Annotated in this window: 51 protein-coding genes, 2 tRNA genes, 1 other RNA gene and 2 pseudogenes (1 of these 56 cut by a window edge); 19 read left to right on the top strand and 37 right to left on the bottom strand. The window is 64.4% G+C overall.

Annotated features, from left to right (window positions below; all coding sequences use genetic code 11):
* From BM198_RS12630 to BM198_RS12655, 6 genes and pseudogenes are all read left to right on the top strand, one after another.
* Positions 1-236, top strand: a pseudogene (locus BM198_RS12630) (acetyl-CoA C-acetyltransferase); the annotation flags it as partial.
* Positions 237-349: 113 nt separating this feature from the next.
* Positions 350-1,369, top strand: a complete 1,020-nt coding sequence (locus BM198_RS12635; protein WP_074970371.1) for a class I SAM-dependent rRNA methyltransferase — start codon at positions 350-352, stop codon at positions 1,367-1,369.
* 100 nt (positions 1,370-1,469) lie between these two features.
* Positions 1,470-4,394, top strand: coding sequence for a DUF748 domain-containing protein (locus BM198_RS12640; RefSeq protein ID WP_074970373.1), 2,925 nt, complete (start codon positions 1,470-1,472; stop codon positions 4,392-4,394).
* Between the two features lie 111 nt (positions 4,395-4,505).
* Positions 4,506-4,829, top strand: a complete 324-nt coding sequence (locus BM198_RS12645) for a DUF2845 domain-containing protein (RefSeq protein ID WP_044413772.1) — start codon at positions 4,506-4,508, stop codon at positions 4,827-4,829.
* Between the two features lie 61 nt (positions 4,830-4,890).
* Positions 4,891-5,187, top strand: a complete 297-nt coding sequence (locus tag BM198_RS12650) for a DUF2845 domain-containing protein (RefSeq protein WP_044413769.1) — start codon at positions 4,891-4,893, stop codon at positions 5,185-5,187.
* A 40-nt stretch (positions 5,188-5,227) separates the two neighbouring features.
* Positions 5,228-6,682 (top strand): rhomboid family intramembrane serine protease, encoded by a 1,455-nt coding sequence (locus BM198_RS12655; protein ID WP_074970375.1) that lies wholly within the window; start codon positions 5,228-5,230, stop codon positions 6,680-6,682.
* Positions 6,683-6,735: 53 nt separating this feature from the next.
* On the opposite strand, the gene BM198_RS12660 is transcribed toward BM198_RS12655, so the two are convergent.
* From BM198_RS12660 to rlmE, 18 genes are all read right to left on the bottom strand, one after another.
* Positions 6,736-6,933 carry a CsbD family protein gene (locus BM198_RS12660; RefSeq protein WP_069561625.1) on the bottom strand — a complete coding sequence of 66 codons (198 nt, stop codon included), beginning with the start codon at positions 6,931-6,933 and terminating at the stop codon, positions 6,736-6,738.
* A 48-nt stretch (positions 6,934-6,981) separates the two neighbouring features.
* A complete protein-coding gene (locus BM198_RS12665) occupies positions 6,982-7,338 on the bottom strand; it encodes a BON domain-containing protein (protein WP_044413760.1) in 357 nt (118 codons plus the stop codon).
* Between the two features lie 195 nt (positions 7,339-7,533).
* A complete protein-coding gene (locus BM198_RS12670) occupies positions 7,534-8,943 on the bottom strand; it encodes a DUF4013 domain-containing protein (protein ID WP_074970377.1) in 1,410 nt (469 codons plus the stop codon).
* A gap of 95 nt (positions 8,944-9,038) precedes the next feature.
* Positions 9,039-11,147: a polyribonucleotide nucleotidyltransferase gene (pnp, locus tag BM198_RS12675; RefSeq protein ID WP_074970379.1), complete on the bottom strand. Its 2,109-nt coding sequence runs from the start codon at positions 11,145-11,147 to the stop codon at positions 9,039-9,041.
* 164 nt (positions 11,148-11,311) lie between these two features.
* Positions 11,312-11,581 (bottom strand): 30S ribosomal protein S15, encoded by a 270-nt coding sequence (gene rpsO / locus BM198_RS12680; protein ID WP_044413751.1) that lies wholly within the window; start codon positions 11,579-11,581, stop codon positions 11,312-11,314.
* Positions 11,582-11,674: 93 nt separating this feature from the next.
* A complete protein-coding gene (gene truB / locus BM198_RS12685; RefSeq protein ID WP_044413749.1) occupies positions 11,675-12,592 on the bottom strand; it encodes a tRNA pseudouridine(55) synthase TruB in 918 nt (305 codons plus the stop codon).
* Positions 12,593-12,594: 2 nt separating this feature from the next.
* A complete protein-coding gene (rbfA, locus tag BM198_RS12690) occupies positions 12,595-12,981 on the bottom strand; it encodes a 30S ribosome-binding factor RbfA (RefSeq protein WP_044413746.1) in 387 nt (128 codons plus the stop codon).
* Positions 12,982-13,081: 100 nt separating this feature from the next.
* Positions 13,082-15,613, bottom strand: coding sequence for a translation initiation factor IF-2 (gene infB / locus BM198_RS12695; protein ID WP_074970381.1), 2,532 nt, complete (start codon positions 15,611-15,613; stop codon positions 13,082-13,084).
* 26 nt (positions 15,614-15,639) lie between these two features.
* Positions 15,640-17,121 (bottom strand): transcription termination factor NusA, encoded by a 1,482-nt coding sequence (gene nusA, locus BM198_RS12700; protein WP_044413740.1) that lies wholly within the window; start codon positions 17,119-17,121, stop codon positions 15,640-15,642.
* A gap of 47 nt (positions 17,122-17,168) precedes the next feature.
* Complete coding sequence (gene rimP / locus BM198_RS12705; RefSeq protein WP_044413736.1) at positions 17,169-17,627, bottom strand: ribosome maturation factor RimP; 459 nt, start codon at positions 17,625-17,627, stop codon at positions 17,169-17,171.
* Between the two features lie 124 nt (positions 17,628-17,751).
* Positions 17,752-17,828 (bottom strand) — tRNA-Met (locus BM198_RS12710).
* A 98-nt stretch (positions 17,829-17,926) separates the two neighbouring features.
* A tRNA-Leu gene (locus BM198_RS12715) sits at positions 17,927-18,012 on the bottom strand.
* 10 nt (positions 18,013-18,022) lie between these two features.
* Entirely contained in the window at positions 18,023-18,406 is a 384-nt protein-coding gene (gene secG / locus BM198_RS12720) for a preprotein translocase subunit SecG (protein WP_069561634.1), read from the bottom strand.
* Between the two features lie 4 nt (positions 18,407-18,410).
* A complete protein-coding gene (tpiA, locus tag BM198_RS12725; RefSeq protein ID WP_074970383.1) occupies positions 18,411-19,166 on the bottom strand; it encodes a triose-phosphate isomerase in 756 nt (251 codons plus the stop codon).
* A gap of 65 nt (positions 19,167-19,231) precedes the next feature.
* Positions 19,232-20,575, bottom strand: a complete 1,344-nt coding sequence (gene glmM / locus BM198_RS12730; protein ID WP_074970385.1) for a phosphoglucosamine mutase — start codon at positions 20,573-20,575, stop codon at positions 19,232-19,234.
* A 17-nt stretch (positions 20,576-20,592) separates the two neighbouring features.
* Positions 20,593-21,444 (bottom strand): dihydropteroate synthase, encoded by an 852-nt coding sequence (gene folP / locus BM198_RS12735; protein ID WP_074970386.1) that lies wholly within the window; start codon positions 21,442-21,444, stop codon positions 20,593-20,595.
* Between the two features lie 9 nt (positions 21,445-21,453).
* On the bottom strand, positions 21,454-23,367 hold the full coding sequence (ftsH, locus tag BM198_RS12740; protein ID WP_044413721.1) for an ATP-dependent zinc metalloprotease FtsH: 1,914 nt from the start codon (positions 23,365-23,367) through the stop codon (positions 21,454-21,456).
* A 198-nt stretch (positions 23,368-23,565) separates the two neighbouring features.
* Positions 23,566-24,189 carry a 23S rRNA (uridine(2552)-2'-O)-methyltransferase RlmE gene (gene rlmE / locus BM198_RS12745; RefSeq protein WP_069561639.1) on the bottom strand — a complete coding sequence of 208 codons (624 nt, stop codon included), beginning with the start codon at positions 24,187-24,189 and terminating at the stop codon, positions 23,566-23,568.
* Positions 24,190-24,265: 76 nt separating this feature from the next.
* Between rlmE and yhbY the strand changes: the two genes are divergently transcribed.
* Positions 24,266-24,580, top strand: coding sequence for a ribosome assembly RNA-binding protein YhbY (gene yhbY, locus BM198_RS12750; protein ID WP_044413714.1), 315 nt, complete (start codon positions 24,266-24,268; stop codon positions 24,578-24,580).
* 25 nt (positions 24,581-24,605) lie between these two features.
* Here yhbY and BM198_RS12755 read toward each other — a convergent pair whose 3' ends face one another.
* The 8 genes from BM198_RS12755 to grpE form a co-directional block, all read right to left on the bottom strand.
* On the bottom strand, positions 24,606-24,905 hold the full coding sequence (locus BM198_RS12755; RefSeq protein WP_330591945.1) for a DUF4149 domain-containing protein: 300 nt from the start codon (positions 24,903-24,905) through the stop codon (positions 24,606-24,608).
* A 121-nt stretch (positions 24,906-25,026) separates the two neighbouring features.
* Positions 25,027-25,500, bottom strand: a complete 474-nt coding sequence (gene greA / locus BM198_RS12760; RefSeq protein WP_044413709.1) for a transcription elongation factor GreA — start codon at positions 25,498-25,500, stop codon at positions 25,027-25,029.
* Complete coding sequence (carB, locus tag BM198_RS12765; protein ID WP_044413706.1) at positions 25,497-28,718, bottom strand: carbamoyl-phosphate synthase large subunit; 3,222 nt, start codon at positions 28,716-28,718, stop codon at positions 25,497-25,499. The genes greA and carB overlap by 4 nt, the downstream gene beginning before the upstream one ends.
* 35 nt (positions 28,719-28,753) lie before the next feature.
* Positions 28,754-29,890 (bottom strand): glutamine-hydrolyzing carbamoyl-phosphate synthase small subunit, encoded by a 1,137-nt coding sequence (gene carA / locus BM198_RS12770; RefSeq protein ID WP_044413703.1) that lies wholly within the window; start codon positions 29,888-29,890, stop codon positions 28,754-28,756.
* A 196-nt stretch (positions 29,891-30,086) separates the two neighbouring features.
* Positions 30,087-30,890, bottom strand: coding sequence for a 4-hydroxy-tetrahydrodipicolinate reductase (gene dapB, locus BM198_RS12775; protein ID WP_044413699.1), 804 nt, complete (start codon positions 30,888-30,890; stop codon positions 30,087-30,089).
* Between the two features lie 82 nt (positions 30,891-30,972).
* Complete coding sequence (dnaJ, locus tag BM198_RS12780; protein ID WP_044413696.1) at positions 30,973-32,100, bottom strand: molecular chaperone DnaJ; 1,128 nt, start codon at positions 32,098-32,100, stop codon at positions 30,973-30,975.
* Positions 32,101-32,221: 121 nt separating this feature from the next.
* Positions 32,222-34,132: a molecular chaperone DnaK gene (dnaK, locus tag BM198_RS12785; protein ID WP_069564936.1), complete on the bottom strand. Its 1,911-nt coding sequence runs from the start codon at positions 34,130-34,132 to the stop codon at positions 32,222-32,224.
* A gap of 103 nt (positions 34,133-34,235) precedes the next feature.
* A complete protein-coding gene (gene grpE / locus BM198_RS12790; protein ID WP_044413691.1) occupies positions 34,236-34,802 on the bottom strand; it encodes a nucleotide exchange factor GrpE in 567 nt (188 codons plus the stop codon).
* 155 nt (positions 34,803-34,957) lie between these two features.
* On the opposite strand from grpE, the gene recN reads away from it, so the two are divergent.
* A complete protein-coding gene (gene recN / locus BM198_RS12795; RefSeq protein WP_074970390.1) occupies positions 34,958-36,631 on the top strand; it encodes a DNA repair protein RecN in 1,674 nt (557 codons plus the stop codon).
* Positions 36,632-36,685: 54 nt separating this feature from the next.
* On the opposite strand, the gene fur is transcribed toward recN, so the two are convergent.
* Entirely contained in the window at positions 36,686-37,090 is a 405-nt protein-coding gene (fur, locus tag BM198_RS12800) for a ferric iron uptake transcriptional regulator (RefSeq protein ID WP_044413688.1), read from the bottom strand.
* 96 nt (positions 37,091-37,186) lie between these two features.
* On the opposite strand from fur, the gene BM198_RS12805 reads away from it, so the two are divergent.
* Positions 37,187-37,708: an outer membrane protein assembly factor BamE gene (locus BM198_RS12805; protein ID WP_074970392.1), complete on the top strand. Its 522-nt coding sequence runs from the start codon at positions 37,187-37,189 to the stop codon at positions 37,706-37,708.
* A 95-nt stretch (positions 37,709-37,803) separates the two neighbouring features.
* Here BM198_RS12805 and BM198_RS12810 read toward each other — a convergent pair whose 3' ends face one another.
* Positions 37,804-38,124, bottom strand: a complete 321-nt coding sequence (locus tag BM198_RS12810; protein WP_074970394.1) for an RnfH family protein — start codon at positions 38,122-38,124, stop codon at positions 37,804-37,806.
* Positions 38,117-38,551: a type II toxin-antitoxin system RatA family toxin gene (locus tag BM198_RS12815; RefSeq protein ID WP_069561650.1), complete on the bottom strand. Its 435-nt coding sequence runs from the start codon at positions 38,549-38,551 to the stop codon at positions 38,117-38,119. Before BM198_RS12815 ends, BM198_RS12810 begins: the two co-directional genes overlap by 8 nt.
* 148 nt (positions 38,552-38,699) lie before the next feature.
* Between BM198_RS12815 and smpB the strand changes: the two genes are divergently transcribed.
* Complete coding sequence (gene smpB, locus BM198_RS12820; protein WP_044413676.1) at positions 38,700-39,179, top strand: SsrA-binding protein SmpB; 480 nt, start codon at positions 38,700-38,702, stop codon at positions 39,177-39,179.
* Between the two features lie 60 nt (positions 39,180-39,239).
* Here the strand turns inward: smpB and BM198_RS12825 are convergent, their stop codons facing one another.
* On the bottom strand, positions 39,240-40,007 hold the full coding sequence (locus BM198_RS12825) for an FCD domain-containing protein (protein WP_074970396.1): 768 nt from the start codon (positions 40,005-40,007) through the stop codon (positions 39,240-39,242).
* Positions 40,008-40,322: 315 nt separating this feature from the next.
* Between BM198_RS12825 and BM198_RS12830 the strand changes: the two genes are divergently transcribed.
* The 4 genes from BM198_RS12830 to BM198_RS12845 all read left to right on the top strand — a co-directional run bounded on the left by BM198_RS12830 (position 40,323) and on the right by BM198_RS12845 (position 46,767).
* Complete coding sequence (locus tag BM198_RS12830; protein WP_074970398.1) at positions 40,323-42,008, top strand: lactate permease LctP family transporter; 1,686 nt, start codon at positions 40,323-40,325, stop codon at positions 42,006-42,008.
* A gap of 147 nt (positions 42,009-42,155) precedes the next feature.
* The gene (gene lldD, locus BM198_RS12835; protein WP_044413668.1) at positions 42,156-43,301 is read left to right on the top strand and encodes an FMN-dependent L-lactate dehydrogenase LldD; all 1,146 of its coding nucleotides are present in this window, start codon (positions 42,156-42,158) and stop codon (positions 43,299-43,301) included.
* A gap of 68 nt (positions 43,302-43,369) precedes the next feature.
* Entirely contained in the window at positions 43,370-46,180 is a 2,811-nt protein-coding gene (locus BM198_RS12840) for an FAD-binding and (Fe-S)-binding domain-containing protein (RefSeq protein ID WP_074970400.1), read from the top strand.
* Positions 46,181-46,485: 305 nt separating this feature from the next.
* Positions 46,486-46,767, top strand: a complete 282-nt coding sequence (locus tag BM198_RS12845) for a hypothetical protein (protein WP_044413662.1) — start codon at positions 46,486-46,488, stop codon at positions 46,765-46,767.
* Between the two features lie 80 nt (positions 46,768-46,847).
* Here BM198_RS12845 and BM198_RS12850 read toward each other — a convergent pair whose 3' ends face one another.
* Positions 46,848-49,763 carry a sensor histidine kinase gene (locus BM198_RS12850; protein ID WP_074970402.1) on the bottom strand — a complete coding sequence of 972 codons (2,916 nt, stop codon included), beginning with the start codon at positions 49,761-49,763 and terminating at the stop codon, positions 46,848-46,850.
* 139 nt (positions 49,764-49,902) lie between these two features.
* Between BM198_RS12850 and ssrA the strand changes: the two genes are divergently transcribed.
* Positions 49,903-50,254, top strand: a transfer-messenger RNA (tmRNA) gene (gene ssrA / locus BM198_RS12855).
* 216 nt (positions 50,255-50,470) lie between these two features.
* Positions 50,471-50,851 (top strand): HNH endonuclease, encoded by a 381-nt coding sequence (locus BM198_RS12860; RefSeq protein WP_074970404.1) that lies wholly within the window; start codon positions 50,471-50,473, stop codon positions 50,849-50,851.
* On the opposite strand, the pseudogene BM198_RS12865 reads toward BM198_RS12860, so the two are convergent.
* The 3 genes and pseudogenes from BM198_RS12865 to BM198_RS29620 all read right to left on the bottom strand — a co-directional run.
* Positions 50,841-51,323: pseudogene (locus tag BM198_RS12865) on the bottom strand (tyrosine-type recombinase/integrase); the annotation flags it as partial. The gene BM198_RS12860 and the pseudogene BM198_RS12865 overlap by 11 nt on opposite strands.
* 12 nt (positions 51,324-51,335) lie before the next feature.
* Positions 51,336-51,752 (bottom strand): phage integrase, encoded by a 417-nt coding sequence (locus tag BM198_RS30845; RefSeq protein WP_455709726.1) that lies wholly within the window; start codon positions 51,750-51,752, stop codon positions 51,336-51,338.
* A gap of 190 nt (positions 51,753-51,942) precedes the next feature.
* Positions 51,943-52,323: a hypothetical protein gene (locus BM198_RS29620; protein ID WP_139233618.1), complete on the bottom strand. Its 381-nt coding sequence runs from the start codon at positions 52,321-52,323 to the stop codon at positions 51,943-51,945.
* 339 nt (positions 52,324-52,662) lie between these two features.
* Between BM198_RS29620 and BM198_RS12870 the strand changes: the two genes are divergently transcribed.
* Entirely contained in the window at positions 52,663-52,938 is a 276-nt protein-coding gene (locus BM198_RS12870; RefSeq protein ID WP_044413657.1) for a hypothetical protein, read from the top strand.
* Between the two features lie 105 nt (positions 52,939-53,043).
* Here the strand turns inward: BM198_RS12870 and BM198_RS12875 are convergent, their stop codons facing one another.
* Positions 53,044-53,781, bottom strand: a complete 738-nt coding sequence (locus BM198_RS12875; protein WP_074970407.1) for a SapC family protein — start codon at positions 53,779-53,781, stop codon at positions 53,044-53,046.
* A gap of 143 nt (positions 53,782-53,924) precedes the next feature.
* Here BM198_RS12875 and BM198_RS29625 point away from each other — a divergent pair, with 143 nt between their 5' ends.
* Entirely contained in the window at positions 53,925-54,209 is a 285-nt protein-coding gene (locus BM198_RS29625; RefSeq protein ID WP_139233619.1) for a hypothetical protein, read from the top strand.
* Positions 54,210-54,374: 165 nt separating this feature from the next.
* On the opposite strand, the gene BM198_RS12880 is transcribed toward BM198_RS29625, so the two are convergent.
* Both BM198_RS12880 and BM198_RS29630 read right to left on the bottom strand, forming a co-directional pair.
* Entirely contained in the window at positions 54,375-55,460 is a 1,086-nt protein-coding gene (locus BM198_RS12880; RefSeq protein ID WP_074970409.1) for an endonuclease NucS domain-containing protein, read from the bottom strand.
* Positions 55,461-55,477: 17 nt separating this feature from the next.
* Entirely contained in the window at positions 55,478-55,624 is a 147-nt protein-coding gene (locus BM198_RS29630) for a virulence RhuM family protein (RefSeq protein ID WP_208610363.1), read from the bottom strand.
* A gap of 435 nt (positions 55,625-56,059) precedes the next feature.
* On the opposite strand from BM198_RS29630, the gene BM198_RS12885 reads away from it, so the two are divergent.
* Positions 56,060-57,274, top strand: the 5' end (the start) of a protein-coding gene (locus BM198_RS12885) for a DEAD/DEAH box helicase (protein WP_074970410.1). The gene runs 3,672 nt beyond the window's last position; 1,215 of the gene's 4,887 nt are visible here — the first part of the coding sequence; the start codon lies at positions 56,060-56,062; its stop codon lies beyond the right edge, outside the window.

Here is a 57,274-nt window from a genome sequence, read left to right on the forward strand (position 1 = left end):
AAGCCAACGAAGCCTTCGCCGCCCAGGCCCTGTCCGTGGGCCAGGAGCTGGGCTGGGATGCGAGCAAGGTCAACGTCAACGGCGGCGCCATCGCCATCGGCCACCCCATCGGCGCCTCCGGCTGCCGCGTGCTGGTGACCCTGCTGCACGAGATGATCAAGCGCGATGTGAAGAAGGGCCTGGCAACCCTGTGCATCGGCGGCGGGCAGGGCGTGGCCCTGGCCATCGAGCGCTGATCGCCACGAAGCCGCTCCCCAGGGAGCGGCTTCGCCCTCCCAAGGCCCCATCGCCAACACGACGCCCTCCCGCCTTTTGCTAAACTGCGCGCCCCTTACACGAGACGCCGCGCATGCCCTCCGTTCTCCTCCCGGCGCTGCGCGCCGCCCTCGACGCCCGCCAACCGCTGCTGGCCGAACTGAAAGCTCAGGGCACCGACTGCTACCGGCTGTTCCACGGCAGCCAGGAAGGCGCTCCCGGCCTCACCGTGGACCGCTACGGCCCCCAGCTGATGGTGCAGAGCTTCCACCAGCCCCTGCAGCGCGACGCCCTGCTGGCCCTGGTCGAGACGGTCAACGCCCACCTGGGCGAGGCGCTGCTGCCGGTCTACAACGACCGCTCCGGCAGCAACTCCCGCGTCGACCGCAGCGACCCGGTGTACCAGGCCGACGACGCGGCCCTGGCGGACCAGGTCGGCCATGAATGGGGCCTGGCCTACCGGGTGCGTGGTCGTCATCCCGGCCAGGACCCGCTGCTGTTCCTCGACCTGCGCAACGCCCGGGGTTGGGTGAAGGCCAACAGCGCCGGCAAGTCGGTGCTCAACCTGTTCGCCTACACCTGCGGGGTCGGCCTGGCCGCCGCTGCCGGCGGCGCCCGCGAGGTGTGCAACCTGGACTTCGCCGAAGGCAACCTGGCCGTAGGCCGGGAGAACGCCGCCCTCAACCCCGGCCTGGTGTCCATGCAGTTCGTGCAATCGGACTACTTCCCGGCCATCCGACAACTGGCCGGCCTGTCCATCGCCCGGCGCCATGGGCAGCGGCTGCCCAGCTACCCGCGCCTGGAAGCACGCCGCTTCGACCTGGTGTTCCTCGACCCGCCAGCCTGGGCCAAGAGCGCCTTCGGCACCGTCGACCTGCTGCGGGACTACCAGAGCCTGCTCAAGCCCGCCCTGATGGCCACGGCGGACGACGGCGTGCTGGTGTGCTGCAACAACCTGGCGAAGGTGGGGATCGAGGAATGGCGCGACCAGGTGCTGCGCTGCGCCAGCAAGCTCGGGCGCCCGGTGCGCGACTGCGAGCAGCTGCTGCCGGCCGCCGACTTCCCCTCCCAGGACGGGCGCCCGCCGCTGAAGACCCTGGTGCTGCGATTCTGAATCGAGACACCGCCGACGATTCCAGTCGGCGCCGTCTGTCGGAACCTTAAGGGCGTGCCATACTCCAACCCACCTCCGCCGGGATAGTCGACGCCGCACCATGTACAAAGGATTGAAACGCGCCACGTGCGCCTTGCTGATCGTCCTCGCCTTCTACGCCCTGCTCGGCTTCCTGATCCTCCCGGGAATCGCCCTGCGCGTCGTCAACCAGCAGTTGGCCACCTATGCCAAGGTTCCGGCATACCTGGAGCGGCTGCAGCTCAACCCCTTCAGCCTCGAACTGACCCTCTGGGGCCTCGAGATCGGCGAGCCGGACAAGCGCCAGGTGGGTTTCGAGCGTCTGTACGTCAACCTGGAGCTGGACAGCCTCTGGACCGGCGCCCTGCACCTGGCCGCCGTCGACCTCGACAAGCCCACCACCGAGGTGCTGTTCGCCAAGGACGGCACGCTGAACCTGACCCAGCTGTTCCAGCTGCCCCCCAGCGAGCCCAAGGCCGACGAACCGCCTGCCGGCGATCCGTTCCCGGTGCGCATCGACAGCATCCGCCTGGCCAAGGGTGGCGTGCGCTTCCAGGACCTGCGCCCGAGCGAGCCCATCGAATTCGTCTACGACGCCCTCGACCTGGAGCTGAAGAACCTCAGCACCCTGCGCGACGACAACGCCGACATGCTGCTGGTGGCCACCGGGCCCTACGGCGGGCGCATCGACTGGAAGGGCAGCCTGAGCCTGCTGCCGCTGACCTCGGAAGGCGAACTGAAAGTCACCGACGGCAACATGAAGGGCTTCTGGCCCTACGTGCGGGACGCGGTGCCGCTGGTGCTGGACAAGGGCACCGTCAGCCTGTCCACCCGTTACCACCTGAGCCTGGCCGAAGGCACCGCGCTGAAGCTGGAGCAGACGGCCATCAAGGTGGCGCCCTTCGCCATCAAGGCGCCGGACGGCCGACCGCTGGTGAACCTGGAAAGCCTGGAAGTCAGCGACAGCGCACTGGACCTGGCCAAGCAGCAGGTGGTGGTCGGCAAGATCCGCAGCCAGAACCTGGAGACCTGGGCCGCCCGCGAAGCCGACGGCCAGCTCGACTGGCAGAAGCTGTTCGCCAGCGAAGCCAAGGCCCCGGCGAAATCCCCTGCCACTCCGGACGCGAAACCGGCCGACGCGGCGGCCAAGCCGGCCCCTGCTGCCGCGCCTGCCAAGCCCTGGCAGGTGCTCCTGCGTGACACCCAACTGCGCGGCTACAAGGTCCACCTCGCCGACCGCGCGCAGAAGGATGCCGTGCAGATCGACGTCGGCCCGCTCAACCTCGACCTCAAGGATTTCGACAGCCTGGGGCAGTCGCCCTTCCAGCTGGCCCTGGACACCGGCATCGGCAAGCAGGGCAAGCTCAAGGCCGAAGGCCAGGTGCAACTGACCCCGACCACCGCCAAGCTGAAGGTGGAGACCCGCGACATCGACCTGCGGGTGGCCCAGGCCTACCTGGCCCCCTTCGTCCGCCTGGAACTGCGCAGCGGCATGCTCGACAGCAACCTGGACGTCGCCCTCACCAGTACCGAGCCACTGGCCCTGACCATCACCGGACGGGCCCTGGTCAACCAGCTGCACACCCTGGACACCCTCAAGCAGCGCGACTTCGTGAAGTGGCAACAGCTGCTGGTGGAAGGCCTCGACTACCGCCACGGCAGCAGCCTGAGCATCGCCAAGGTGGGCATCAGCCAGCCCTATGCGCGCTTCATCATCAACGAGGACCTCACCACCAACGTCAGCGACCTGGTGATCAAGCAGCCTGCCGATCCCAAGGCCAAGGCCGAACCGGCCGGCAAGCCGCTGGACATCCACATCGGCGCGGTGAGCATCAGCAACGGCTCGGCCAACTTCGCCGACTTCAGCCTGACCCCCAACTTCGCCACCGCCATCCAGCAGCTCAACGGTGAGATCAGCACCCTCGACACCCGTACCCGCACCCCCGCCAAGGTGAGCATCGACGGCAAGGTGGATCGCTACGCGCCGGTGACCATCAAGGGCGCGCTGACCCCCTTCGACCCGCTGGACTCCCTGGATATCGCCACCAGCTTCAAGCGCGTCGAGCTGACCACCCTGACCCCCTATTCCGGCAAGTTCGCCGGCTACCGCATCCGCAAGGGCCGCCTCAACCTGGACCTGCACTACCAGATCGAGAAGGGCCAGCTGAAGGCCGACAACCACCTCGTGCTGGAAAACCTGCAGCTCGGCGAGCGGGTCGACAGCCCCGATGCGGTGGACCTGCCGATCCGCCTGGCGGTGGCCCTGCTCAAGGACACCGAAGGCAAGATCGACATCCAGCTGCCGGTGGCCGGCAACCTCAACGACCCGCAGTTCAGCGTCGCGCCCATCGTCTGGCAGACCCTGCGCAACCTGGTGCTGCGTGCCGCCCAGGCCCCCTTCAAGTTCGTCGCCGGGCTGGTCACCGGCGGTGGCGAGCACGACCTCAGCAACGTGCCCTTCGACGCCGGCAGCGCCGAGCTCTCCGCCGACGCGCAGAAGGGTCTGGACACCCTCGCCCAGGCCCTGCAGGAGCGCCCCGCCCTGCGCCTGGAGATCGAAGGCATGAGCGCCACCGCCGTGGACGGGCCGTTGCTGGCCGCTGCCCGACTGGAGCGCGAGTACCAGAGCACCTACTACAAGATCGCCCAGCGCCGCGGCGACAAGGTGCCCGCCGACGCCTCGCTGATGGAGGTGCCGGACAGCGAGAAGCCGCCGATGCTCGAAGGCATCTACCGCGCCCGCCTCAAGCAGCAGCCACCGGCCGAATGGGCCCAGCTGGGCAGCGACGAGCGCGCCGCGAAGATGCGCGACGCGGTGGTCGGCTCCTGGGCCCAGAGCGAACTGCTGCTGCGCCAACTGGCCCAGGCTCGCGCGGCGGCCATCAAGGCCTACCTGGTGGACCGTGGCGGCCTGCAGGACGAACGGGTCTACCTGCTCGATGTCAGCCTCGGCGAAGCCGGCCAGGACCGCCGCGTGGACACCCCGCTGCAACTGGGCACCGAATGACGCGGAATTCGGTCCCGCCTGTGCAGTCCAACGGCCAGGCGTGACCCTGCGCACACGCCGCCCTGCTGACAGGCGCAATAGGGCGGCGTAGGCTGGACCCCGTTCAACTGGATGGAACCCTTCGTGAAAGCCCGATACCTGCTTGCCCTGCCCCTTCTGCTGCTGAGCGCAGCCCATGCCAACGCCTCCTCCACCCTCCGCTGCGGCAACGGCGGGCTGGTCAGCCTGGAGGACAGCACCTCCCAGGTCCTGCGCAAGTGCGGTGACCCCGCCAGCCGCAACAGCCTCGGCTACCGCAACGTGGTGGACCGCTACGGCCAGGAGAGCGAAGTCCTGGTGGAAGAATGGGTCTACGGGCCGCGCAACGGCATGTACCAGTTCCTGCGTTTCGAGGGGAACAAGCTGCGCAAGATCGAGAGCAAGCGCGGCGACTGACAGCCCAGAACCGGCAGTGCTAGGCTCTGCCGTCCTTTTCAACCGGACAGGATGCCCAACCATGATTCGACGTCTGCTCCCCCTGCTCGCCCTGCCCTTTGCCGTGGCGAGCCTCGATGCCTCGGCAGCGACCTTCCGCTGCGGCAGCGCCCTGGTCAGCGAAGGCGACCGCGCCGTGGAGGTGCTGCGCAAGTGCGGCGAGCCCGCCGCGCGCAACCTCATCGGCTACTCCGAGACCCGCAGCGGCCGTCAGGAAATGCAGGTGGAGGAATGGGTCTATGGCCCCGTGAACGGCATGTACTACTACCTCGACTTCATCGGCGGCCGCCTCAGCACCGTCGAAAGCAAGCGGAACTGACCCGCTCGGCTGAACCCTCTACGCGACAAGGACGTCACGCTTGGTCATCCTCCCCGCCGAACACCCCCTGGACTGGAAACGCCCGCCGGTCGTCACGCTGTTCCTCGTCGTGCTCAACGCGCTGATCTATTTCGTCTACCAAGGCGGCGACGCGGCACGCTCCGAGGAGGCGGTGCGGACGTATCTCGATGCCGGTCTGCTCAACCGCGAGCGCGCACTGTTCGTCGAGAGCCTGAGCAAGCGCCATGAACTGGACCCGGAGGAACGCCGCGCCCTCGACTCCGCCCGCCGGAACGACCTGGCGCTCTACGCCCTGCGGGACCTGGAGTTCGAAGATGAACTGCACCGTTCGGCCGCCTACCAGGCGGACCCGGCCTGGCAGCGCGCGCGGGCTCCCGCCGAGGCCGCACGGGACAGCCTGAGCAGCTACCGCTTCGGCTTCATCCCCAAGCGCTTCACGGTGGAGGGGTTGTTCGGGGCGATGTTCCTCCACGGCAGCTTCGATCACCTGCTGGGCAACATGATCTTCCTGTTCATCTGCGGCTTCGCCCTGGAGCGTGCGCTGGGCGCAGCGGCCTACCTGGGGCTGTACCTGGCCAGCGGCCTGGCCTCGCACCTGCTGTGGTGGGCGATGGACCCGGGCTGGGTGCCCGGCATCGGCGCCTCGGGCGCGGTGGCGGGGCTGATGGGGATGTACATCGGCGTCTACGCCCTGCGGCGGATCAACTTCTTCTACTGGCTCGGCCCGATGATGGGCTACTTCAAGGCCCCCGCCCTGTGGATCCTGCCCATCTGGATGGGCAAGGAACTCTACGGGCTGCTGCTGGCCAACGGCCACGTCAACTACTACGCCCACCTGGGGGGCCTCGCCTCCGGCTTCCTCGGCACCTGGCTGCCCCGGCGCATCGGCGCGCTGAAGGTGGACGAGCAGTACCTGGCCAAGGAAGACCCGGACGCGCCGTTCAAGCGCGAACTGGCCGCGCTGGAAGCCCTGATCGGGCGTTTCGCCCTGGACCAGGTGCCGGAACGCGGGCTGGACCTGCTGGCCCGCTACCCCGGGCGGGTGGCGTTGCTGGAGCGCCTCTACCCGGTTGCCCGCACCCGCAAGGACAAGCCCCTGGCCAGCGCCGTGCTCAAGCAGGTCTTCGCCCTGCCGGACCCGACGCCTGCACGGGGCCTGTTGCTGCAGATGGCCACGGACCTCAGCGCTCCCGAACAGCAGTGGCTGCAACACCCGGCCGTGCTGGCCAACCTGCTGCAACGACTGCTCAAGCTGGGTGAAGGCCCGGCCGGCCTGGGGGTGTGGAGAGTGATCGCCCGGCAGGCGCCGGCCCCTGCACAACTACCGGTGATGACCCTGGCGCTGGCCAAGCAACTGGGGCAACGCCAGGACCTGCGCGGCGTGGCGGAGCTGGCCGCCTTCCTCAACAAGGCCTTCCCCGACGCCGAGCAGACCCGGCAGCTTGGCCTCTACCGCGCGCACCTGGCCCGCTAACCCCGGAAACGACGATCCCCGCCGAAGCGGGGATCGAGGTGTACAGGTCAGGCTCAGAGGCGGCTGCTGAAGTCACGCAGTTCGTCCTGCGCGCGTTCCTTGCTCCAGCCGTAGCGCTCCTGAAGCTTGCCCACCAGGTATTCGCTGTGGCCTTCGGCGATATCCAGGTCGTCGTCGGTCAGGTTGCCCCAGCGCTCCTTGATGCGGCCACTGAGTTGCTTCCACTTGCCTTTGATGATGTCAGCGTTCATGGCATTGCCTCCTCGGGTGGACGCCGCCCCGCAGGGCGGCGCCAGGGATCATTCGGCGGACTTCAGGCCGTCGGCGGCGACAGCGGTCACGCCCTTGATGGACTTGGCGGTGCTGATGGCCAGGTCGCGCTCGGCATCGCTGGAAACCACGCCGGACAGAGCAACCACACCTTTGTTGGTCTCGACCTTGATGTCCAGGGCGCTGAGGTTCTTGTCGGCCAGGAAGCTGGATTTCACCTTGCTGGTGATCCAGGTGTCGGACACGGCTTCTTCAGCCTTGTCGACGGTGTTGGCAGCCAGTTGGGTAGGGGCGGCCTGGGCGGCGAACACGTTGCCGGCCAGGGGCAGGCTGAGGGCGGCGGCAGCTACGGCGGCAAGGGTGACGCTGTGGAAGGACTGTTTCATGAGGATTCTCCTGTTACTCACAATGTTCTGCAGCCTTGTCCTGTCTGCAGTCACTGTAGGTATCGCAAGGCCTGTGCCAGCCTTGATCAACAGAATTAATCCTTTTAAATCAATTACTTATAAATTAACCACAGCACCGCTCGGCTTGCAGATTGCAGGATGCAGCCAAGCGGCGCGTGCACTTTGCACGACCACTCAGCCCGCCAGGCGGGCCAGGGTGGACTCCAGCGCCGTCACTTCGCCGAGTAACGGCGTGGCCGGGTAGCGGGCCCGGATGAAGGCGAGCAGCTTGCCGGCCTGCTCCACCTGGCCAAGCTGTTCGGCCAGGGCCCGGGCTGCCAGCAAATAGGCACGGGGGACGTTGGGGTAGTCCGGGAAGCGCTGGTGCAGGTTGCGCAACAGGCTGATGGCTTCCTTGGCCTTGTGGCGATCCACCAGGGCTGCGGCGATGCGCTCGCAGACCTGCGGGTCCTCCGGCAGGTAGTCGGCCTTCAACCGGCGGGCATTGAGCAGGGCGCTGGCCCCCAGCGCCGGGTTCTCGCGGGCGGCGATGGGCAGGTAGTGGGCAAGGTGGCGCAGGCAGCGGGCGGTTTCGTTGAGGCCGAACAGCAGCTGGTGGAAGCGCTCGTTGAGGCGCAGGTCGTTCGGGTCCCGCTCCAGGGCGGCGGTGAGGGTTTCCAGCGCGGCGGCAGTCTGTCCTTCCTTGACCCGCACTTCGGCTTCGGCGAGGGCGCGGCGGCGGCGCCACTCCGGCTCGGGGTAGCCCTCGTGCCCGCCCTCTTCGGCAATCGCGAAGCCCAGGGCGCCCTGATACTGGAACACCGCGTAGCCCATCATGGCGCACATGACCACGCCGAAATAACCGAACAGGAAGGCGGCGATGGGCATCAGCACCACGCGCGGCAGGCCGTGGGCCAGCAACACGGTGACGTAGCCGGGCGACTGCCAGAGGATGAACAGGAACACGCAGAGGATCAGGTAGCGCCAGCCCATGGCCTTGATCACGTCGCCGAGCTGTTCGGGGCTCAGCGCGGCACCGAGCTCCTTGTTCAGGGCCAGGCGGATGATGCTCGCCGGCATCAGCAGCATGAGGCCGATGTTCACGGCCCAGAACAGGGCCTCGCTGTGGAAATCGGCGGCCAGCCAGAGCACGGCGAAGGCCACCAGGAACACCACCAACTGCTTGATGAACAGCAGGAAGCCTTCGCCGACGAAGGCAGTGGCCAGCCCGGGGGCCTCGCGGGAACCCTCGCTGGCCGCTTCGATGACGCTGTGGAAGTACTTGGTGGCGATGCTGAACAGCGCGACCCAGAGGATGATCGAGCGCGGCATGAACAGGCTGGCCAGGCCGAGCACGGCGGCAAAGGCCAGGGGGCCGGTCTGCAGGCCGTAGCGGAAGAACTGCGGAATGCGTTCCCAGAAGGGTTGGGCGGTGTTGGCGGCGCCCAGGAAGTGCAGTTGCGCGCGGCACAGCGGGCAGGCCGGGGATTCGTCCGGGCGTTCGGCGTTGAGGGGGATGCAGCAGTCACCGAAGTGACGGTCGCAGGCCGGGCAGTGCCAGGTGGCGGGTTGGGCCTGGTGGTACTTGCAGTAGGTCTTTTCCATGACCTGGAATCCTTGTCGGCGACTGGCGGCGCGCCATTCTCCGAGAAACGAAAGAGGGCCCGCAAGGGGCCCTCTTTCATACAGCCGACCGGTTATCAGACGCCGGAAGCTTCAGCAGCCTCGACATCCTTCATGGACAGCTTGATGCGACCGCGGTTGTCCACGTCCAGCACCAGGACCTTCACTTCCTGGCCTTCCTGCAGGACGTCGGTGACCTTGTCGATGCGCTTGTCGCTGATCTGCGAGATGTGCACCAGGCCATCCTTGCCGGGAAGGATGTTGACGAAGGCACCGAAATCAACGATGCGCTCGACCTTGCCGACGTAGACCTTGCCGATCTCCGCTTCTGCGGTGATGGCCAGAACGCGCTGCCTGGCGGCCTCGGCGGCTTCCTTGGTCTCGCCGAAGATCTTCACGCTGCCATCGTCTTCGATGTCAATGGAGGCCTTGGTCTCTTCGCAGATACCGCGGATGGTGGCGCCGCCCTTGCCGATGACGTCGCGGATCTTGTCCGAGTCGATCTTCATGGCCAGCATGGTCGGGGCGTTTTCGGACAGCTCGCTGCGGGACTCGGCGATGACCTGGTTCATCTGGCCGAGGATGTTCAGGCGTGCTTCCAGTGCCTGCTCCAGGGCGATCTCCATGATCTCTTCGGTGATGCCGTTGATCTTGATGTCCATCTGCAGGGCGGTGACGCCCTTGGCAGTACCGGCCACCTTGAAGTCCATGTCGCCCAGGTGGTCTTCGTCACCCAGGATGTCGGTCAGGACGGCGAACTTGTCACCTTCCTTCACCAGGCCCATGGCGATACCGGCCACCGGAGCGCGCATCGGCACGCCGGCGTCCATCAGGGCCAGGGAGGCGCCGCAGACGGAAGCCATGGAGCTGGAACCGTTGGATTCGGTGATCTCGGACACCACGCGGATGGTGTAGGGGAACTCGTCGCCCTTCGGCAGCATGGCGGCGACGCCACGACGGGCCAGGCGGCCGTGGCCGATTTCGCGGCGACCGGCGCTGCCCATGCGACCGCACTCACCGACCGAGAAGGGCGGGAAGTTGTAGTGCAGCATGAAGGCGTCCTTGCGCTCGCCTTCCAGGGTGTCCAGCAGTTGGGCGTCACGGGCGGTGCCGAGGGTGGCAACGACCAGGGCCTGGGTTTCGCCACGGGTGAACAGGGCGGAACCGTGGGTCTTGTCCAGTACGCCGACTTCGATCTTCAGCGGGCGGACGGTGCGGGTGTCACGGCCGTCGATACGCGGCTTGCCGTTGACGATGTTCTCGCGAACGGTGCGGTATTCCAGCAGGCCGAAGGTATCCTTCACCTCACCAGCCGGGAACTGGCCGGCTTCCTCGCCAGCGAAGCGGGCGACGACCTGGTCGCGCAGCTCGTCGAGGCGGTTGTAGCGGTCCTGCTTGATGGTGATGGTGTAGGCCTGGGAGATGGCCTCGCCGAACTCGGCCTTGATGGCACTGAGCAGGGCGGTGTTCTCGGCGGGAGCGGTCCAGTTCCAGGTCGGCTTGCCCGCTTCGGCGGCGAATTCCTTGACGGCATTGATCACGGCCTGGAATTCCTGGTGAGCGAACAGCACGGCGCCCAGCATCTGGTCTTCGGTCAGTTCGTCAGCTTCGGATTCGACCATCAGCACAGCGTCCTGGGTACCGGCCACGACCATGTCGAGGCTGGAGGCCTTGAGCTGCTCGTAGTTGGGGTTCAGCAGGTAGCCGGTGCTCTCGTGGTAAGCCACGCGGGCCGCGCCGATCGGGCCGGCGAACGGAATGCCGGAGATGGCCAGGGCAGCGGAAGTACCGATCATGGAGGCGATGTCCGGATCAGTCTTCTTGTTGGTGGAGACGACGGTGCAGATGACCTGCACTTCGTTGAGGAAACCTTCGGGGAACAGCGGGCGGATCGGGCGGTCGATCAGGCGGGAGGTCAGGGTCTCTTTCTCGGAGGGCCGGCCTTCACGCTTGAAGAAGCCACCGGGGATGCGGCCGGCGGCGTAGGTCTTTTCCTGGTAGTGCACGGACAGCGGGAAGAAACCCTTGCCCGGGTCGGCCTGCTTGGCACCGACCACGGTCACCAGGACGGTGACATCGTTATCAACGGTGACCAGAACGGCGCCGCTGGCTTGACGGGCGATACGGCCAGTCTCGAGGGTGACGGTCGATTGACCGAATTGGAACTTCTTGATTACCGGGTTCACGGTGTTTTCCTTCTCTTTTGTTGCCTTGGGGGAAATCTGCGAAAGGCGCGGGAGTCGGACCCGCCGTCTTCCTCAAAAAGCCTGAAGCTGGAAACCAGAAGCTGGAAGCAAGCGCGATGTCCTGCTTCCAGCTTCCGGCTTCCAGCTTCCAGCTCGAATGCGTCTTAGCGACGCAGACCCAGACGACCGATCAGGGCGCTGTAACGAGTGGTGTCCTTACCCTTCAGGTAGTCCAGCAGCTTGCGACGCTGGTTAACCATGCGGATCAGACCACGACGGGAGTGGTGGTCTTTGCCGTTGGCCTTGAAGTGATCCTGCAGCTTGTTGATGTTGGCGGTCAGCAGTGCGATCTGCACTTCCGGAGAACCGGTATCGCCTTCAGCTTGCTTGTACTCGTTAACGATCTGGGCTTTTTCAGCAACGCTCAGTGCCATGATGGGCTTCCTCTGAGAGTAATAGGCCGGGAACGAATCCCGTGTTTTAAAAAGAGGTGTGACCGTGCCTATTAACAGCCACCCTCGAATCGGTCATTCCGACCGAATCAGTCGACGTGGCGCTATGCGCCCGTCATCGCTCACTTCACCGATGCCGATGAAGCGACCGGTATGATCCTGCACCCGCAGCATGCCGAACTTCGGCGCTTCGGGAGCCCTTACCGGCTGCCCATGCAGCCAGTAATAGGCACTGTGTTCGCTCAGTTGCACCAAGGGCCAGTGCTCCAGGCCACTGTCGGAGGGGAGCAGGAAGCGGTCGAGCGCTTCGTTGCCACCTTCGGCGTGGGCCTTCTCCAGTTCCTCGAGGCTGATGGCCTGGGACAGGTTGAAGGGACCGGCCTGGGTGCGACGCAGTTCAGCGACGTGACCACCACACCCCAGCACCTGGCCAAGGTCCTCGACCAGGGTGCGAATGTAGGTGCCTTTGCTGCAACTGACGGAAAGCGTGGCCTTGGTTGAATCGAAGGCCAGCAGTTCCAGGCGCGCAATAGTAACAGAACGCGCCTCGCGCTCCACTACTTCGCCGGCACGTGCCAGCTTGTAGAGGGGCTGCCCGTCCTTCTTCAGGGCCGAGTACATCGGCGGCACCTGCTGGATCTCACCACGGAAGCGCCCCAGGGCCGCCTCCAGCTCGTCGCGACCAACGGTCACGTCGCGCCGTTCGAGCACCTCGCCCTCGGCATCGCCGGTGGTGGTGGTGACGCCCAGCTGGGCAACGGTCTCGTAACCCTTGTCGGCGTCCAGGAGGTACTGGGAGAACTTGGTGGCTTCACCGAAGCACAGGGGCAGCACGCCCGTGGCCAGGGGATCGAGGCTGCCGGTGTGGCCGGCCTTCTCCGCATTGAGCAGCCAGCGGACCTTCTGCAGGGCCTGGTTGGAGCTCATGCCACGGGGCTTGTCGAGGATGAGGATGCCGCTCACATCACGGCGGATACGCTTGACCTGGGCCACCGTCAGTCCTCGTCACCCTGATGCCGGCGGTCTTCGGCGACCGCACGCTCGATCAGTGCGGACAGCTCGGCGCCACGGCGGATGCTGGCATCGTAGTGGAAGTGCAGCTGGGGCACGCTCCGCAGCTTCATGGACTTGCCCAGCAGCATGCGCAGGTAGCCGGCAGCGTCGTTGAGTATCTCGGTGTTGAGACGGATGACCTCGGCGTTGTCGTCCTGGCCCATCACGGTGATGAAGATCTTGGCATGGCCGAGATCCCGCGCCACTTCGACGCCGGTGATGGTGACCATGCCCAGGCGCGGGTCCTTGACCTCACGCTGGATCAGCAGGGCCAGTTCGCGCTGCATCTGGTCACCGATGCGCTGGGTGCGGCTGTATTCTTTTGGCATAAATCGGTACTCACTCAAAAACCAAAAAGCCGGGAGCTGGAACTGGCGGTGTCAATCACCCCGCGCAGCACCCGGCTCCCAGCTTCTGGTCAGTGGCCACTCAGAGCGAGCGGGCCACCTGGACCTTCTCGAAGACCTCGATCTTGTCGCCGACCTTCACGTCGTTGTAGCTCTTCACGCCGATACCGCACTCCATGCCGTTCCGCACTTCGGACACGTCGTCCTTGAAGCGGCGCAGGGATTCCAGTTCGCCTTCGAAGATCACCACGTCGTCGCGCAGTACGCGGATCGGGCGGTTCCGATGGACAGTACCCTCGATGACCATGCAGCCGGCGATGGCGCCGAACTTCGGCGAGCGGAACACGTCGCGTACCTCGGCGGTACCCAGGATGTTCTCGCGCACATCGCTGCCAAGCATGCCGGTGAGGGCCTTCTTGACGTCCTCGATGATGTCGTAGATGACGTTGTAGTAGCGCAGGTCGATGCCTTCCTGCTCGACGATCTTGCGCGCACCGGCGTCGGCACGCACGTTGAAGCCGAACAGAACGGCATTGGAGGCCAGTGCCAGGTTGGCATCGGACTCGGTGATGCCACCGACGCCGCCACCGACCACACGCACCTGGACTTCGTCGTTGCCGAGGTCGGACAGGGCACCCTGCAGGGCTTCCAGAGAACCACGCACATCGGACTTGAGCACGATGTTGAGGGTCTTCTTCTCGTCCTGGCCCATGGTCTCGAAGATGTTTTCCAGCTTCGAGCTGTGCTGACGAGCCAGCTTGACCTCGCGGAACTTGCCTTGACGGAACAGGGCCACTTCACGGGCCTTCTTCTCGTCGGCTACCACGGTCATATCGTCACCCGCATCCGGGGTGCCGTCGAGGCCGAGGATTTCCACGGGGATCGACGGACCGGCTTCCTTGATGGACTTGCCGTTCTCGTCGAGCATGGCGCGAACGCGACCGTAGTTGACGCCCACCAGGACCATGTCGCCCTGACGCAGGGTACCGTCCTGGACCAGCAGGGTGGCCACCGGGCCACGGCCCTTGTCCAGGCGGGACTCGACCACGACACCACGACCGGGAGCGGACGGGGTAGCGGTGAGTTCGAGTACCTCGGCCTGCAGCAGGACAGCTTCCAGCAGCTCGTCGACGCCGGTACCGGCCTTGGCCGAAACGGGCACGAACTGGGTGTCGCCGCCCCACTCCTCGGGGATCACATCCAGAGCGGCCAGGCCGTTCTTGATGTTGTCCGGGTTGGCTTCCGGCTTGTCCATCTTGTTGATGGCGACCACGATCGGCACGCCAGCGGCTTTCGCGTGCTGGACCGCTTCCTGGGTCTGCGGCATCACGCCGTCGTCAGCCGCCACCACGAGGATGACGATGTCAGTGGCCTTGGCACCACGGGCACGCATGGCGGTGAACGCGGCGTGACCGGGGGTGTCGAGGAAGGTGACCATGCCGCGCGGGGTTTCCACGTGGTAGGCACCGATGTGCTGGGTGATGCCACCGGCTTCGCCCGACGCCACTTTGGCGCGACGGATGTAGTCGAGCAGCGAGGTCTTGCCGTGGTCGACGTGACCCATGACGGTCACGACCGGTGCACGGGAGAACGACTCGCCTTCGTACTTCAGCGATTCGGCCAGTTGGTCTTCCAGGGCGTTCTCGTTGACGAGCTTGACCTTGTGGCCCATCTCCTCGACGACCAGCTGCGCGGTCTCGCGATCGAGCACCTGGTTGATGGTGACAGGACTGCCCATCTTGAACATGAACTTGACCACTTCGGCGCCCTTGACGGCCATCTGGGCCGCCAGCTCTGCCACGGTGATGGTCTCACCGATGCTGACTTCTCGCACGATCGGCCCCGTCGGGCTCTGGAACCCGTGCTGGTTGCGCTTCTTGAGCTTGGACTTGCCACGGCCACCGCGACGGTAGCTGTCGCTCTCTTCCTCGGTGCTGCGCGGAGCAATACGCGGCGACGGCACCTTTTCCTTCTCCTTGGCGGAGGGACGGTGCTGGGCTTGCTTGCGGTCGCGACGGTCGTCTTCGTCACGGGCACGTTCCGGACGGCGAGGCTCTTCGCGACGACGATCGTCGGCAGCGCCTGCTGCGGCGGGTGCCGCAGCAGCGGCGCCGGCAGCCGGAGCCGCCTGGGCTGCGGGAGCAGCAGCCACTGCTGCCGGAGCCTCGGGGCTGCGAGCAGCGTCCTTGGCACGGGCGTCCACCTCACGGCGGGCCTCTTCTTCGGCGCGGCGCTTGGCCTCTTCCTCGGCCTTGGCGCGTGCGGCCTCTTCGGCGGCACGCTGCTCTTCCAGCTCGCGCTGCTTCTCGGCTTCGATCTCGTCAGGGCTGCGCTTGACGTAGGTCTTCTTCTTGCGCACTTCGACGCTGATGGTCTTGCTGCCCGCCACCTTCAGGGTGGTCGTGGTCTTGCGCTGCAGCGTGATCTTGCGGGGCTCTTCCAGGCGCTCGCCATGGCTGCTCTTCAGGTGCGCGAGCAGCGCCTGTTTTTCACTGTCGGTCACCACCTGGTCGGCGCTGCTGTGAGGCAGGCCTGCCTCACGCATCTGCTGCAGCAGGCGCTCCACCGGTGTATCGACCACCTTGGCCAGTTCTTTCACCGTGACTTGCGTCATGCACTTCTCTCCTCAGGCCGCACTGCTTACTCGAACCAATGGGCTCGGGCGGCCATGATCAGCTTGCCGGCACGCTCTTCGTCCATGCCGTCGATGTCGAGCAGGTCGTCGATCGACTGCTCGGCCAGGTCTTCGCGATTGATTACGCCACGCACTGCCAGTTCGACCGCCAGCTCCTTGTCCATGCCCTCGAGTTCCAGCAGGTCCTCGGCGGGCTGGGCATCGGCCAGCTTCTCTTCGGTCGCGATCGCCTTGGTCAGCAGGCGATCCTTGGCGCGGGCGCGCAGCTCGTTGACGATGTCCTCGTCGAACCCATCGATGCTCAGCATCTCTTCCATGGGCACGTAGGCGATCTCTTCTAGGCTGGTGAAACCTTCCTCCACCAGCACCTGAGCCAGCTCTTCATCCACGCCGAGTTCATCGACGAAGGACTGCATGATGTCGCCGGTCTCGGCCTGCTGCTTGGCCTGGATGTCCGCCTCGGTCATCACGTTCAGGGTCCAGCCGGTCAGTTGGCTGGCCAGGCGAACGTTCTGGCCGCCACGGCCGATGGCCTGGGCGAGGTTGTCCTCGGCAACGGCGATGTCCATGGCATGGGCATCTTCGTCGACGATGATCGCCGCCACTTCGGCCGGAGCCATGGCGTTGATGACGAACTGAGCGGGGTTGTCGTCCCACAGGACGATATCGACACGCTCACCGCCCAGTTCACCGGAAACAGCCTGGACGCGGGAGCCACGCATGCCGATGCAGGCGCCCTGCGGGTCGATGCGCTTGTCCTTGGAGCGAACGGCGATCTTGGCGCGCGAACCCGGGTCACGGGAGGCGGCCATCACTTCGATCAGCTCTTCGGCGATTTCCGGCACTTCAATGCGGAACAGCTCGATCAGCATCTGCGGCGCGGTGCGCGAGAGGATCAGTTGCGGACCACGGTTCTCGGTGCGGATTTCCTTCAGCAGGGCCCGAACACGGGCGCCGACGCGGAAGGTCTCACGGGGGATGATGTCCTCACGGGCCAGCAACGCCTCGGCGTTGTTGCCCAGGTCGACGATCACGTTGTCACGGGTGACCTTCTTGACCGTACCGGAAATGATGTCGCCCAGCTTCTCGCGATAGGCCTCGACCACCTGTGCACGCTCGGCTTCGCGCACCTTCTGCACGATGACCTGCTTGGCGGTCTGGGCAGCGATGCGGCCGAACTCGATGGATTCGATCTTCTCTTCGATGACGTCGCCGATCTTGGCATTCTCGTCACGGGCCTGGGCCTGGTCGAGGGTCAGCTGGATGGCCGGATCCTCGAAGTTCTCGTCGTCCACCACCGCCCAGCGGCGGAAAGTGTCATAGCTACCGGTGTGCCGGTTGATGGACACACGCAGGTCAACCTCGTCCTCGAAGCGCTTCTTGGTAGCGGTGGCCAGTGCCAGCTCCAGCGCTTCGAAAATCACACCTGCCGGCACCCCTTTCTCGTTGGATACCGACTCTACAACCAGCAGTACTTCTTTGCTCATCGTACGCCTCGCCTTTCGCAATCCATTGGACCCGCGGGATCCGCGTCTCAGTCAAAACGGGGAATGATGTTGGCCTTGTCGATCAGGTCGATCGGCAACAGGTACTCGTGATCCTCGACGAGAACCACCACATCCTGTTCCTCCACCCCGCGGAGGAGACCCTGGAAGTTGCGCCGGCCCTCGTAGGGAGAACGCAACTTGATTTTCACGAGCTCTCCGGCATGGGCCGCGAACTGCTCGAGTCTGAACAAGGGACGATCCATGCCGGGCGAGGACACCTCAAGGGTGTATTCGCTGGAGATGGGATCTTCCACATCAAGAACGCCACTGATCTGACGACTGACCTTTTCGCAGTCGTCGATGAGGATGCCGTTCTCATGATCGATGTAGACGCGCAGGAGCGAATGGCGCCCCTGGGACAGGAACTCGATACCCCAGCACTGATAGCCGAGCGCCTCGACCACCGGGGCCAGCAAGGCCTGCAACTGTTCTAGCTTGCTCGACACCTGTTTGCCCTCGCATGCCGTAGAAATAAAAAATGGGCGTAACGCCCATCATGAAAGCCATCCGGAACCGATGGCAAAGTGATCCAGCTAGCAAAAAGCCCCTTAAAAGGGGCTCTGCTTGAACTGGTTGCGGGGGCTGGATTTGAACCAACGACCTTCGGGTTATGAGCCCGACGAGCTACCAGACTGCTCCACCCCGCGTCAAAGCTGGGCCCGGAGTATACGACCAGACAGACGCCCGGTCAACCTGACACTCCTCCAGCAAGAAAGCCCGCTACTGCGGGCTTCCTTGTCTTGCATGGTACCGAGGAGGGGACTCGAACCCCTACAGCCTATGGCCACTACCACCTCAAGGTAGCGTGTCTACCAATTCCACCACCTCGGCAAAACTTGCCTTACTTCTGCTCTGGAGCCTGCGGAACGTCACCTGCAGATTCTGCGGGCTTCTGCTCTTCGAGCACCGGCACATCATCAGATGCCGGCTTTTGCTGCTGAACCTCGATGGCGGCCGGATCCGGCAGACCAACGTGACTCAGAGCTTCAGCCTTTTGCTTAGCAAAGAATGCTAAACCCAGACTGGTAATGAAAAAAACCGCGGCGAGTATACCAGTAAAGCGACTCAGAAAGGTAGCAGAACCTTGGCTTCCGAAAACAGTACCCGAAGCACCTGCACCAAACGAAGCGCCTGCATCCGCGCCTTTACCATGTTGCAGCAACACCAGAACCACAACGCCGATGGCGACGAGCAGGTGCACCACGATAACGACAGTTTCAAGCATCTCGTCAGTTTCCTGCGGCACGACAAATCGCACCGAACTCATCTGCATTCAGGGAGGCTCCACCCACAAGCCCCCCATCAATATCCGGCATCCCGAACAATTCAGCCGCACTGGCAGCCTTCACACTGCCGCCGTACAGAATTCTCACACCCGCCGCCACTTCGGCACTCTCAGCCGACAATTGCGAACGGATCGCAGCATGAACTTCTTGCGCCTGAACAGGAGAAGCCGTCAACCCGGTACCGATGGCCCAGACAGGCTCATACGCGATTACCGCAGAAGAGAAGGCACCAACACCCAACTCTTCGATGACGCTACCAATCTGCTCACCAACCACACGCAGGGTTTCGCCTGCCTCACGCTGCTCGCGGGTCTCGCCGACACAGAGAATCGGAACCAGACCGCACGCCTGAGCCGCAGCAAACTTGCGACTCACAACATCATTACGCTCACCAAGAATCAAACGACGCTCGGAGTGACCAACGAGGACCCACTTGCAGCCTGCATCTTCCAACTGAACCGCAGCAATCTCCCCGGTAAGGGCAGCCTGCATGGGCTCTATCGCGCAATCCTGGGCACCGATGGAAATAGAGCCACCATCGAGCACTTGAGCAACCTGGGCGATGTACAGGGAAGGCGGGATGACCACCACATCGACATCAGCCGGCACAACCTGCTGACGAAGACCTTTGATCAGCTCTGCGACGCTGGCGCGGGTACCGTGCATTTTCCAGTTACCAGCTACCAAAGGGCGACGCATGCCGTACCTCGTCGATCAAAGTGGGCGCAGATGTTATCCGAGATTTTTCCAACTAGCAAGCGAAATCAAGCACATACCTCGGAAACAACCTTCACGAGCTCCTCGGCGTAAGTGCGAACCTGCTTTTCGTCGTCCCCTTCCACCATCACACGCACCAGCGGCTCGGTCCCGGACTTGCGCAGCAGTACTCGCCCGCGCCCCGCCATGCGTTCGGTGACCCTGGCACAAGCATCTTTAACGGCCGGGTGCTCGACAGGATCCAGACCTTCCCCGCTGTAGCGGACATTGAGAAGAACCTGCGGGCACTTGCGCATGCCCTGGCGAGCCTCCGCCAGCGACTGGCCACGGCGCTGCAGGGCCAGCAGCACCTGCAGCGCCGCAATCAAGGCATCGCCGGTGGTGGTGAAGTAGCTGCAAAGGATGTGTCCAGAATTTTCCCCACCCAGGGTCCAGCCACGCTCATGCATCTCGGCAATCACATAGCGATCGCCGACCTTGGCACGAGTAAAGGGAATCCCCATCTCGGCAAGCGCCAGCTCCAGACCAAGATTGGTCATGAGCGTACCCACGACGCCATCATTGCTGAGCTTGCCCCGCTCCTGGAGGTCGCGGGCAATGATGTAGAGCAGCTCATCCCCGTCCACGATGGCGCCCGTGTGGTCGACCATCAGCACGCGGTCGCCGTCGCCATCGAAGGCAATACCGATGTCCGCATGCTGGGCCACGACCTCGGCCTGCAAGGCCTGCATATGGGTGGAGCCGCATTTGTCGTTGATGTTCAGGCCGTTGGGCTGCGCCGCAAGCACCGAAACGTTGCCTCCCAACTCACGGAACACACTCGGCGCCACCTTGTAGGTCGCACCATGGGCACAGTCGACGACGATCTTCATGCCGCCCAGGTCCGTGCTCATCGGCACCGTGCTCTTGCAGAACTCGATGTAGCGCCCCGCCGCGTCGTTGATCCGGGAAACCTTGCCGAGGTTGGCCGACTCCACCACCTGCATCGGCTGGTCGAGCAGCTCCTCGATCATCAATTCGACTTCATCGGAGAGCTTCACACCCTGGCCGGAGAAGAACTTGATGCCGTTGTCGCTGTGGGGGTTGTGGGATGCGCTGATCACGATGCCCGCATCCGCCAGGAAGGTGCGCGTCAGGTAGGCAATCGCCGGCGTGGGCATGGGACCCAGCAGCATCACGTCGGCACCGGCGGCAGAGAGACCAGCCTCCAGGGCGGACTCGAACATGTAGCCGGAGATCCGCGTGTCCTTGCCGATGAGGATTCGGCACTTGCCCTGCTTGCGGAACGCCATGCCCGCCGCCCAGCCGAGCTTGAGCATGAAGTCCGGAGTGATCGGGAATTGCCCAACGTGCCCACGAATGCCGTCGGTGCCAAAGTACTTTCTGCTCATCTACTGCTCCGCGATTCCTACTCCGCCGCTTCGACTGCGGCGATCATTCTGATGACATCAACCGTCTCGGCCACATCGTGCACCCGCAGGATGCACGCGCCCTTTGAGACGGCCAGGGCTGCCAGCCCAAGACTGCCGTACAGGCGCTGGTCGACATCACGCCCCAGCACCTGACCGATCATGCTTTTCCGCGACACACCGACCAACAGGGGGCGACCGAGACGCCCCAGCTCAGCCAGATGACGAAAAAGCACGAGATTGTGCTGGAGACTCTTGGCAAAGCCGAACCCGGGATCGAGCACGATTCGCTCTTCAGGAATACCGGCTTCGCTGCAGGCTCTCATGCGCTCCTGCAGGAACTCACCGACTTCTCGGACGACATCGTCGTAGGCAGGCGCATCCTGCATGCTGCCGGGCTCTCCACGCATGTGCATCAGGCACACGGGAAGTCCACTGTCCGCGGCAGCATCCAGCGCTCCATCCCGGCGCAAGGCTCGCACATCGTTGATGAGGCCCGCGCCCAACCTGGCGCCTTCCCGCATCACGGCAGGGGTGGACGTATCCAGGGAGATGACGACATCCAGCTCGCGCGCAATCGCCTCGACCACTGGCGCGACACGCTCCAGCTCCTCGGTAGGCGAGACCGGGCGAGCGCCAGGCCGAGTCGACTCCCCGCCGACATCGATGAGCGTCGCTCCGGACGCCACCATGGCGCTGGCATGACGCAGCGCGGCATCGCGCTGACTGAAGCGACCGCCATCGGAAAAGGAGTCGGGAGTTACGTTAAGGATGCCCATGACATGCGGGCGCCCCAAATCAAGAACCCGGTTGCCGCAAGGCAACCGGGTCGGGTACTGCATGGAACTCATCAAGAATCCTTAGTGTTCGCCAGCGGGACCACCGATCGGATTCTCCGGGCGAGGCGACTCCTCACGCGGAGCGGACTTGCCGGAGGTACCCGAGCCACCTTGCCAATCCTTCGGCTCGCGCGGCTGGCGCCCCGCCATGATGTCGTCGATCTGGTCGGCGTCGATGGTTTCGAATTTCATCAAGGCCTCGGCCATCATGTCGAGCTTGTCGCGGTGATCCACCAGGATCTGCTTGGCGGTGGCATAGCAGTGATCGATGATGCTACGCACTTCCTGATCGATGAGCTGCGCGGTCTGCGCCGATACATTCGAGTGCTGGCTGCCAGCACTGCGCCCCAGGAAGACCTCGCCCTCTTCTTCCGCATACATCAGTGGACCGAGCTTCTCGGACAAGCCCCACTTGGTCACCATGTTCCGCGCGATCTGGGTCGCACGCATGATGTCGTTGGATGCGCCCGTGGTCACGCCGTCGAAGCCCAGGGTCATTTCCTCGGCGATCCGGCCGCCGAACAGCGAGCAGACCTGGCTGATCAGCGCGCGCTTGGACAGGCTGTAGCGATCCTCTTCAGGGAGGAACATGGTGACACCCAGCGCCCGGCCACGCGGAATGATCGAAACCTTGTAGACCGGATCATGCTCCGGAACGATGCGACCCACGATCGCGTGACCGGCCTCGTGGTAGGCGGTATTGAGCTTCTCCTTCTCGGACATGACCATGGTCTTGCGCTCGGCACCCATCATGATCTTGTCCTTGGCCAGTTCGAACTCACGCATCTCGACGATGCGCTTGTTGACACGGGCAGCGAAGAGCGACGCCTCGTTGACCAGGTTCGCCAGGTCAGCCCCCGAGAAACCGGGCGTGCCACGGGCGATGACAGCAGGATCCACGTCGTCGCCAACCGGCACCTTGCGCATGTGCACCTTGAGGATCTGCTCGCGCCCACGGATGTCCGGCAGGCCTACAACCACCTGGCGATCGAAGCGGCCCGGGCGGAGCAGCGCCGGGTCGAGCACATCCGGTCGGTTGGTGGCGGCGATCACGATGATGCCGTCGTTCATTTCGAAACCGTCCATCTCCACCAGCAACTGGTTGAGGGTCTGCTCGCGCTCGTCATGACCACCACCCAGGCCGGCGCCGCGATGGCGACCGACGGCGTCGATCTCGTCGATGAAGATGATGCAGGGGGCGTGCTTCTTGGCCTGGTCGAACATGTCGCGTACACGTGAGGCACCTACGCCAACGAACATCTCGACGAAATCAGAACCGGAAATGGTGAAGAACGGAACCTTGGCTTCGCCCGCAATCGCCTTGGCGAGCAGGGTCTTGCCGGTACCGGGCGGGCCAACCATCAGCACGCCACGGGGAATGCGGCCGCCCAGGCGCTGGAACTTGCCCGGGTCACGCAGGAACTCGACAAGCTCGCCGACTTCTTCCTTGGCTTCGTCGCAACCCGCGACGTCGGCCAGAGTAGTCTTCACCTGGTCCTCGGACAGCAGGCGGGCCTTGCTCTTGCCAAAGCTCATCGGCCCACCACGGCCACCGCCACCGCCCTGCATCTGGCGCATGAAGAACATGAAGACCGCGATGATCACCAGGATGGGGAAGCTGGCAACGAGCAACTGGGTCCAGATGCTCTGCTGCTCGGGCTGACGCCCCTCGATGACCACGTTGTTGTTGACCAGGTCACCGATCAGGCCGTTGTCCTGGATGGCAGGCCGGATGGTCTTGAAGGTATCGCCATCATTGCGCTTGCCGGTGATGACATAGCCATCGACGGTGACGCGCTCGACCTTGCCGTCCTTCACCTGCTGGATGAAGTCGGAATAGTTCAGCGTCTGCGGTTCGCTGGGGCTGGAGAAGTTGTTCATCACCGTGACCAGTACGGCGGCGATGATCAGCCACAGGATCAGGTTCTTTGCCATGTCGTTCAATTAGCTACCCTCTGGAGCAGGCTCCGTCACGGAACGTGCCCCGCATGACGGCTGGTTATCAACCGGCCTAACTTACACCACAACCCCTGCCGGCCGGCAGGCGCCGTCTGTAACCCTTTATGATGCCTGGCGCTCGCCGTGACGGCGGTCCCACTCCATGAGACCCGCGAACCACCTGTCTGTCGCAGTCTATTCCCCGCGGAAGCCGCGCGCGAGCAGGTATTGCTCGCGTGAGCGATCACGCGACGAAAGCGGTTTGCGCATCAGCACCTTGTCGAACATTTCCTTGACCTGCTTGTGGTAGAGGTCGAATCCCTCACCCTGGAATATCTTGATCAGGAAATCACCACCCGGCGTCAGGACTCGCGCCGCAAGATCGAGCGCCAGCTCGCACAGGTACATGGCACGCGGCTGATCGGCCGCCCTGACACCACTCATATTGGGGGCCATGTCGGAAATCACAAGGTCGACCGGGTGCTCGCCGATCGCCTCGAGGATCCGGGCAAAGACCACATCGTCGGTGAAGTCTCCCTGAATGAAGGTGACGTCCGGAATGCTGTCCATTTCAAGGATGTCCGACGCGATGAGCCGCCCTCGATCACCAATCACCCGACTGGTGACCTGGGACCAGCCACCCGGCGCAGCCCCGAGGTCGACCACGGTCATGCCGGGTCGAAGAATGCGGTCCTTCTCCTGAATCTCCAGCAGCTTGTAGCTGGCACGCGAGCGATAACCATCCTTCTGCGCCATCTTGACGTAGGGGTCATCGAAATGTTCTTTCAGCCAACGATGGCTAGTCTTGGAACGGGCCACGGGATACCTCGTGTTCGGCTGTGCGCCCCGAAGTCACTCGGGTAAACTAGCAGCCTTTTTTCGCAGGGGTCTGATTATGGCGCTCTCTCAGGAGCACAAGAAGCAATACAAATCTATCGGCCACCACCTGAAACCGGTATTGATCGTGGCCGAGAACGGCCTGACCGAAGGGGTCCTGGCCGAACTGGATCGTGCGCTCAACGATCACGAACTGATCAAGGTGCAGTTCCGCATCACCGAACGCGAGGATCGGCGCGCACTGATTGACGAGCTTTGCGAAGCCGGCAAGTGCGAACTGGTTCAGGTCATCGGCAAGATGGCGCTGATCTACCGCCGCAATCCCAAGCCCAACCGCAACCTCTCCAACATCAGCCGCTTCAGCGGCCTTTGATGCCTTGAAGCCGACGGGGCGCCACTTAGCGCGCCCTGCGGCGATCACTGCCCGGCACGGGCTGCACGACCAGCAACGCACCACACAGCGTCAACACCATGTAGCTGAATGCCAACAGGCGAGCGAACTCGGCTTTCCAGAAGCTGACGACCAGGAAGATCGTTGCCGCCAGCAGGATGACCAACAGCAGCTGCCCTCGCGAATCCCGCAACACGCTGCGCGCGCCCTCCAGCCAGGCCAGCAGCCCCAACTGAAGCACGCCACAGAACGCCGCAAACCCCACCAACAACGGGGAAAGACTGCGAGACAGCTCTTCCACCAACAATGGCGCAAATCCCACTCGTTCCAAGGCTGGCAGAACCACGAAGTGCAGCAGCCAGAGGCCACCGACCCAGAATGTCTGGACCAGCTGCCACCCGGCTACCGCCGCACGGGAGGAGCGTCGATCAGATATGGCGAACCTCGACGATCTCGTACTCGACCAGACCGCTGGGCGTCTTCACCACCACCACATCACCCTCGACCTTGCCCACCAGCGCTCGCGCGATGGGGGAGCTGACCGAGAGCTTGCCACGCTTGATGTCGGCTTCGTCGTCACCCACGATCTGGTAGGTCACGGTTTCGTCGGTCTCGACGTTGGCGATGTCCACGGTCACACCGAAGATCACCTTGCCACTGTGGGGGATGGTGGTGATGTCGATGATGTGGGCGTTGGACAGCTTGGCCTCGATGTCGCGGATGCGCGCCTCGGCCAGGCCCTGCTGCTCACGGGCAGCATGGTACTCGGCGTTCTCCTTGAGATCGCCCAGCTCACGTGCCTCGGCAATGGCCTGGCTGATCTTCGGGCGCTCGATCTTGAGCGCCTTGAGTTCGTCTTCCAGGGCCTGAGCGCCCTGGATGGTCATCGGAAACTTGGTCATGCGTTGATTCCTGCATGGAGATCCTGCAAGCGGCGCACGGTCTTCTCGGGACCGAACTTGAGCGCCTCACAGACCGCCTGCCCCGCCGCGATGGTGGTGGTGCAGTAGATCTTGTGCTGCAGGGCGTTACGACGGATCGAGTAGGAGTCGGCAATGGACTGACGCCCCTCGGTGGTATTGATGATCAGGGTGACCTCGTCGTTCTTGATCATGTCGACCACATGGGGACGACCTTCGGTCACCTTGTTCACCCGGCGTACCGGCAGGCCGGCGGCCTCGATGACACGCGCAGTACCGGCAGTCGCCACGACCTCGAAGCCCAGCGCCACCAGGTCACGAGCGACTTGAACGGCCTCGGCCTTGTCGTCTTCGCGCACGCTGATGAAGGCAGTACCGGAGTTCGGGAGGATCTCGCTGGCACCGAGCTGGGCCTTGGCAAAGGCTTCGCCGAAGGTATCACCCACGCCCATCACCTCGCCAGTGGACTTCATTTCCGGGCCGAGGATCGGGTCGACGCCCGGGAACTTGGCGAAGGGGAACACCGCCTCCTTGACGCTGAAGAACGGCGGGATGATCTCCTGGGTGAAGCCGACCTCAGCCAGGCTCTTGCCTGCCATGACGCGTGCGGCCACCTTGGCCAGGGACTCGCCGATGCACTTGGAGACGAACGGCACGGTACGGGACGCGCGCGGGTTCACCTCGATCACGTAGATGTCCTCGCCCTGCACGGCCATCTGCACGTTCATCAGGCCGACGACACCCAGCTCCAGGGCCATCTTCTTGACCTGCTCGCGGATCTCGTCCTGGATGTGCTTCGGCAGCGAGTACGGCGGCAGCGAGCACGCGGAGTCACCGGAGTGCACACCGGCCTGCTCGATGTGCTGCATGATCGCGCCGATCACGACGGTTTCGCCGTCGCACACCGCATCCACGTCCACCTCGATGGCGCAGTTGAGGAAGCGATCCAGCAGCACCGGGCTGTCGTTGGAAACCTTCACGGCCTCACGCATGTAGCGCTTGAGCTCTTCTTCCTGGTAGACGATTTCCATCGCACGGCCACCCAGCACGTAGGACGGACGCACCACCATCGGGTAGCCGATGCCCTTGGACAGGGCCAGGGCTTCGTCTTCGCTACGGGCCGTGGCGTTGGCCGGCTGGCGCAGGTTGAGACGCTGGACCATCTGCTGGAAGCGCTCGCGGTCTTCGGCACGGTCGATGGCATCCGGACTGGTGCCGATGATCGGCACACCGGCCTCTTCGAGGGCGCGGCACAGCTTCAGCGGGGTCTGGCCGCCGTACTGCACGATGACGCCCTTGGGCTGCTCGACGCGGACGATCTCCAGTACGTCTTCCAGGGTCACCGGCTCGAAATACAGGCGATCCGAGGTGTCGTAGTCGGTGGAGACGGTCTCCGGGTTGCAGTTGACCATGATGGTCTCGTAGCCGTCTTCGCGCATCGCCAACGCTGCGTGTACGCAGCAGTAGTCGAACTCGATGCCTTGGCCGATGCGGTTGGGGCCGCCACCCAGGATCATGATCTTGTCGCGACCGGACGGGTTCGCCTCGCACTCTTCCTCGTAGGTCGAGTACATGTAGGCGGTGTCGGTGGCGAATTCGGCAGCACAGGTGTCGACGCGCTTGTACACCGGCAGCACTTTCAGCTTGTGGCGATGGGCCCGCAGGTTCTTCTCGGTGACACCCAGCAGCTTGGCGAGGCGCGCATCGGAGAAGCCCTTGCGCTTGAGGCGGCGCATCAGCTCGTAGTCGATCCCGGACAGACCCAGGGTCTGCACCTGCTGCTCTTCCTTCACCAGGTCTTCGATCTGGATCAGGAACCACTCATCGATGCGGGTGAGGTCGAACACTTCTTCGACCGTCTTGCCGGCGCGGAATGCATCAGCCACATACCAGATACGCTCGGCGCCCGGCACGGTCAGCTCGCGCTTGAGGATGCTCTCGGCCTCGGGGTCGGCCAGGTCCAGCTTGGGATCGAAGCCGGCAACGCCGACTTCCAGACCACGCAGGGCCTTCTGCACGGACTCCTGGAAAGTGCGACCGATGGCCATCACTTCGCCCACGGACTTCATCTGGGTGGTCAGGCGGGCGTCAGCCTTGGGGAACTTCTCGAAGGCAAAGCGCGGAACCTTGGTCACCACGTAGTCGATGGCCGGCTCGAAGGACGCCGGGGTACGACCGCCGGTGATGTCGTTCTGCAGCTCGTCCAGGGTGTAGCCGACAGCCAGCTTGGCGGCGATCTTGGCGATCGGGAAGCCGGTGGCCTTGGAGGCCAGAGCGGAGGAGCGGGATACGCGCGGGTTCATCTCGATCACGACCATGCGGCCGGTGTTCGGGCAGATGCCGAACTGCACGTTGGAACCGCCGGTCTCCACGCCGATCTCGCGCAGCACCGCCAGGGAGGCGTTGCGCAGGATCTGGTATTCCTTGTCGGTCAGGGTCTGCGCGGGCGCCACGGTGATGGAGTCACCGGTGTGCACGCCCATCGGGTCGAAGTTCTCGATGGCGCAGACGATGATGCAGTTGTCCTTCTTGTCGCGGACAACCTCCATCTCGTATTCCTTCCAGCCGATCAGGGACTCGTCGATCAGCAGCTCGTTGGTCGGGGACAGGTCCAGGCCACGGGCGCAGATCTCTTCGAACTCTTCACGGTTGTAGGCGATGCCGCCACCGGTGCCGCCCATGGTGAAGGACGGACGGATGATGCAAGGGAAGCCGACCATCTCGAGGACGCCATAGGCCTCTTCCATGCTGTGGGCGATGCCGGAGCGCGGGCAGGCCAGGCCGATGTCCTTCATGGCCTTGTCGAAGCGCGAACGGTCCTCGGCCTTGTCGATGGTGTCGGCGTTGGCACCGATCATCTCGACGCCGAACTTCTCCAGGACGCCATGGCGCTCCAGGTCCAGGGCGCAGTTCAGCGCGGTCTGGCCGCCCATGGTGGGCAGGAGGGCGTCAGGACGCTCCTTCTCGATGATCTTGGCAACGGTCTGCCACTTGATCGGCTCGATGTAGGTGGCGTCGGCCATGGCCGGGTCGGTCATGATGGTGGCCGGGTTGGAGTTCACCAGGATGACGCGGAAACCTTCTTCCTTCAGGGCCTTGCAGGCCTGGGCGCCCGAGTAGTCGAACTCGCAGGCCTGGCCGATGACGATGGGGCCGGCGCCGAGGATCAGGATGCTTTTGATATCTGTACGTTTTGGCATGGTCTTACTCGAATCCTTGGGTCAGTCGGCGAGGATCAGCGGCGCTTGGCCATGGTTTCGATGAAGCGATCGAACAGCGGAGCCACATCGTGCGGACCGGGGCTCGCCTCGGGGTGCCCCTGGAAGCTGAAGGCCACCTTGTCGGTGCGCTCGATGCCCTGCAGGGTGCCGTCGAACAGCGACTTGTGGGTGGCACGCAGGTTGGCCGGCATGCTGGACTCGTCCACGGCGAAACCGTGGTTCTGGCTGGTGATCATCACCACGCCGGAATCCAGGTCCTGCACCGGGTGGTTGGCGCCGTGGTGGCCGTGGCCCATCTTCATGGTGCGGGCACCGGAGGCCAGGGCCAGCAACTGGTGGCCCAGGCAGATACCGAACACCGGGATGTCGGTCTCGAGGATTTCCTTAATGGCGGCGATGGCGTAGTCGCAAGGCTCCGGGTCACCCGGGCCGTTGGACAGGAAGACGCCATCCGGATTCAGGGCGAGCACGTCCTTGGCCGGGGTCTTGGCCGGCACCACGGTCAGGCGGCAACCACGTGCGACGAGCATGCGCAGGATGTTCAGCTTCACGCCGTAGTCATAGGCCACCACGTGGTAGGGCAGCTCGGCAGCAGCGATCTCGGGGTGGCTGTCGCTTTCCAGGTTCCAGACACTGGAGCGCCATTCATAAGGCTTCTCGCAAGTCACTTCCTTGGCCAGGTCCATGCCCTTCAGGCCCGGGAAGCTGCGTGCCAGTTCCAGTGCCTTTTCCTCGGTGGCATCAGCGCCGACCAGGATGCAGCCGTTCTGGGAGCCCTTCTCACGCAGGATGCGGGTCAGGCGGCGGGTATCAAGCCCCGCGATCGCAACGGTACCGGTCGCCTGCAGGTATTCCGGCAGGGACTGCTTGCTGCGCCAGTTGCTGGCCAGCAGCGGCAGGTCGCGAATGATCAGGCCGGCGGCCCAGACGCGGTCGGACTCGGCATCTTCCGGCGTGATGCCGGTGTTGCCGATGTGGGGATAGGTCAGGGTGACGATCTGCTGCGCATAGGAAGGATCGGTGAGGATTTCCTGGTAGCCGGTCATGGCAGTGTTGAACACCACCTCTCCGATGGTCTGGCCGTCGGCCCCGATGGACTCGCCGCGGAAAATGCTGCCGTCGGCAAGCGCGAGTATGGCTGGCTTAGTCAAGAAGACCTCCCGTATCTAAGGCTGAAGCAAACGCAGATTGTAAAAAAGCGGGATGACGTTGATACCGTCACCCCGCTTTTTTATCTGAGCCATTTCTGCGTAACTTTTAGTGGACACACTAAAGCTGCAGCTTACAGGAATGCGTCATTTCGGTCCACAGGAAAGACATCACCAAACTGCATTCCGCGACCAACAATCAGCGCAGACCCAGCACATCCTGCATGTCGTACAGGCCGGCACCCTGGCCATCCAGCCACAGCGCGGCACGTACGGCGCCACGGGCGAACGTCATGCGACTGGACGCCTTGTGGGTGATCTCGACGCGCTCGCCATCGGCCGCGAACAGGACGGTATGGTCGCCGACCACATCACCTGCACGCACGGTGGCGAAGCCGATGGTTTCGCGCTCGCGAGCGCCCGTCTGACCTTCACGGCCATAGACCGCCACCTTCGACAGGTCGCGCCCCAGGGCCTCGGCCACCACCTCACCCATGCGCAGCGCGGTGCCGGAGGGGGCATCGACCTTGTGGCGGTGATGGGCTTCGATGATCTCGATGTCCACTTCGTCGCCGAGCACCCGCGCAGCGGTGTCCAGCAGCTTGAGACAAAGATTCACCCCGACGCTGAAGTTTGCGGCAAAGACGATGGGGATCTGCTTGGCCGCCTCGGCCAGCAGCGCCTTCTCCTCGGCGGTGAAACCGGTAGTGCCGATGACCATGGCCTTGCCCGCCTGGCGACAGACCTCCAGGTTCTTGAGGGTCACCGACGGGTGAGTGAAGTCGATCAGCACGTCGAACTCGTCCACCACCTTGGCCAGGTCGCCCGAGAGCGGCACGCCGATACGCCCCAGGGCGGCCAGCTCACCTGCATCAGCCCCCACCAGGGTGCTGTCGGGTCGATCGATGGCGGCGGTCAGGCCGGCACCCGGGTTCTGCTGGACCGCTTCGATCAGGGTCTTGCCCATGCGCCCGGCGGCGCCCATCACTGCAATACGTCGCATAACGAACAAAGCTCCAAGCTAGAAGCGCCAGGCCCCGCGCACAATCAGGCCAAGCCTGCCGTACGCCGCCTGGCGCCCTGCGTCAAAGATCACCAAAGAAGCGCTTCATGCCTTCGAACCAGGTGCTGGCCTTGGGCGAATGGGAGCCGTCACTCTGCAGGCTCTTGCGGAACTCTTCCAGCAGTTCCCGCTGGCGCTTGTCCAGATTCACCGGCGTCTCGACCACCACGCGGCACATCAGGTCGCCCGCACCACCACCCCGCACAGGGGCAACGCCCTTGCCACGCAGGCGGAACAGCTTGCCGGTCTGGGTTGCCTCGGGGATCTTCAACTTGACGCGGCCGTCCAGGGTCGGCACCTCCAGCTCACCACCCAGCGCCGCATCGGCGAAGCTGATCGGCACCTCGCAGTACAGGTGCTTGCCGTCACGCTGGAAGATCGGGTGCTCGCGCACGTTGACCACCACGTACAGGTCGCCGGGCGGCCCGCCCATCACGCCCGCCTCGCCTTCGCCGGACAGGCGGATGCGGTCGCCGGTGTCCACGCCGGACGGCACCTTCACCGACAGGGTCTTGTGCTCTTCCACACGCCCCTGGCCATGGCAGCTGCCGCACGGGTCGCTGATCATCTTGCCGGTGCCGTGGCAACGCGGGCAGGTCTGCTGGACGGAGAAGAAGCCCTGCTGCATGCGCACCTGCCCAATGCCACCGCAGGTGGTGCAGGTGACGGGGCTGGTGCCTTTCTTCGCACCGGAGCCATCGCAGGTCTTGCAGTTGACCAGGGTCGGCACACGGATGGTCACGGTCGTGCCGCGAACCGCCTCTTCGAGATCCAGCTCAAGGGTGTAGCGCAGGTCGCTGCCACGCTGGGCACCGCCACGCTGGCCACCGCGCTGGCCACCGAAGAAGTCGCTGAACACGTCGCCGAAGATGTCGGAGAAGCTAGCACCGCCGAACCCTGCCCCACCGCCGCCGCCCATCTGCGGGTCGACGCCGGCGTGGCCGTATTGGTCGTAGGCCGCGCGCTTGCTGGCATCCGAGAGGATTTCGTAGGCCTCGTTGGCCTCCTTGAATTTCTCCTCGGACTCCTTGTCCCCCGGGTTGCGGTCCGGGTGGTACTTCATGGCCAGGCGACGATAGGCCTTCTTCAGCTCGGCCTCGCTGGCGCCACGCTCCACACCGAGGATTTCGTAAAAGTCACGTTTAGCCATTGGTTCTCTGCACTCTGAAAGTTTCGCGCCCTCCAGACACGCCGACGCGGGAGCAAGCCCCCGCGTGGCGAATCACCCCGGGCCGAACGGCCCGGGGCAGGAGCGCAAGCAAGCGTGGCGCTTACTTGTTGTCCTTGACCTCTTCGAACTCGGCGTCGACGGCATCGTCGGCAGCCTTGTCGTCGCCTGCGGGAGCACCCTCGCCGGCCTTGGCCTGCTCGGCGTACATCTTCTGCGCCAGCGGAGCGGAAGCCTGGGACAGCGCATTCATCTTGGCTTCGATCTCGGCCTTGTCATCGCCCTTCACGGCAACTTCCAGCTCGCCTACAGCTTTCTCGATGGCCGCTTTCTCTTCAGCAGTGGCCTTGTCGCCCGCTTCGGTGATCATCTTGCGGGTGGCGTGAACCAGCGCATCGCCCTGGTTGCGGGCACCGGCCAGCTCTTCGAACTTGCGGTCTTCCTCGGCGTTGGCTTCGGCGTCACGCACCATCTGCTGGATTTCTTCCTCGGACAGGCCGGAGTTGGCCTTGATCACGATGGACTGCTGCTTGCCGGTGGCCTTGTCCTTGGCGGACACGTGCAGGATGCCGTTGGCGTCGATGTCGAAGGTCACTTCGATCTGCGGCACGCCACGCGGAGCCGGCGGGATCTCGGCCAGGTCGAACTTGCCCAGGGACTTGTTCTGGCCGGCCTGCTTGCGCTCACCCTGCAGCACGTGAATGGTCACGGCGGACTGGTTGTCGTCGGCAGTGGAGAACACCTGGGACTTCTTGGTCGGGATGGTGGTGTTCTTCTCGATCAGCGGAGTCATCACGCCACCCAGGGTCTCGATACCCAGGGTCAGCGGGCTCACGTCGAGCAGCAGCACGTCCTTCACGTCACCGGCCAGTACGGCGCCCTGAATGGCCGCACCGATGGCGACGGCTTCGTCCGGGTTGACGTCCTTGCGCGCTTCCTTGCCGAAGAAGTCGGCGACTTGCTTCTGCACCAGCGGCATGCGGGTCTGACCACCGACCAGGATGACTTCGTGGATGTCGCCCACGTCCAGGCCGGCATCTTTCAGCGCGATGCGGCACGGCTCGATGGTGCGAGCGACCAGGTCTTCCACCAGGGCTTCCAGCTTGGCGCGGGAAATCTTCACGTTCAGGTGCTTCGGACCGGTCTGGTCTGCCGTGATGTACGGCAGGTTGACGTCGGTCTGCTGGCTGGAGGACAGCTCGATCTTGGCCTTCTCGGCAGCCTCTTTGAGGCGCTGCATGGCCAGCGGGTCGCCCTTCAGGTCCATGCCGGACTCTTTCTTGAACTCGTCGACGAGGTAGTCGATCAGGCGGATGTCGAAGTCCTCACCACCCAGGAAGGTGTCGCCGTTGGTGGCCAGCACTTCGAACTGGTGCTCGCCGTCCACTTCGGCGATCTCGATGACCGACACGTCGAAGGTACCGCCACCCAGGTCATAGACGATCACGGTGTGGTCGCCCTTGGCCTTGTCCATGCCGTAGGCCAGCGCTGCCGCGGTAGGCTCGTTGATGATGCGCTTGACGTCCAGGCCGGCGATACGACCGGCGTCCTTGGTGGCCTGGCGCTGGCTGTCGTTGAAGTAGGCCGGAACGGTGATGACGGCTTCGGTCACCGGCTCGCCGAGGTAGTCTTCGGCGGTCTTCTTCATCTTCTTCAGCACTTCCGCAGAGATTTGCGGAGGCGCCATCTTCTGGCCCTTCACTTCGACCCAGGCGTCACCGTTGTCGGCCTTGGCGATCTTGTAGGGGACCATCTTGATGTCTTTCTGAACGACGTCTTCTTCGAAGCGACGACCGATCAGGCGCTTCACGGCGTACAGGGTGTTGTGCGGGTTGGTGACGGCCTGGCGCTTGGCGGACTGGCCGACCAGGATCTCGCCGTCGTTGGTGTAGGCGATGATCGAGGGGGTGGTACGCGCGCCTTCGGCGTTCTCGATCACCTTGACGTTGCCATTCTCAAGAATGGAAACGCAGGAGTTGGTGGTACCCAGGTCGATACCGATGATCTTGCCCATATTCTCTCTCCCGAAACTTTGATTTCTTTACGGCCCCGCTCGCTTGGGGGCCGCATCAGCATGTGAACGCTTGGACTACCAGATGGGGGCCCGAAGCCGGATTTCAAGCCTGCTCGTCGATGGACGGCGGCGCTTCGGCCGGGGCCTTGCTGACCACGACCATGGCCGGGCGCAGCAGGCGGCCGTTGAGCAGGTAGCCCTTCTGGAAGACCTTCAGGACGCTACCCGGCTCGACATGGGTACTCTCTTCCATTGCCATCGCCTGATGATGCTCCGGGTTGAACGGAGCGCCATGGGGATCGACGGCCTCAACCTGGAAGCGCTTCAGGGTGTCGTGGAACAGCTTCAGGGTCAGCTCGACGCCTTCACGTACAGGGCGAACGGCCTCGTCCTCGGCACTGGTCAGCTCCAGGCCGCGCTCCAGGCTGTCGACCACCGGCAGCAGGTCGTTGGCGAACTTCTCCAGGGCGAATTTGTGCGCCTTCTCGACATCCTGCTCCGCACGGCGGCGGATGTTCTGCAGCTCGGCGGCGGTACGCAGGGACTGGTCCTGGGCCGCAGCCAGCTGCTCCTCCAGCGCCTGGACGCGGGCCACGAGGTCCTCGCCCGCCACGTCAGCCGGTGCGCTCACCTCGGGGTTCTGGGTATCCAGGTTCTGTTCGTCTGCCATGCCTTCCTCCTTACTGAAACGGTGGCGGGGAATGACCCGCCGATCTGTCCGCCTATATGGGGTCGCAATTTATCGCTTCAAGGGCAGCAGGCGATTGTCAGCCGGAAAACAAACACTGTATAAATAGCCAGCCTAAGCCCAGGGGAGTCCCCGCCATGCTGGTCCACCTCTCAGTCCACAACTACGCCATCGTCGAGCACCTGGATCTTGAGCTCGAAGGCGGCATGACCGTGATTACCGGCGAGACCGGCGCGGGCAAGTCGATCATGCTCGACGCCCTCGGCCTGACCCTGGGCGACCGCGCCGACAGTGGCGCCGTCCGCCCCGGCGCGGAGAAGGCCGACATCCTCGCCAGCTTCGACCTGAGCGACATCCCCGAAGCCCGCGCCTGGCTCGCCGAGCGGGACCTGGAAACCGACGGCCCGTGCATCCTGCGCCGGGTCATCACTGCGGAAGGACGCTCCCGTGCCTATATAAACGGCACGCCCTGCCCCCAGGGCGATCTCAAGGCACTTGGCGAACTGCTGATCGACATCCACAGCCAGCATGAGCATCAGTCGCTGCTCAAGCCGGACACCCATCGGCGCCTGCTGGACGAATTTGCCGGCGCCAGCGACCTGGCCCGCCAGGTCCAGCTCGCTGCCCAGCGCTGGCGCCAGACCCGCCAGGAGCTCCAGCGCCTGTCCCGCAACAGCGAGGAGCAGCGCGCCCGCCACCAATTGCTCAGCTACCAACTGGAAGAGCTGGAGCAACTGGCCCTCGGCGATAACGAACTGGAGCAACTGGAAGCCGAGCACAAGACCCTGTCCAACGCCGAAGGCCTGCTGGCCGGCTGCCGCCAGGTACTGGACATGTGCAGCGAGAGCGATGCTGGCAACGTCCTCAGCGCCCTCACCTCCAGCCTCAACCGCCTGACAGCCTTCAACGCCCAGCAGGGCCCGATTGCCGAAGCCGTCAACCTGCTGGCCAGCGCACAGATCCAGGTGGAAGAAGCGGTCGGCGAGATCAACCGCTTCATCGACCATTTCGATGCCGACCCGCACCGCCAGCAGGAGGTCGAAGAACGCCTCGATACGCTCTACACCCTGGCCCGCAAGCACCGCATCCATCCCAGCGAACTGCCTCACCTGCAGCACACGCTGCTGGAGGAGATCGAAGCGCTCAATGCCGATGACGAGGCGGTGGAGCGCCTCGGGGACGAACTGGCGGCCTATGCCCGCCACTACCAGGCAAAAGCCGCCGAGCTGAGCCAGTTGCGCGGCAAAGCGGCCGGCAAGCTGGCCAAGGCCGTGGAGACGGAGATGCAACGCCTGGGCATGCCCGGCGGGCGTTTCAGCATCGAGCTGCGCAGTATCGAAAGCGACGAACCCCAGCCGAACGGACAGGAACAGGTGGAGTTCCTGGTCAGCGCCAACCCGGGTCAGCCCCTCAAGGGCCTGGCCAAGGTCGCCTCGGGCGGCGAGCTGTCCCGGATCAGCCTGGCCATCCAGGTCATCACCGCACAGACCTCGAGGGTACCGACCCTGGTGTTCGACGAAGTGGACGTGGGCATCGGCGGTCCCACCGCAGAAGTGGTCGGCCAGTTGCTGCGGCGCCTGGGCGAACGCGGCCAGGTCCTCACCGTCACCCACCTGCCCCAGGTGGCCGCCCAGGGCCATCACCACCTCTTCGTGCACAAGAAGCGCGGCAGCAAGGAAACCCGAACCGCCGTCGCCAACCTCGACGACGCGGCGCGCGTGGAAGAGATCGCCCGCATGCTGGGCGGCGTCGACCTCACCGAAGAGTCCATCGCTCACGCCCGCAAGATGGTCACCAGCGCCCGCCACTGATTCGCGCAGGCATGAAAAAGGCGACCCGAGGTCGCCTTTTTCATGGAGCGGAAATCACTTCTTCTTGCGCACGTACAGCACCAGATTGTGATCGACGAGCTCGAAGCCGTGCTCTTTCACGATCTCTTTCTGCCGCTTTTCGATTTCGGCGTCGATGAATTCGATGACCTCACCGGAATCCACGCAGACCATGTGGTCGTGGTGGCCGCTGTCAGCCAGTTCGAACACGGCATGGCCGCCATCGAAGTTGTGGCGGACGACGAGGCCGGCAGCCTCGAACTGGGTAAGCACGCGGTAGACCGTCGCAAGGCCTACGTCCTCGCCGGCTTCCATCAGTGCCTTGTACACATCCTCGGCACTCATGTGACGCTGATCGGCGGAGTCGAGCATCTGAAGGATCTTCACCCGAGGCAGGGTGACCTTCAGACCGGCTTTGCGAAGTTCGTTATTTTCAACCATGGTCAGCTTTCTCGTGGATGCTGCTTCGCAGCTTCCCTCAATGCGGGTATGATCGGATTTTCGTTGCCCAGCCAAGATAGTGGAAGTCACCCACCGATGCAAAACACCAAGCTCCTGCTGACCAGCCTCTCATTTGCAGGCCTGCTCGCACTCGCCGGTTGTTCGTTTCCCGGTGTCTACAAGATCGACATCCAGCAAGGCAACGTCGTAACGCAGGACATGATAGACCAGTTGAAGCCCGGAATGACCCGGCGCCAAGTGCGGTTTATCATGGGCAACCCCTTGATTCTCGATACCTTCCACGCCAACCGTTGGGATTATCTCTACAGCATCCAGCCCGGCGGCGGCCAGCGTCAGCAGGAGCGCGTCACCCTGCTGTTCGACGGCAACGACCAGCTGATCGGCCTGGGCGGTGACTTCATGCCTGGCGTCAGCCGCGACGAGGCGATCCTCGGCAGCGACGGCAACAACCAGGTCACCCCGAACAAACCCACCCAGCAGAAGCCGGAAGAGAAAGCCAAGCCCGGTTCGCTGCTGGAGCAGATCCAGAAGGAAGTGGACCAGGTGGAAACCGTACCGGTCCCGATCCCGGAACCCCTGGACACCACGCCGCAGTAACTGCAGCACCCATGAAAAAGCCCGGACTGGTTCCGGGCTTTTTTGTACCTGCCTGATCGAGAAGGACCGACAGCCGCAGCGTCCTCAGACGCCGATCAATCGCCCCGACCCTCTCCCCTGGCCTGAGCCGCACGCGCGGCACGCGCCTTGCGCACCTCCTTCGGATCGGCCACCAGCGGCCGGTACACCTCGATGCGATCCCCCGCCTCGACCTGCCGAGCCTCGGCGTGCTGCACCGCCTTGCCGAAGATGCCCAGCGGTGCAGCCGCCAGGTCCACGCCGGGAAACGCATCCGCCAGCCCCGCCATCAGCACGGCCTGGCGCAACGTCGTGCCGGCCGGCACATCCAGCCGCACCAGGCGCTGACGATCAGGCAGCGCGCACACCACCTCGACGGCGATCAGCGACTCAGCCATACAGCTGCTTGGCCCGCTGGCAGAAGGCATCCACCAAGGTGTTCGCCGCCTGGTTGAACAGCGGCCCCAGGGTCGCCTTGACGATCGGCCCGGCGTAGTCGAAGGACAGGTCCAGGCTGATCTTGCAGGCCTTCTCGCCCAGCGCCTTGAAGTGCCAGACCCCATGCAGTTCGGTGAACGGCCCTTCCTCCAGGTTCATCTCGATGCTCGCCCCCTCCACCAGCACATTGCGGGTGACGAAGCGCTGGCTGATCCCGCCCTTGGCCACACCCAGGCTGGCCACCATGTGCGACTCGCTCGATTCCAGCACCTCGCTGCTCGCGCACCAGGGCAGGAATTCGGGGTAGCGCACCACATCGTTGACCAGGTCGTAGAGTGCCTTGGCGGGATAGGGGAGCAGCGCGGAACGCTGGATATGCGTGGACATCGGAGCCTCTGAACGTCAGTCAGTCGGCTGCTGCAGGGGCAACACGGCTGGTCAAAAAAAGAGCGCGCATTGTCGGGGATTCGCCCAACGCGCTCAAGCCTACGCCGCCGTAGCGGGCTGGCGAGCGACTCCCTATAATGCCGCGCCTATGGCTAAGCAAAAGAAACAATCCCAAGGCTCCATCGCACAGAACAAGAAGGCCCTGCACGACTACTTCGTCGAGCAGCGCTTCGAGGCAGGCCTCGCCCTGGCAGGCTGGGAGGTCAAGAGCCTCCGTGCCGGCAAGGCCCAGCTGGTGGACAGCTACGTACTGCTGAAGGACGGCGAGGCCTGGCTGCTCGGTAGCCACATCACCCCGCTGAAGACCGCCAGCACCCACGTCATCGCCGACCCCGTGCGCACCCGCAAGCTCCTGCTGCACAAGCGCGAACTGGGCAAGCTGTTCGGCGCCGTCCAGCAGAAGGGCTACACCTGCGTCGCCCTCTCGCTGTACTGGAAGGCCCACCTGATCAAGTGCGAGATCGCCCTGGTGAAGGGCAAGAAGGAATTCGACAAGCGCGCCACGGAGAAGGAACGCGACTCCGACCGCGAGATCGAGCGCGCCATGCGCACCAAAGGCAAGGAGTGATCCTCGCCAGACAGAAACGCCGGGCATTGCCCGGCGTTTTCGTTTGCGCGCACTGACGACTCAGATGCCCTGGCGCCGCTGCGCCCGCTCCAGGCGCACCGCTTCCAGCCGCCCCTCGGCCAGCACTTCCTGCACGTAGTCGATGTGGCGATGGGACACCTCCCGCGCCTCCTCCGCACGCCGCTCGATGATCGCCTCGTACAGCGCCCGGTGCTGCGTCATCAGCATGTCGCGGGTCTCGCTGCGCTGCAGGTACATCCCGCCGATGTTGGTCACCACGTTGTGCTTGAGCAGATCGAACAACCCACGGATGGTGTGCAGCAGCACCGCATTGTGGCTGGCCTCGGCAATCGCCAGATGGAAGCGCGCATCGGCGGCGCCCTCCTCCTCCCGGGTCGCCTGGCTGCCCGGCGAATAGCAGGCCTGCAGCGCCTCGAAAGCCTCGCCCAGGCGCTCATGGTCGACCGCCGTCGCCCGCAACGCTGCGTAGTAGGCGCAGGAACCTTCCAGCGTATGGCGGAACTCCAGCAGATCGCGCTGCGCGTCGGGGTTGCCCTCCAGCAGCTTCAGCAGCGGATCGCTGAAGGTCGACCCCAGCTCCGCCGACACGTAGTTGCCGCCGCCCTGCCGGCTCACCAGCAGCCCCTTGGCCACCAGCTTCTGGATAGCCTCCCGCAGGGACGGACGCGATACCCCGAACTGCTCGGCCAGCACACGCTCCGCCGGCAGCCGCTCGCCTGCTTTCAGGGTCCCCTCGAGGATCATCGCCTCGAGGTGATCGACGATGTCATCCGACAGACGGCGCTGACGCACCTGACCGAATCCCATACCCCTCCCGAACCACCGTTCCGTTCCCGTTCCAGCCGCCTGCCATGGCAGCCCAGCTCATTCAGCGCGGCAGCCTAACCAGCGCCATCGCCATCCACAAGGCGCAGATGAGCCCCATGCGCTCGACCAAAGTTGTAGGACACGAAATTGACAGGTCAATAGGAGGGCTTTTACCCTGAGCCGTCGATTTTGTAAATTGGTAATACCAATTCGACGAAAACGCCGAACGGAGAGCAATTGCCTGCTGCTGCGCCACGAGCGCAACGACTCCGGAAGGCCAACAGGCACTCCAAAAACAATCAGGGAGCCACCCGAATGCAAGCTTGGCAACAGATCTACACCCCGCTCGGCAGCCTCGGCCTGTCCGCGCTGGTCGCCTTGATCCCCATCGTGTTCTTCTTCCTCGCCCTCGCCGTGTTCCGCATGAAGGGCTACATCGCAGGCACCATCACCCTGGCCCTGTCCCTCGCGGTCGCGATCTTCGCCTTCAAGATGCCGGTCGACATGGCCTTCGCCGCCGCCGGCTACGGCTTCGCCTACGGCCTCTGGCCGATCGCCTGGATCATCGTCGCCGCGGTGTTCCTCTACAAACTCACCGTCAAGAGCGGCCAGTTCGAAGTGATCCGCAGCTCCGTGCTGTCCATCACCGACGACCAGCGCCTGCAGGTGCTGCTGATCGGTTTCTCCTTCGGCGCCTTCCTCGAAGGAGCCGCCGGCTTCGGCGCCCCCGTAGCCATCACCGCCGCACTGCTGGTGGGCCTGGGCTTCAACCCGCTCTACGCCGCCGGCCTGTGCCTGATCGCCAACACCGCCCCGGTGGCCTTCGGCGCCCTCGGCATCCCGATCATCGTCGCGGGCCAGGTCACCGGCATCGACGCCTTCAAGATCGGCGCCATGACCGGCCGCCAACTGCCCTTCCTGTCGATCATCGTGCCGTTCTGGCTGGTGGCCATGATGGATGGCTGGCGCGGCATCAAGGAAACCTGGCCGGCCGCCCTCGTCGCCGGTGCCAGCTTCGCCATCACCCAGTACTTCACCTCCAACTTCATCGGCCCGGAACTGCCCGACATCACCTCTGCCCTGGTGAGCCTGGTGTCCCTGACCCTGTTCCTCAAGGTGTGGCAACCCAAGCGCGCCGAAGACCGCGAAGTGGTCGGCGTCTCTGGCGGTGCAGCCGTCATGGGCGGTTTCGGCGGCCCGCGCAGCACCACCCCGTCGCCCTACAGCTTCGGCGAGATCCTCAAGGCCTGGTCGCCCTTCCTGATCCTCACCGTCCTGGTCACCATCTGGACCCTGAAGCCGTTCAAGGCCCTGTTCGCCCCGGGTGGCGCGCTGGAGCACTTCGTCTTCATGTTCGCCATCCCGCACCTGGACCAGCTGGTGATGAAAGGCGCCCCCATCGTCGCCACCGCCACCGCGATTCCGGCCGTCTACAAGTTCGACCCGATCTCCGCCACCGGCACCGCGATCTTCCTCTCCGCCGTGGTTTCCATGCTGGTCCTGAAGATCAACTTTAAAAATGGTCTGACCAGTCTGAGTGAAACCTTCGTCGAGCTGAAACTGCCGATCCTCTCCATCGGCATGGTGCTGGCCTTCGCCTTCGTCACCAACTTCTCCGGCATGTCCACCACCCTGGCGCTGGTCCTGGCCGGCACTGGCGCGGCCTTCCCGTTCTTCTCGCCGTTCCTCGGCTGGCTGGGCGTGTTCCTCACCGGTTCCGACACCTCCTCCAACGCCCTGTTCGGCTCGCTGCAGGCCACCACCGCCCACCAGATCGGCGTCAACGACACCCTCCTGGTCGCCGCCAACACCAGCGGTGGCGTCACCGGCAAGATGATCTCCCCGCAGTCCATCGCCGTGGCCTGCGCCGCCACCGGTATGGTCGGCAAGGAGTCGGACCTGTTCCGCTTCACCCTGAAGCACAGCCTGCTGTTCGCCGCCATGGTCGGTCTGATCACCCTGGCGCAGGCCTATGTCTTCACCGGCATGCTGGTTCACTGACCAGGGCCGGCTGCGCGTCGGCGATGCAGCAAGGGAATGGCCTCGGGGAGGCTCGCCTACATAGGTAGGCTCGGCTCCCCCGGCCATTTCCGCCCTGTATCGCCCCAGCGCGCCCGATCCACGTTTTCTGCCAAAACGGAAGAGCCCATGATCATCTCCGCCTCCACCGACTACCGCGCCGCCGCCCAACGCAAGCTGCCGCCCTTCCTGTTCCACTACATCGACGGCGGCGCCTACGCCGAGCACACCCTACGCCGCAACGTGCAGGACCTGGCGGACATCGCCCTGCGCCAGCGCGTGCTGCGGAACATGTCCGAGCTGAGCCTCGAAACCCAGCTGTTCGGCGAAACCCTCGCCATGCCTGTCGCCCTCGCCCCCGTCGGCCTCACCGGCATGTACGCCCGGCGCGGCGAAGTGCAGGCCGCCAAGGCCGCAGCGGCCAAGGGCATCCCCTTCACCCTTTCCACCGTCTCGGTGTGCCCGATCGAAGAGGTCGCCCCGGCCATCGACCGGCCGATGTGGTTCCAGCTCTACGTGCTCAAGGACCGCGGCTTCATGCGCAACGCCCTGGAGCGCGCCAAGGCCGCCGGCGTCACTACCCTCGTCTTCACCGTCGACATGCCCGTGCCCGGCGCCCGCTACCGCGACGCCCACTCCGGCATGAGCGGCCCCAACGCACCGCTGCGCCGCGTGCTGCAAGCCATGACCCACCCCGCCTGGGCCTGGGACGTCGGCCTGCTGGGCAAGCCCCACGACCTCGGCAACATCTCCACCTACCGCGGCAACCCCACCGGCCTGGCCGACTACATCGGCTGGCTCGGCGCCAACTTCGACCCCTCCATCTCTTGGAAGGACCTCGAATGGATCCGCGACTTCTGGCAAGGCCCCATGGTCATCAAGGGCATCCTCGACCCCGAGGACGCCCGTGACGCCGTCACCTTCGGCGCCGACGGCATCATCGTCTCCAACCACGGCGGCCGGCAGCTCGACGGCGTGCTCTCCAGCGCCCGCGCCCTGCCCGCCATCGCCGACGCCGTCAAGGGCGAGCTGAAGATCCTCGCCGACTCAGGCATCCGCACCGGCCTCGACGTCGTGCGCATGCTCGCCCTCGGCGCCGACACCGTCATGCTCGGCCGCGCCTTCGTCTACGCCCTGGCCGCCGCCGGCGGCGCCGGCGTGAGCAACCTGCTGGACCTGATCGAAAAGGAAATGCGCGTGGCCATGGTGCTCACCGGCGCCAAGTCCATCGCCGAGATCAACGCCGACTCACTGGTGCGCGACCTGCCCCGCTGAACGGCGCCCATCCAAGACGAGGCCGCCCAAGCGGCCCGCACCCCACCGTTGATGACAGGACCTGACCGATGAGCCTGCCCGCCGCCTTCCTGCACACCGTCGAGCGCCTGATCCCCCGCGACCGGCGCTTCGACGATGCGCTCTCCACCCTCGCCTTCGGCACCGACGCCAGCTTCTACCGCCTCATCCCCAAGCTGGTGGTGCGGGTCGAGAGCGAAGCCGAAGTCATCGCCCTGCTCAAGGCCGCCCACGCCGAACAGGTGCCCGTCACCTTCCGTGCCGCCGGCACCAGCCTCTCCGGCCAGGCCATCAGCGACTCGGTGCTGATCGTCCTCGGTGACAACTGGAACGGCCGCGACATCCGCCAGGGCGGCGCGCAGATCCGCCTGCAGCCCGGCGTCATCGGTGCCCAGGCCAACGCCTGGCTCGCCCCCTACGGCCGCAAGATCGGGCCCGACCCGGCCTCCATCAACGCCTGCAAGATCGGCGGCATCGTCGCCAACAACGCCAGCGGCATGTGCTGCGGCACCGCCCAGAACAGCTACCACACCCTCGCCGGCCTGCGCCTGGTGCTGGCCGACGGCACCCTGCTGGACAGCGAAGACCCGGCCAGCGTCGCCGCCTTCCAGGCCAGCCACGGCGAGCTGCTGGAGCGCCTGGCCGAACTCGGCCGGCAGACCCGCGCCAACACCGAACTGGCCGCGAAGATCCGCCACAAGTACCGCCTGAAGAACACCACCGGCCTGTCCCTCAACGCCCTGGTGGACTACGACCAGCCGCTGGACATCCTCACCCACCTGCTGGTGGGCTCCGAAGGCACCCTCGGCTTCATCAGCGCCGTCACCTACGACACCGTGCCCGAGCACCCGCACAAGGCCTCCGCGCTGATCGTCTTCCCCGACGTGGAAACCTGCTGCCGCGCCGTCCCCGTGCTCAAGCAGCAACCGGTCTCCGCCGTCGAACTGCTGGACCGCCGCAGCCTGCGCTCCGTGCAGGACAAGCCCGGCATGCCCACCTGGGTCAAGGGCCTCTCCGCCAGCGCCTGCGCCCTGCTGATCGAATCCCGCGCCGCCAGCGCCAGCCTGCTGCACGAACAGCTCGCCCGCATCACCGCCTCCATCGCCGACTTCCCGGTGGAGCAGAAGGTCGACTTCAGCGAAGACCCGGTCGTCTACAACCAGCTGTGGAAGATCCGCAAGGACACCTTCCCCGCCGTAGGCGCCGTGCGCCAGACCGGCACCACGGTGATCATCGAAGACGTCACCTTCCCCGTGGAACAGCTCGCCGCCGGCGTCAACCGCCTCATCGAACTGTTCGACAAGCACCGCTACGACGAAGCGATCCTCTTCGGCCACGCCCTGGAAGGAAACCTGCACTTCGTCTTCACCCAGGGCTTCGACAGCCCCGAACAGGTCGCCCGCTACGACGCCTTCATGCAGGACGTCGCCCAACTGGTCGCCGTCGAATTCGGCGGTGCCCTCAAGGCCGAACACGGCACCGGACGCAACATGGCGCCCTTCGTCGAACTGGAATGGGGCCACGACGCCTACCAGCTGATGTGGCAGCTCAAGCGCCTGCTCGACCCCACCGGCATCCTCAACCCCGGCGTCATCCTCAGCGACGACCGCGAACTGCACCTGAAGAACCTCAAGCCACTGCCGGCCGCCGACGAGATCGTCGACAAGTGCATCGAATGCGGCTTCTGCGAGCCGGTCTGCCCCTCCAAGGGCCTGACCCTCAGCCCGCGCCAGCGCATCGTCATCTGGCGCGACATCCAGGCCCGCAAGCGCGCCGGCATCGACACCCGCGAGCTGGAAGAAGCCTTCGCCTACCAGGGCGTCGACACCTGCGCCGCTACCGGCCTCTGCGCCCAGCGCTGCCCCGTCGGCATCAACACCGGCGACCTGGTGCGCAAGCTGCGTGGCGAACACGCACACCGCCCCGGCACCGCCACCTGGCTCGCGCGCAACTTCGCCACCACCCTCAAGGGCGCCCGCCTGCTGCTGGCCACCGCCAACCTCACCCGAGCCGTGCTCGGCGCCCCACGCCTGGCGCGCCTCAGCGGAGCCCTGCACCGCGCCAGTGGCGAACGCCTGCCCCAGTGGACCCCGGCCATGCCGCAACCGGTGCGCTTCGACCCACCGGCGGCCGGCCCCGTGGGCGAGCGCCCGCGCGTGGTCTACCTCACCGCCTGCGTCTCCCGCGCCATGGGCCCGGCCGCCGGTGCCGACGAACAGATACCGCTGATGGACAAGACCCGCCAGCTGCTGGAGAAGGCCGGCTACCAGGTGGTCTTCCCCGACAACGCCGACAACCTCTGCTGCGGCCAGCCCTTCGCCTCCAAGGGCTACGCCCGCCAGGCCGACGACAAGCGCGACGAACTGCTGGCCGAACTGCTGCGCGCCAGCCGCGGCGGCCTCGACCCGATCTACTGCGACACCAGCCCCTGCACCCTGCGCCTGGTGCAGGACCTGGACGACCCCCGGTTGAAGATCCACGACCCGGTGAAGTTCATCCGCACCCACCTGCTCGACCGCCTGGAGTTCACCCCCCAGGAGCAGCCGGTGGCCGTCCACGTCACCTGCAGCACCCAGCACCTGGGCGAATCCCAGGCGCTGATCGACCTGGTCAGCCGCTGCACCCGCCAGGTGGTCGTCCCCGAGGGCATCCACTGCTGCGGCTTCGCCGGCGACAAGGGCTTCACCACCCCGGAACTCAACGGCCACGCCCTGCGCAGCCTGAAGGACGCCGTGCAGATCTGCGAGGAAGGCGTCTCCACCAGCCGCACTTGCGAGATCGGCCTCAGCCACCACAGCGGCATCGACTACCACGGCCTGGTCTACCTGGTGGACCGGGTCACCCGCCCCCGCGCGGACTGAACCTCAAGAGCCGTGCCCGGCACGGATTGCGCCCCGCCTCGAGCGGGGCATTTTTATGGTTCTTCACAGCCCTGCAACTGCGATTCCCGACAGCAACGTGCGTGCGCACGCTGCAGTGTTGCCAAGCGTGGGATGGTGGGGCGGCGACAGGTCTCCCAGCAGAAAACCTGAACCGCCCTCCCCGCCACCCTGTCCACCTTCATGAGCCCGCTTCGCGCCGGCTCGCCCATCTCGGACATCCGTGCTCCACCCGGCCTTCCCGCAAGGCCCCTCCGAGTGCCACAGAACGAAGAGAGGACCACCCCATGAAACGCACTGCCCTGCTGCTCGGCGCCACCCTGCTGGCGTCCCCCCTGGCCTTCGCCGACGACCTCTGCACCCTCAACCTGCAGAAGATCAGCGACCAGCTCGCCACCGCCACCACCCTCGGCGATCCGCTCAAGCAGGAAGTCCAGGACCTGCGCGCCAAGGCCGAACAGGCCAAGACCCACGGCGACACCGAAGGCTGCATCAGCGCCTCGAACATGGCCCTGCAACGCCTGCAGCGTCCCAACACCGACGGCGGCAGCGCCGGCGCGTCGCAGTAGCGGCAGGTAGAAGGATCGCGACAAGGCGGCCCGACAATAAGCCGGGCCGCAGAGACGGTAAGGCCCCGCCCGCGCGGGGCTTACTCGTTGGTGCGGGCGGCGCGTTCCAGCAGGGACACGGCGAGCTGCCGCAGCTGCTGCAGGTCCACCGGTTTGGTCATGCAGGCATCGGCGCCCCGGCGGCGCGCCTCGGCCAGCAGGGCGTCGTCGGCCGCAGCGCTGACCACCATCACCGGCATGCCCTGCAGGTGGGCGGAGCGGCGCACCTGGTCGAGCACCTGCAGGCCGTCGCCGTCGGGCAGGTCCAGGTCCAGCACCAGCAGCGCCGGGGTCATCTGGTCGAGGGTGGCGAGGGCGCGGCCGATGGAGCCGACCCCGCGCACGTCGGCCACTTCACGCAGCCCTTCCTTGAGCACCTTGAGGCAGGCCGGGTGGTCCTCGACGCAGAGCACTTCCGGCAGGGTGATCGCACCAATGTGCTCGTTGAGCGAGCCCTGGGGCTGGGGCGCGGCGGCGCTGGGCAGGTCGATCCAGAAGCGGCTGCCGACGCCGGGGGTGCTGCTGAAGCCGATCTGCCCGCCCATCAGCTCCGCCAATTCGCGGCACAGCACCAGGCCGATGCCGGTCCCGGGGATGGTTGAGTTCTCCCGGCCCAGGCGCTGGAACGGCTGGAACAGCATGGCCTGCTGCTCTTCGCTGAGGCCCGAGCCGGTGTCGGCCACCCACAGGCGCACGCCGGTGGCGCGCACTTCGTAGCCGAGGCTGACCATGCCCTGGGGGCTGTTGTACTTGACCGCGTTGGACAGCAGGTTGAGCAGCACCTGGCGCAGGCGGCGGGCATCGGCCATGACGAACAGCGCCGATTCGGGCGCGGCCATCATCTGCAGTTGCAGCTGGCGTGACTGCAGCTCGGGCTGGATCAGCTCGGCGCAACTGGTCAGCAACGGGCCGATGTCCACCGGTTTGAGCTGCAGCTGCTGGCGACGGCTCTCGATGCTGGAGAGGTCGAGGATGTCGTCCACCAGCGAGGTGAGGTGCCGGCTGGCGTTGACGATCTCCTGGGCGTACTCGCCCTCCTCCCGGCGCTCCTCGCGGCCTTCCGCATCCAGGGTGATGAGCTGGGCGAAGCCGTGGATGGCGTTGAGCGGGGTGCGCAGCTCGTGGCTCATGCTGGAGAGGAAGCGGCTCTTGGCCTGGCTGGCGGCCTGGGCCTCGCGGGTGGCGCGGCGCAGCTCCTCTTCCACCTCCTTGAGGCGGGTGATGTCCACGTGGGTGCCGGCCACCAGCTTGGCGTGGCCGTCGGCATCCCGCTCCAGCACCTTGCCGCGGCTGAGCAGCCAGGCGTATTGCCCATTGGCGTCGGCGAAGCGGTACTCGGCGTCGAAGTTCTCCTGCTCACCGGCGGAGAACTGGGTGCGCAGCTGGCGCAGCCGCTCGATGTCGTCGGGGTGCACGCGCTTGTTGAAGTCGGCCAGGCTGAGGTGGTCGCTGGGCAGCCCAAAGCGCCGGGCAAAGCGCCCGCTGATGCGGATGGTGTGGGCCTGCGGGTCGGTCTCCCAGATGCTCTCGGTGGTGCTCTCCAGCACCAGCTCCAGGTTGCGCTGGGCCTGGAAGCGCTCCTGCTCGCTGGCCTGCAACTGGGCGCCGGTGTGCTGCACCGCCTCGGCCATGTCGGCCAGCTCCTGGATGCCGCTCTGCGGCGCGGCGGGGTGGTAATCGCCCCGGCCCAGGCTGCTCATCATCCCGACGATGCCGGACATGGGCACCGACAGCTCGTTGGACAGGCGCCGCGAGCGCGACCACATCCAGGCGAAGAACAGCGCGTAGAAGAAGGCCAGGCCGGCGATCAGCAGGTAGCCGATCTGCTGGTAGCGCTCGGCCAGGCGGTTGGTCTCGCTGAAGATGTTGGCCTCGTCCACCACCATCATCAGGCGCCAGCCGGTCTGCGGGATCTCGGCCCAGGCGACCATCTGCTTGCGCCCGCCCAGCACCACTTCCTGCACGTTGCCCTTCTCACCGCTCATGGCCGCCAGCAGCGGGCGCATCTCGGGGAAGCGGTCGAGCTTGAAGTCCTCGGGCTTGAGCATCTCGCGGCGCACCGCCTCCTCGTAGGAGTAGCTGGTGAGCTCGCGCAGGCGGAAGTCGCGCTCGCCGGCCTCGGGCAGCGCCATGATGCTGTTGTCGCGGCTCACCAGCATGGCGTAGCCCTGCCACGGCACCTTGAGGCCGCCGATCTCCTTGAGCATCTTGTCGACGGTGATGTCGAGGCCCACCACGCCATCGAGGAAGTCGCCGGTGTACACCGGGGCAATGGCGGACATCATCCAGCCCTGCCCGGCCGGGTCCAGGTAGACGTCGGTCCAGACCACGCGGCGCAGCGGGTTGTGGGTGGCGTCGGCGAGGTAATAGAAGTTGTAGTCGGGTATCACCATGTCATGGGGATACTGCTCGGGGGTCATGAAGAAGGGGTAGATGCGGTTGTAGCTGTCCCAGGTGTTGAAGTAGACCGCCGCCATCAGCGGGTCGGATTCGCGGATGGACTTCATCAGCGGGTCCAACTGCGACAGGCGCATCACCTTCTCGCGGTCCTGCTGCGCTGGCGGGGTGCTGTTGGCATAGAAGGAGGCAGCACGGCCGTCGTCGCTGCGGGTGTAGAACACCCCGTCCGGGGTCTGCGCGTGGCGCTGGCGCTCCAGGGCGTCGGGGCGGAAGTCCTCGTGGTGCAGCGCGCGGTAGGCGGCGTCGCGGTACATCCGCGTCAGCACCTCGATGCTGTGCAGGCGCCCGTCGATGATCTTGCCCTCGCGCACCACCGCGCTGCTCAGGTCCTCCAGCGCGCTGCGCTGCAGGTAGTCCACCTGCGCATCGCGGATGGCGCCGTTGGTCAGCAGGTAGACGGCGATCAGCACCGACTCCACGAGGATCAGCGGAATCAGCGCGCTCTGCACGAACGCCCGCCAGATCCACTGGCGAAGGGGATGACGTGAACGCAGCATGGGACGCTCTCTGTAAGGGACACCCTGACGATAGCTGGCAATCATATGTCATGCGGCCAGCCCGCCCCCAATTATCGCGGGACTGTCGACGTTGCCCGGGTTTTGGCGTACGATGCGCCCCTGCTCTAGAGCGAGCATCGGGGCCGATTAGGATTCGACGCCGGTAACAAAACTCTAGGGGCATGCCGAGCTGGCAGCAGACCTCGTAAATCAGTTGCTGCACTTTAATAGTTGCCAACGACGACAACTACGCTCTGGCTGCTTAATGCGCCAGCAGTCGCTAGGGGATGCCTGTAAACCCGAAACGACTGTCAGATAGAACAGGATCGCCGCCAAGTTCGCTGTAGACGTAACGGCTAAAACTTATACAGCTCGCTCAAAGCACCCTGCCTGTCGGGCGGCAATGAGCTAACTCAGTAGACCAGGCTAAGCATGTAGTCCCGAAAGCGGAGAACTGGCGGACGGGGGTTCAAATCCCCCCGGCTCCACCAAATAAACCCCTGATTTTCCTAGAGAAATTCAGGGGTTTTTCTTTGGGTGTCGAAAAAGTGTCGAAAACGGCATTGCCGTTCAGCCTTGGCAGCAGTAATTTCTACGAGCCGTGACCCGCACTGGGCCGGTGCTTGGCCAACTCGCGTACCGCAGTTGGTACCGTGATGATTCAGTACTTGAGCACGCGGACTTCCTTGTAAATACAGGAGGCCGATGTGCCCAAGAACGCCATCAAAAAACACCGTCAATCCGCCTTCGACCGCCAACATGGGAAATGCTGCTACTGCGGCTTTTCGATGTGGCAAGGCTCTCCAGAATCCTTTGCTAAAGCCCATGGAATCTCTGAGGCCCAGGCAAGGCACTTCCGCTGCACCGCTGAACACCTGCTCGCTCGACAGGACGGAGGGACTGACTCCGAATCCAATATCGCCGCAGCCTGTGCACGATGTAATGCGCTGCGCCACCAACGCAAATCACCCCCTGAGCCCGTCAAATACCAAGCCTTGGTGCAAAGCCGCCTGGATAAAGGTCGCTGGCACTGCATCCCACCGAAAGCAAAGCTGAAGAGAAGCAAACCCGTTCATCTCAGCCCGTGAGTGGACCAAGGCGAACAGCATCCTGCAGGTGATCCGGAGCAAGGTGCGCATACCGCATCGTCATCGCAACGGTGGAGTGCCCAAGGATTTTCTGCAGGGTGAGGATGTTGCCGCCGTTCTGGATGAAGTGGCTGGCGAAGGTGTGGCGCAGGACGTGGGCAGCCTGCCCTTTCGGGAGCTTGATGGTGGTTCGCTTCAAGGCCCGGCGGAAGGATGTGATGCACGACGTGAACTGCCCGTTTGTGCGCCAGTGCTTCCTGAGCCGATCCGCAAGCTCCCTGGATATAGGGACGGAACGGACCTTACCTGACTTGGTGCCGGCATAGGTGACGACATTCCCCTTCAGGCGGTTTGGGGGGAGCTTTTCGGCCTCCGACCATCTGGCACCGGTGGCGAGGCAAAGCAGTGTCACCAGTTCGGTGTGGGGGTTCTCGCAGCCGGTGCAGATGGCGTCGAGCAGTTCGCTTATCTGGTCCTGAGTGAGTCAGGACAGTTCACGCTCTTGCAGCTTGAGCGGCTTCACGCTTGCGAGTGGGTTGTCATAGTCGAGCTGGCCCAGGTCACGCAGTTCGTTGAACACGGCGCGGATGTAGCCAAGTTCGTTGTTCATCGTCTTCGGTGACACACCCGCATCGAGACGTTTACGCCACATGGCGGAGTAGTCTGAAGCGTCGAGAAACCTTGCAATCGGGTTACGCAGACGAACAGCCACCTGCTCCAGCTTGGAGAGACGACGCTTTCCGTCACGGAGTGAGTGCCCGTGCAGGTTGTACCAGAGGCTGATCAACTCAGAGAGCCGGCGACGGTCCTTCGGTTTGGGTGTCCACGAAGGGGCCTCGATAACCCTGGCACGGCAAGTTGCTTCGAAGCGCTGTGAATCGCCCCAGACCATGCAAGTCATACAGCTAGGCGAGGCGGGAAGTTGATCTATGAGCGTGTAGCGACTGGCTCGACTAGAAGCACCCAGGCGCCGCGGGCGCAGAGTTCACTGCTATTGGTTGCGGAATAGCATTGCCCTTGACCACCGATTGCATCGGATTTGACCACCACGCTCGGCGTGGTCATGACCGACAGAGAACGACTCGAACATGCTAATGATCAGTTGGAAGTGCATATCGAACAGCTCCGCAAATTGCACCTACAACCCCACAAAACCAGTAAATATTTGAAGCATTATTAAAGTCACTCAGCAGTAGTTTTGAAGCGATTGCCGCAGTGATCCCGGCTGCTCCCCCGAGGATCGCGCCCATCCCCCACCACATATAAGTGAGGCTGCTTAATCTGACTGTTATGGCTTGAAAAATAACAAAAATCACACCAGTTATAGCGGCCACCGGCCCTCCCATCATGAATGCCGCCATAAGAGTAAAAGGGAATACCAGAGCTTCAAGACTGCCTCGAAATAAGATCAACAGACCGATGATTGGGCCAACTATTGTGAATATTAGTATGGATAGGGCACCGGATTTCATGGTTGCATTCCTTGGCACGGCAGTGAACCGATCGAGCCTCAAACTATAGCGGCATAGGCAGGAGAAGGCACCAGCGTCAAAGGAGGATCGCGGTAGCCGAGTTCAAAGGATATGAGAACCCGGCTACGACTCATCAAAAACAGTTCGGAACCGTCGTGGTTTCATCAGGCAATTCTCTGGCACCTTTCACCACGGGTTATCTGAGTCACATAACTCGTGCAGCAACTTTTTACATCAGAGCATCCTTTACTGCGCTTGCACTGACCCGGCTTTTTCTTTGGACCCTCGACTGGCTTTTGCCATACTGCCGCTCCCAATTCCCAGGATGGAGAAGCCCCCATGACACTGACGTTGGATGCCGCCAAGGCCATACGGGACGGTGGGATCGATGCGCTGGCGGCGCTGAACGACCTGCTCCAGGAGGCACTCCCGCACCTGACGGAGGCGCAGCAGGACGACCTGACCCGGATCACCGGCAAAGCCATGGGCATGATCGTCATGGACCTCATCAACCCGGCGGTGAAGGCCTATCCCGAGCTGGAGCCGGAGCAGAAGACCTGGAAGGCCGTAGCCCGGGAGACGGCCTCAAGGCGCGCAGCCCAGGCACAAGCCTGACCACAGCCTCCCCTGCCCGCCCACAAAAAAAGACGTCCGAGGACGTCTTTTTTCATGCCCGCACCCGCCAGCACGGACGAGGCGCGGAGCCCCGCCCGCCGGCACTCAGTGCAGGGCCGCCTCGCCACGGGAAGTGACCATGCGGGTGAACAGGCGGTTGGCGTTGCCCAGGGACATCAGGTGGGCATAGATCCAGCCGAGGAAGCCGGTCTTGTGCAGCTCCAGCACCTGGGCATCGTTCAGGGCGAGGAACTTCGCCTCGTCCACCGCCAGGAAGTCCGACAGCACGAAGGTCTCGCCGCTGGAGTGGGTCAGCTGCAGGGTGCGCTTGGCCAGCAGCCCCAGTTCCTCGAGCTTGAGGACGAACAGCCGGGTGCGCTCCATCTCGGCGGAGAAGTTCTGCAGGAAGTCGATCATCTCGTCGAGGAACGCGCTGTTGCCGCCCTCCTCCACGAACAGCTCACGGCCCTCGCCCTCGTTCCAGCCTTCATAGGCCGCGTCGAAGCACACGGTGAAGTTGTGGGCATCGTCCTGGGCCAGCACGAACGGGTAGCGCCGCACGAAGGCCGGGATGTAGGTGTCCGCCTGCCAGCGCTGCTGCGCGTCGAGGTAGCTGTTGGTGCCTTCCTTCAGACCGAGCAGGGCAATGGGCACCAGGCGCTCGCCTTCGCCGATGAACAGGATCGGGTAGTGCGGCGCCGCCTGGAAGAATTCCAGGCCGGCCAGGGGGACCAGGTGGGTGGAACCGGCAAAGCCGCAATGCTCCATGGCACGCAGCTTGAGCGCCTTGTGCGCATCGCGGTTGAGGGCCTGGATGTCCTTGTAGAGCAGCAGGGTGGTCATGGGTATCTCCGTTGCATCACTCAATGCAGTGCCAACCGGGCCAGCGACTGCCCGCAGCCAGGTCCGGCACCACGTCCTTGAAGGGTGGCGACCACAGGGCCGGCACTGAAAGGCCGGCCCCGGTTGAAGCGGATAGCGACGCGTTGCAGGCCAACACCGGCAAGACCGAGCGCCACGGCCCGGCCGTGATCGAACAACGCGAACGGTTCGCCGACGCTCACCCTAGCGCCGAAGCATTGCAAGATTGCACGCCAAAACCCGAAGCGAAATACCCGCTCGAAAACTCTGCCTCAGCAAACGGCCTCTACCGATTGACCGATGGCCAAACCGAGGCCCCGCTCAAGCCCATGAAGGAAAAAGGCTTGCTGCAGCAACACGATCAACGTCGGCGCGCCTTCTACACACTCGGTCCGACTGCTGGAGCCTGATTGGCTTTTGGCTGTTTTTGGATGTTTTTGGATGTTTTTGGATGATCCAGCCCAAAACAGGGCGTCTCTGACGTCGGGTCATAGCCTCGACGAGCCCACATAAACCGAACCCCATAGCCGGCGGCGCCTGCCGCCGACTCCAGCGTCCGAGCCGCAGCCGCTCGCTTACAACTCCACCTGCCCGAAACGCTCTTTCAGCCGATCGACCGTCCAGCGCCATTTCGGCGTGGTGGGGCGGCAGATGGTGTTCTGGTTGCCGAACAGCCCCACCTCCTTGACCGCCTCGTTCAGCGGCAGGCTGTACAGCCACTGCACCGGCACGAAGTACTCGCAGCGCTCGGGGTCGTCGGCCTGGTCGCGGTGGTAGTCGGCTTGCAGCACGGCCAGGGCCGGGCGTTCCTCGCCGTTGACCGACAGGCAGAAATCCTTCGCCGGGGTGGCATGGCCGGTGACCGTGGCCACGCCGACATAGCCCGCGCCGGGCACGTTGACCCACAGGCGGTCGCCCGGGCCCACCAGCTTCAGGCTGTTGCTGTACCAGCTGCCGCCGCCCCCGCAGATGAAGCCGTAGCGCTGCGCCTCCGGCCAGGAACGGCTCGCACCGTGGCCGAAGGAGCAATAGAACTCGCCATTCCACGGCTCGGCCGGCATGCCCGGCTTGTGGGCGCTGCTGGCCTGCGGCGCCTCGGCCGGGTCCAGCAGCCAGGCGCGGCTGATCAATTGCTGCTCACCCAGCTGGAACACCTGAAAGCACAGCACGTTGATGGCGATGTCGCGCTCGCTCAGGTAGCCCACGATGCGCTCGCTGCTGGCATCCAGCTCGGCCGCCACGATGACGATCTGGTGGCTCTGGTTCAGCGCCTCGGCCTCCAGCGGCGTGCCGAAGCGCGCCTGGAAGTCCGCCGCCAGGTCCGCACCGGGCTTGAAGCGCTGGTAGATCGCCTCGATGTCGTTGGCCTGCAAGCGCTCCACCCACACCGCGTAGTCCAGCGCCTGGGCCACCACCTCGCGCGGGGTGCGCTCGCGCTTGAGTTCGATCAGCACCAGCGAAGCATCCGGCGCCAGCGCCAGCAGGTCGATGCGCCCGCCCTGGCCGGTACTTTCCTGGCGGCCGATCAACAGCCAGTCCTCGGAGAGCAGCGCCGGGGCGCTGACGATCATGTCTTCAAGAAACTGCTCACTGGCCAGCAGCGCGCTTTTCAGCGGCGCGGGCTGCGCGCCGACGGTCCAGATCTGGGTGCGAATGGGCATCCCTGCACTCCTGTTAGTTAAGTCACGGCCTGCTCTGCCATTTGAACGACCGAGGATTCCTCGGTAGTTGCGTCGCGGCTCAGCTCGCCATCCTCAAAGAAAATCTTCAGGTGCAGGCTGGCGTTGCCGGTGCTTACGTCGAAGAACCTCGTCAGCGCGAGCATCCCTGCACTCCTGTTGGTTTGGGTCTGTACGAAAAGTCGCCAAGCGAAGGCAAGAACAGAAGAAGAAGCGGAGCTTACTGCTGTGAGTGAGCATTTTTGAGTCTGTTTTTAACGCAGCATCAGCGAGCGCAGACACTGGTTGTATGCGAGACCGGCACTGAAATGCCGGCCCGATTGAAGCGAATACCGATGCATCACAAGCCGACATAGGCAAGACCGAGCGCCACGGCGCCCTGCCGTGATCGGACAACGCGAACGATTCGCCGAAGCTCATCCTTGCATACAGCCCAACAAACGCATTGCGGCGGAGAGGGTGGCCACTTATTTCGCTTGCCTCCCACGGAACTGACCAAGCACTCAAACCGGCTGAATTGCTAGACTTCGCCGCTTTGGCGCACCTGACGCGCCTGGCGTAGCTCGAAAGGAATTTCCCCGATGTCAGCCCTCTCCGCCCTCCTGAATGCGTACCGCTCCGCGTCTGTCACGGAACGTGAAAAAGGCACCTACTTCGAAGAACTGACCTGCACCTACCTGCGTAACGAGGCCACCTACAAAGACCTCTACGACAAGGTATGGACCTATGCCGAATGGGCGAAGGAACAGGGCCTCAGCGGCAAGGACACGGGCATCGACCTGGTAGCACGTACGCGCGGCACCGGCGAGTTCCATGCCATCCAGTGCAAGCTGTACGCCGAGGATTACCGCGTCCAGAAGAAAGACATCGACAGCTTCTTCACCGCCTCGGGCAAGGCACCGTTTTCGCACCGCCTCATCGTCACCACTACCAACAACTGGAGCGAGCACGCCGAGGACGCCTTGCAGGGCCAGCAGCCTCCGGTCAGCAAGATCGACCTGCAAGCCCTGGAAGACAGCCAGATCGACTGGGCCAAGTACCAGCCCAAACAAGCTATTGCCCTCAAAGCCAAGAAGCAGCTGCGCGAGCACCAGCAGAGCGCACTGAATGCGGTGGCCGCAGGGCTGAAGGAAGCAGAGCGCGGCAAGCTGATCATGGCCTGTGGCACCGGCAAGACCTTCACCGGCCTCAAGATCGCCGAGCGCCTGGCTGGGAAAGGCAAGCGCGTACTCTTCCTGGTACCCAGCCTGTCCCTGCTGTCGCAGACCCTGACCGAATGGACACAGGAAAGCGAAATTCCGCTTCACAGCTTCGCCGTCTGCTCCGACAGCGACGTGGGCAAGAGGCGCAAGGCCGAGGATGACGCCGTCCAGGTCTTCACCCACGAATTGCGCTACCCGGCTACCACCAAGGCCGACCGCCTCGCTGCAGAAATGCAGAAGCGCCATGACGACGAGCACATGAGCGTGGTGTTCTCCACCTACCACTCCATCGACGTGATCAGCCGTGCCCAGCACGAACAAGGCCTGGCCCCCTTCGACCTGGTCATCTGCGACGAGGCCCACCGCACCACGGGCGCCACCTTTGATGAAGAGGACGAAAGCACCTTCGTCCGCATTCACGATGCCGACTACATCCGCGCCACCAAACGCCTGTACATGACCGCCACGCCTCGCATCTATGGCGACAACGCCAAGATCAAGGCCGAGTCGGGCGAAGTCACCCTCTGCTCCATGGATGACGAAGCGCTGTACGGCAAAGAACTGTTCGTCATCAACTTCTCCGAAGCCGTCCAG

The organism is Metapseudomonas otitidis (genome assembly GCF_900111835.1).
GTDB lineage: Bacteria > Pseudomonadota > Gammaproteobacteria > Pseudomonadales > Pseudomonadaceae > Metapseudomonas > Metapseudomonas otitidis.

Bases quoted from the DNA above. Each gene is read 5' to 3' on its own strand.
- BM198_RS12635 (WP_074970371.1), top strand. From the start codon at position 350: ATGCCCTCCGTTCTCCTCCCGGCGCTGCGCGCCGCCCTCGACGCCCGC.
- BM198_RS12640 (WP_074970373.1), top strand. From the start codon at position 1,470: ATGTACAAAGGATTGAAACGCGCCACGTGCGCCTTGCTGATCGTCCTC.
- BM198_RS12645 (WP_044413772.1), top strand. From the start codon at position 4,506: ATGGAACCCTTCGTGAAAGCCCGATACCTGCTTGCCCTGCCCCTTCTG.
- BM198_RS12650 (WP_044413769.1), top strand. From the start codon at position 4,891: ATGATTCGACGTCTGCTCCCCCTGCTCGCCCTGCCCTTTGCCGTGGCG.
- BM198_RS12660 (WP_069561625.1), bottom strand. From the start codon at position 6,933: ATGAACGCTGACATCATCAAAGGCAAGTGGAAGCAACTCAGTGGCCGC.
- BM198_RS12665 (WP_044413760.1), bottom strand. From the start codon at position 7,338: ATGAAACAGTCCTTCCACAGCGTCACCCTTGCCGCCGTAGCTGCCGCC.
- BM198_RS12670 (WP_074970377.1), bottom strand. From the start codon at position 8,943: ATGGAAAAGACCTACTGCAAGTACCACCAGGCCCAACCCGCCACCTGG.
- rpsO (WP_044413751.1), bottom strand. From the start codon at position 11,581: ATGGCACTGAGCGTTGCTGAAAAAGCCCAGATCGTTAACGAGTACAAG.
- rbfA (WP_044413746.1), bottom strand. From the start codon at position 12,981: ATGCCAAAAGAATACAGCCGCACCCAGCGCATCGGTGACCAGATGCAG.
- infB (WP_074970381.1), bottom strand. From the start codon at position 15,613: ATGACGCAAGTCACGGTGAAAGAACTGGCCAAGGTGGTCGATACACCG.
- nusA (WP_044413740.1), bottom strand. From the start codon at position 17,121: ATGAGCAAAGAAGTACTGCTGGTTGTAGAGTCGGTATCCAACGAGAAA.
- secG (WP_069561634.1), bottom strand. From the start codon at position 18,406: ATGCTTGAAACTGTCGTTATCGTGGTGCACCTGCTCGTCGCCATCGGC.
- tpiA (WP_074970383.1), bottom strand. From the start codon at position 19,166: ATGCGTCGCCCTTTGGTAGCTGGTAACTGGAAAATGCACGGTACCCGC.
- glmM (WP_074970385.1), bottom strand. From the start codon at position 20,575: ATGAGCAGAAAGTACTTTGGCACCGACGGCATTCGTGGGCACGTTGGG.
- folP (WP_074970386.1), bottom strand. From the start codon at position 21,444: ATGAGTTCCATGCAGTACCCGACCCGGTTGCCTTGCGGCAACCGGGTT.
- ftsH (WP_044413721.1), bottom strand. From the start codon at position 23,367: ATGGCAAAGAACCTGATCCTGTGGCTGATCATCGCCGCCGTACTGGTC.
- yhbY (WP_044413714.1), top strand. From the start codon at position 24,266: ATGGCGCTCTCTCAGGAGCACAAGAAGCAATACAAATCTATCGGCCAC.
- greA (WP_044413709.1), bottom strand. From the start codon at position 25,500: ATGACCAAGTTTCCGATGACCATCCAGGGCGCTCAGGCCCTGGAAGAC.
- carB (WP_044413706.1), bottom strand. From the start codon at position 28,718: ATGCCAAAACGTACAGATATCAAAAGCATCCTGATCCTCGGCGCCGGC.
- dapB (WP_044413699.1), bottom strand. From the start codon at position 30,890: ATGCGACGTATTGCAGTGATGGGCGCCGCCGGGCGCATGGGCAAGACC.
- dnaJ (WP_044413696.1), bottom strand. From the start codon at position 32,100: ATGGCTAAACGTGACTTTTACGAAATCCTCGGTGTGGAGCGTGGCGCC.
- dnaK (WP_069564936.1), bottom strand. From the start codon at position 34,132: ATGGGCAAGATCATCGGTATCGACCTGGGTACCACCAACTCCTGCGTT.
- grpE (WP_044413691.1), bottom strand. From the start codon at position 34,802: ATGGCAGACGAACAGAACCTGGATACCCAGAACCCCGAGGTGAGCGCA.
- recN (WP_074970390.1), top strand. From the start codon at position 34,958: ATGCTGGTCCACCTCTCAGTCCACAACTACGCCATCGTCGAGCACCTG.
- fur (WP_044413688.1), bottom strand. From the start codon at position 37,090: ATGGTTGAAAATAACGAACTTCGCAAAGCCGGTCTGAAGGTCACCCTG.
- BM198_RS12805 (WP_074970392.1), top strand. From the start codon at position 37,187: ATGCAAAACACCAAGCTCCTGCTGACCAGCCTCTCATTTGCAGGCCTG.
- BM198_RS12810 (WP_074970394.1), bottom strand. From the start codon at position 38,124: ATGGCTGAGTCGCTGATCGCCGTCGAGGTGGTGTGCGCGCTGCCTGAT.
- BM198_RS12815 (WP_069561650.1), bottom strand. From the start codon at position 38,551: ATGTCCACGCATATCCAGCGTTCCGCGCTGCTCCCCTATCCCGCCAAG.
- smpB (WP_044413676.1), top strand. From the start codon at position 38,700: ATGGCTAAGCAAAAGAAACAATCCCAAGGCTCCATCGCACAGAACAAG.
- BM198_RS12825 (WP_074970396.1), bottom strand. From the start codon at position 40,007: ATGGGATTCGGTCAGGTGCGTCAGCGCCGTCTGTCGGATGACATCGTC.
- BM198_RS12830 (WP_074970398.1), top strand. From the start codon at position 40,323: ATGCAAGCTTGGCAACAGATCTACACCCCGCTCGGCAGCCTCGGCCTG.
- lldD (WP_044413668.1), top strand. From the start codon at position 42,156: ATGATCATCTCCGCCTCCACCGACTACCGCGCCGCCGCCCAACGCAAG.
- BM198_RS12840 (WP_074970400.1), top strand. From the start codon at position 43,370: ATGAGCCTGCCCGCCGCCTTCCTGCACACCGTCGAGCGCCTGATCCCC.
- BM198_RS12845 (WP_044413662.1), top strand. From the start codon at position 46,486: ATGAAACGCACTGCCCTGCTGCTCGGCGCCACCCTGCTGGCGTCCCCC.
- BM198_RS12850 (WP_074970402.1), bottom strand. From the start codon at position 49,763: ATGCTGCGTTCACGTCATCCCCTTCGCCAGTGGATCTGGCGGGCGTTC.
- BM198_RS30845 (WP_455709726.1), bottom strand. From the start codon at position 51,752: ATGACTTGCATGGTCTGGGGCGATTCACAGCGCTTCGAAGCAACTTGC.
- BM198_RS29620 (WP_139233618.1), bottom strand. From the start codon at position 52,323: ATGAAATCCGGTGCCCTATCCATACTAATATTCACAATAGTTGGCCCA.
- BM198_RS12870 (WP_044413657.1), top strand. From the start codon at position 52,663: ATGACACTGACGTTGGATGCCGCCAAGGCCATACGGGACGGTGGGATC.
- BM198_RS12875 (WP_074970407.1), bottom strand. From the start codon at position 53,781: ATGACCACCCTGCTGCTCTACAAGGACATCCAGGCCCTCAACCGCGAT.
- BM198_RS12880 (WP_074970409.1), bottom strand. From the start codon at position 55,460: ATGCCCATTCGCACCCAGATCTGGACCGTCGGCGCGCAGCCCGCGCCG.
- BM198_RS29630 (WP_208610363.1), bottom strand. From the start codon at position 55,624: ATGCTCGCGCTGACGAGGTTCTTCGACGTAAGCACCGGCAACGCCAGC.